Consider the following 40,622-nt stretch of genomic DNA (forward strand, 5'->3'; position numbering starts at 1 on the left):
TTTATACGAAGCTGACGGCAGAAAAATAAGTTTAAGCAACTTATTAGGAGAAAATAAATATGTTCTTCTTTATTTTACATCTTCAGAAGAAAAAAGCAGATGTGATAGAAGTGGATGTCCTTTAAAGGAAAACCTTGAGAGATTAATGGAGTATGATGTTATTCCTGTTTTAATTGATAAAGATCCTATAGAAGAACATAAAAGATTTAAACATGAACATGGTATAAAATTTTTAATGCTAAGTGACCCTACAATGGAAACTATTAAAGGATATGGAGTTTATGAAAAAGTTAATGTCCACGGTATTGAAAAAGAAAAAATAGTAAGCACAGCATTTTTAATAAATCCTGAAGGTAGAATAGTTCATGTCTGGGAGCCAAAAAGAATTGAAAAGTCTATTGATGATATAATTAACGCTATTAAAAAATTGAAAGGAATGTAAGGAGGATATCTTATGTTTGGTGGTATAGGAATTCCTGAACTTTTACTTATATTTGGAATACTGTTATTGCTATTCGGTGCAAAAAAACTGCCTGAAATAGGAAAAGGACTTGGAGAAGGAATAAGAAGTTTTAAAAACTCACTCAGCGGTGAAGAGGAGGAAAAAGAAGAAAAAGTTGTTAAAACTAAAGAGATTGAATCTGAAATAAAAGAAGAAAAAAAAGTAGAAACTACTGAAAAGGAAAAAGCTGAAGCTTAAAAAGAAGGGGGATTAATCCCCTTCTCCTATATCTTCTACTTCCGGAGTGCATTCAAACACATATCCACAATGCGGACATACAAAACATTCCCTTGGTTCTTTATCTTCATCAAGAACTTCTTCCCAATATGCAATCCATCCACATCTTGGACAGAGTCTGCAGCCTTCAAGAAGAGTTCCATCTGCAAGTTCTAAAATTCCTTTTTCATCTATATAAACAGGATTACCACTTTTATCTGTAACAAACTCACCATCTACAGATCTTAAGGGAAGATGATATCCATTATCAAGGGCATATTTCACAGCTTCAGCAACATCTGAGAATTCAGCTATTTTTTCATTGGAGACAGCATTTAAAAGGAGATATTTCCCGTTTTCTTCTTTGATGTAAACCCTCATAACTGACCCTCCTGTATATCTATTTTTAAATAAAGATAGGAGGGCTGGGAGGATTTTCAATAGAGATTTAAAGGAAGTGGTCGGTGGAGGATTCGAACCTCCGACCTCCTGCGTGTCGGGCAGGCGCTCTAGCCATCTGAGCTAACCGACCATAAATGAAAAATGCCCCCGACGGGATTCGAACCCGTGTCGCCGGCGTGAAAGGCCGGTGTCCTAGGCCTGGCTAGACGACGGGGGCAATGGTGAGCCGCCTGGGGGTCGAACCCAGGACCACCGGTTTAAAAGACCGGTGCTCTACCGACTGAGCTAGCGGCTCATTCAACGAGAGAATATTATATGTATATTGGGAGCATTTGTCAATATTTAATTATTAGATTCAGTAAAATGATGAATAAATTGTATTGTTCGCAGTAAAGGGTATTTTTCAGGTATAGCTTCTTTAAGAGGATCCTTTGAAGTAATAGGGCTCTTGATTTCTTCCATAATTTCTTTTATTGAATAAAGTTTAGATTTTGTTTCTTTCTCAAAAAGATCCCTTTTTTCCTTTTGTTTAGGTACGTTTAATAGAATAGCTACTTTTACTATTTGAATTTCGTGGGCTTCTAAACCAACAAGTTGAGCATATTCTTTTTTCTTAATGTCAAATTTTTTTCTTTTAAAATTTTCTATAGTTTGATCCCAACTCTTATTTGTAGCAAAAGAGGTTTCGATATGATAAACAATGCAATTTCTAGTATCGAGAGCAAGAATATCAATTTCTCTATCAAAACCTCCTTTTTCTCTTTTTCGAAGTTTAATATTTCTTTTAACGAAACAACCCTTAAAGTCAAGATATTCGTAAATAAGTTCTTCTAAAAAATTTTGATACAATTTTTTCTCCCTTATTTTGCGATTTAATCGCAAATAATTTTAACAAAACTCTTGACTTTTATGAAAAAAAATTATATTTAGTATCCTCATTTAAGAAAGGGAGGATTGTTATGGATATTGAAAAAATCAGGGAAGAACTTCTGAAAAAAAGAGCTGAAATCCTTGAGTCACTTGCAAACAACAACAATGAAGACCTCAATGAAAAAAGCGGTGTTGAAGATGCAGCTGATGTTGTTACCTCTGAACTAAGTAGAGAAACCATTTATAAACTTTCTCAGGCAGAAAGAGAAACATTATTTCAGATTGATATAGCACTCAAAAAGATAGAAAACGGAACCTATGGTGTTTGTGAAGAATGTGGTGCTCCAATCGGAGAGAAAAGACTGCAAGCGATACCATGGGTTAGATTATGCATAGATTGCAGCCAGAATGAAGAAGTCATGAAATCTTTCTCTAACAGGTCTGATGACCTTGGATTTTATCATATTATTCCAGGAACTATGGAAGACGAGGACACAGGAAAAATACCTGAGTAATGAACAAAAGGCTTATTTTATTTTTTGGAATAGTTATTGGTGTAATAGGCTTAGACCTTATAACAAAAGAACTGGCTGTAAAATATCTGTCCGATATAGAAAGGATCATTATTATTCCAAACTATTTTGACCTTACACTTGTCTGGAATAGGGGAGCTGCTTTTGGGATATTCGGACAGGCGCCTGAATATATCAGAAAACTGATACTCATTGGTGCTTCGTCTGTAGCAGCCGTTTTAACTATAGCTTATGCATATTTTAGGAATGCAAAATTATCAACCTTTGAACTCGTTGCTCTTGCTTTAATTGCAGGAGGTGCTATTGGAAACCTTTATGACAGGATTTTTATCGGGAAGGTAAGGGACTTTTTAGATGTTCATATTTATTCACACCACTGGCCTGCATTTAATATTGCTGATAGTGCAATCACAATAGGTATCGGATTATTTGTGGTCTATGAATTATTTTTCAAAAAAAGGTCATAAATTTTCATACTTACAAACCTGATATAATTAATCTGTTAATAACGGAGGAAAAGGGAATAAGATGATAGGTTATGTATTTAAAAAGATTTTTGGAACAAAAAATGAAAGGGAAATAAAAAAATTAAAACCAATTGTCCAGAAAATAAATCAGATAGAAAAAGAATTAGACCAGCTTTCCAATAAAGAAATCAGAGAAAAAAGCCTTCAGCTAATAGAAAAAGTCCGTTCAGATAAAGAGCTTAGCGATGCAATTACCAGAGGAGAAATAGTAGATATACTCCCTGAAGCATTTGCTTTAGTAAAAGAAGCAGCAAAAAGGACGCTCGGTCTTAGGCCTTTTGATGTCCAGCTTATAGGTGCTTTAGCCCTTCATAAGGGTAATGTTGCCGAGATGAAAACAGGGGAAGGTAAAACCCTTGTTGCATCTATAGCAATATATCTAAATGCACTTACCGGGAAAGGCGTCCATCTGGTAACTGTTAACGATTATCTGGCAAAAAGGGACGCCGTATGGATGGGTTCTATTTATAAATTTCTGGGACTTGATGTTGGGGTCATTAATACAAATCATCAGTCATTTAAGGTTGAGTGGGTAGATGAAGACAAATTCAACGAAGCCATTGAAAAAGATATGAGGGTCTGGCCAAAGGAATTTGAGGGAGAACTTCTTCCATCAGAAAAATACAACATAGAGGCAAGGAAAAATTTCTTTACCCATGCTGTTGAGGCAGAAAGAAGAGAAGCCTATGAAGCAGATATAACCTATGGAACAAACAATGAGTTTGGATTTGATTATCTAAGGGATAATATGGTCTTTTCCATAGACCAGGTTGTTCAGGTAAAAGGACATCACTTTGCAATTGTTGACGAAGTTGATTCAATTCTGATTGATGAAGCACGAACACCACTTATTATTTCAGGACCATCTGGTGAAGATGTTTCTATTTACTATATGGCAGATGCTTTTGTTAAAACCCTTGTTCCTGAAGAAGACTTTATAGTTGATGAAAAAAATAAAACTGCAGTTTTAACAGAGAAAGGAGCAGAAAAAGCAGAAAAATACTTTAATCTAGAAAACCTGTATGACCCTAAAAATATAGACATACTCCATGCTATAACCCAGTCTCTCAGGGCAAATACCCTGTTCCACAGGGATGTTGATTATGTGGTAAAAGATGGACAGGTAATCATTGTTGATGAATTTACAGGTCGTCTTATGCCCGGTAGAAGATGGTCTGATGGACTGCATCAGGCAATAGAAGCAAAAGAAGGGGTAAAAATAGAGGCAGAAAACCAGACCTTAGCTTCAATCACATTCCAGAATTACTTCCGTATGTATGATAAGCTCGCAGGTATGACAGGAACAGCAGAAACTGAGGCTGAAGAATTCAAGGAGATTTACGGACTTGATGTTCTGGTTATTCCAACAAATAAACCTGTTATTAGAAAAGATTATCCAGACCTTGTTTATAAAACAAAGAAAGAAAAATTTGAAGCAGCCTTAAAGGAAATAGAGGAACTTCACAAGCAAGGAAGACCAATACTGGTAGGAACAGCATCAATTGAAACTTCTGAGCAGCTTTCAGCCTTGCTTAAAAAGAGGGGAATAAAACATCATGTCCTTAACGCAAAACACCATGAAAAAGAAGCTGAAATCATAGCACAGGCGGGGAGAATAGGAGCTGTAACAATAGCCACAAATATGGCAGGTAGGGGAACAGATATCCTTCTTGGTGGAAACCCTGAATTCCTTGCAAAAGAAATACTTAAGAAAAAGGGATTAACTCCGGAAGAAGCTACAGAAGAACAGTTCAAAGAAGCATTAAAAGAAGCACAAAAAATCACTGCAGAAGAAAAGAAAAAGGTTATAGAACTTGGTGGACTTGCTGTAATAGGAACAGAAAGACATGAAAGTAGAAGGATTGATAACCAGCTGAGAGGTAGAGCAGGAAGACAAGGGGATCCAGGTTCTTCAAGATTTTATCTCTCCCTTGAGGATGACCTTTTAAGGCTATTTGGTGGGGAAAAGCTTAAAAATCTTATGGACAGACTAAAAATTCCTGAAGGGGAACCTATAGAGAGTTCAATGGTAACAAAAGCCATTGAAAATGCCCAGAAAAGAATAGAAGCCCAGAACTTCCAGATTAGGAAAAGACTCCTTGAATTTGATGATGTAATGAATAGACAAAGACAGGTGATTTACTCTCTCAGGAGAGATATTCTTGCAGGAGCAAACCTTAAAGATGAGCTTAAGCAGTGGTTCTACGATGTTGCCCTTTATTACATAGACAAATATGCACCTGCAGAGGAATATCAGGAAAAATGGGATTTTGATGAACTTGAGAAAACATTTAAAGAATGGTTGAACGTTGATATAAAAATTCCAAGGGAACAAGAATGGGATAGAAAAGAATTAGAAGAGTTCATATTCTCCGAGGTTGAAAAGGTTTATAACCAGAAGGAAGAATACTATGGTTCCGGTTTGATGAGAGAATTTGAAAGATATATTACTCTGCAAGTGTTAGATAACCTGTGGAAAGAGCACCTTCACCTATTAGATAGATTAAGAGAAAGTGTATATCTCAGAGGATATGCGCAAAGAGACCCACTTGTTGAGTATAAAAAAGAAGCCTTCAATCTGTTTGAAGATATGCTATTTAGACTAAAACAACATTCCCTTGAGTATCTATTCAAAACAGATATAACTTCTGAAGAAGAGGTTGAAGAAGAAAAGAAAAAATTAGAAGAAGAAACACAAAAGCTTCTTGAAGAAGCTGAACTTTCTACACAAGAGGAAGAAGAAAAAGCCAAAAAGAAAAAGAAGAAAAAAGTTATAAAATACAAAAATAGGATTGAAAGAAGGAAAAAGAAAAAATCTAAATAAGTTGCAGGATTTTCTCCTGCAGCCTTTTATTCATAGGGGATTTCTTCCTCAAATCCCCAATCTTCTATCTCTTCTGTTTTAAGCCTTTCTTCCCAGCATTTTTCACAAAAATACATATCCTCTATATTCGGGTCTTCATAAACAGGAATACCCTTTGCACCGCATTTATAACATTCTGTATTTTTCCCCTCTAATTTTTTTAGATTTTTTAAGCTTTTAATTCTGTCCATTGCACATAACCTCATTTTTTCTATAAATTAATGTATGAAAATATTTAATGTTATAAAGAAAATCATAATTTTGGAGTTAATTTAAATGAAGAAAATAAATTTAGATAAGCTTCCGGAAGAAGCAAAAAAGGAATTGATAGATTTTTATGAATTTTTACTTCAAAATTACGCTAAAAAAAAGATAAGAAAAACAATTGATGAAATTATTCCTAAAAAAGTAAAACCTTTCAAACCCCTTAAAAGAGAAGAAATATATGATAGATAAAATATTTGTTGATACGAATATTTGGTTGTATGCTTTTATGGAGCAAGATATAGAAAAATCACGAATAGCCAGAAAAATAATAAACAGCAATAGTAAATATATATTAAGTGTGCAAGTCATAAATGAAATCTGTGTTAATCTTATTAAAAAAGCATTTTATACAGAAGAAGAAATTCAACAGCCAATTAAAAATTTAAACGATGTCTATGAGATATCTTCTTTGAAAATTGAAGATATTCTATTGGCTTCTCAAATAAGAACAAAATATTCCTTTTCATATTGGGATAGCCTTATTGTTTCCTCTGCTTTAAATAATAAATGTAATATTTTATATTCAGAGGATATGCACCATAATCTTATGGTAGAAGGCAAACTCAAAATAATCAATCCTTTCATTAATGATTATTAAAAGACTTGAGGAGCTAAAATGGAAAGTTTTGAACAGATTAAAAGGGATTTTGATTTTACAGAAAAGGATGTTCAGAATATTCTGATTCTTAAACCTGTTATGGAAAAATACAAAGATGAATTTATAGATAGATTTTACAAATTTATATCCCGTTTTCCAGAAACATTTAAATATTTAAAATCTGAAGAAATCATAAACAGACATCAAGAAAAATTAAGGGAATGGTATGATGACCTGTTCTCCGGAAAATACGACTACAAATATTTCCAAAAGCTTTACAGAATTGGTGAAAAACACGTAGATATAGGACTTCCTACCCACTATGTTAATGCCTCATTTAACTTTATAAGAAGATTTTTTATTGAAAAAATTAATCAGGAATTTGGTCTGTCAGAAAAAAGAAATCAGCTTGTTGCATCAATAGGAAAACTACTTGATATAAATCTTGATGTTTTAACAGCAGCATACAGGGAACAGGAGCTTAGCCGTTATCAAGTAATGTCAAAGTTTGAAAAAGTCCTTTATTCAACAGCAAAAAAATTCTCGGATATGTTGGATTTTGCCCTTGTGGGAGCATTAATACTGGTATCTTTATTTGTTGTTGGTCTTTTCCTTTTTGATATCTACCAGCTTTTATTTGGAATTGTTCCGATAGACAAAGGTATTTTAATGGCACTAGGTACACTTCTGGTTCTGTGGGCTGTTTCTGAGCTTATGCAGGAAGAAATAAAACATCTTAGGGGTGGTGGTTTTGCAATAGGTGCTTTTATAGGTGTTGCCCTTGCAGCATTAATCAGAAAAATCCTTATTGTTTCTCTTTCTGCCGAAAAATCCTTGCAACTTCTCAGTTATGGGGCTATAGTGTTATCTCTTGGTATAGTTTACTGGTTGTTGTCCAAGAAAAAATAGTTAAGGAGAGAAATTGAGATTAAAATTTAAGGATAAAACAGAATATAGACATTACTGGGAAAATCTTGTTGAGCTTGAAAGGGATGCAGAAAAAGAATTTCATCTTAATGAAATAATTTCCCTATCTGGAAAAGAAAGAGAGAAAAAAGGTAGAGCAATATTAGGGCTTAAAGCATCCTTTTTAGGAACAATAATCGGGGATTTTTTGGTTTATAGATTTTACAGAGATGATATGCCTGACCATCAGATTAATGTCGGTGATGTTGTTCTGGTTAGCAGAAAACATCCACTAAAGGATGGAGTAGAAGGCACCGTTTTTGAAAAAGGAAAATATTTTCTGACTGTTGTTTTTTCCCAAAAATTACCTCCTGCTAAAAAATGGCGTATAGACTTGTTTGTAAATGATATAACCTTTAAAAGAATGCTTGGGAGTCTGGAATTTTTTGAAAAGGGATATTCTCTTTATGATGAAAAAATTATTCTGGGACATAAAAAGCCTGAAGTTTGCGAGGAGAATTTAGAGTTTGTAAACCAAAATCTGAACCAGTTTCAAAAGGAAGCAGTAAAAAGAGCAGTCTGTTCTCCGCAGTTATTCCTTATACACGGTCCGCCGGGAACAGGTAAAACTACAACACTAATAGAAGCAATTATTCAACATATTAAAAAAGGTCAAAAAATCCTTGCTACAGCAGACAGTAATACTGCAGTTGATAATATAGTTGAAGGACTGTTGAAATATGATGTAAATGTTGTCAGGATTGGACATCCTGCAAGGCTAAAAAAAGAACTGCTTTCTGTTTCTTTAGATGCCAAAGTAGAAACACACCCTAAATATACAGAAATCAAAAATATAGAAAAAAAGATAAACAAATTAAAATCCCTGCAAGAAAATTATCTAAAACCTATTCCCCAAAGAAGAAGAGGCCTTTCCTATGATGAAATCCTAAAATATGCAAAAGCCGGTAAAAAGGTTAGAGGACACAAATTAGAAACCCTAAAAAAAATGGCAGAATGGATAAGACTTCAAAAGGATATCCAAAAACTTGTAAACCAAAAGAAAAATCTGGAAGAACAGATTATTGAGGATATACTTGAGAAAGCAGATGTGGTTTGTGCTACAAACTCAGGGGCAGGTTCAGATTTTCTGTTTGAGGATATATTTGATGTTATTTTTATTGATGAGGCTTCCCAGGCTACAGAACCCTCCTGTTTAATACCACTTATAAAGGGCAAAAAAGCAATCCTCGCCGGAGACCATAAACAACTTCCCCCTACAGTTTTACACCCTGAAGCCAAAGGCTTATCTTTCACAATGTTTGAGAGATTTATAAAAATCTATCCTGATTCTGCTTACATGCTGAAAATTCAATACAGGATGAATGACCTTATAAAAGAGTTTCCTTCAGAAGAATTTTATAATGGTGAGTTAGTATCTGCAGAAGAAGTAAAAAACAGAAAACTATCAGATATTACAGGAAAAACAGGGAAAGACCCTATAACAGATGATACACCGATTGTTTTCATCGATACCCATGGCAGATTTCTGGAAAAACAGAAAAAAGGTAGTCGTTCAAAATATAATCCGGAAGAGGCAAAAATCGTTCAACTTATCATAAACAAACTAAAGGAATTAGGAGTTCCACCGGAAGATATTGGAGTTATAACACCATACAAAGACCATGAGGAGTATCTGAAAAAACTTGTGCCAGATGTTGAGGTGAAAACCGTTGATGGATTTCAGGGCAGAGAAAAAGAGGTAATCATAATATCGCTGGTTCGTTCTAATCCAGACGAGGAAATAGGATTTTTAGATGACCTGAGAAGGTTAAATGTCGCATTAACCCGTGCCAAAAGAAAACTGATTGTGATAGGGGATGCAAACACCCTTTCCTCAAATGAAACATACAGAAAGTTCCTTCAATTTGTTAGAGAAAAAAATGGATTTTTTCCTGTAGAAGAGATTTTAGAAGATGAGAGCATTTAGATTTATTTTTCAACCTTCAAAATACTGGCCAGAGTTTGAAAAGGATAGAAGCAGCTGGCAGGGGTATTTTTTAAAATATGCCTTAACTTTCGGCCTAATTGGGCCTGTTCTGTCTTTTATTAGCCTGAAAGATATTTCTTTTCAAAAAGCTATTATTTATGCACCTGCAACTTATATAGCAGATTTGACTGTTTTATTTGTTTTTTCTTTTTTAGTTGCAAAATTGCTCAGGATAGATTTCTCAACCATTATGAAATTTTACATTCTGGTAAATGTTCCAATATGGCTATCTGATATTTTTGATATATACCAGCCTCTTAGAATTTTGAGCAATCTGGGGTTTTTATATAGCTTTTATCTGCTGTATATAGGACTAAAATTTTTTAAAAAAGAAAAGTATATCTTACCTGTCTTTATTATCCATTTCGTTTTATATGTATTAGACGCAGTTTTGTCTGAAATGATAGCAACAAACCCAATTTTGAAAAAAATGTTAGGAGCTTTAGTATGAGGAAATTAGCTATATTTTTATTGCTACTGACTTTTTCCTGTATTGCACAGGATAAGCTTTTAGATTCTCAATTTTTTGACAAAATTTTTTCCCAGAATATTTCTCAAATAAAAGCTTTCCTTGAAGAAAAAGGTTGCAAAGATTTTTCAGAAAGACAATACGGAAACACTTACGAACACTATCTTGAATGTAGATTAAACAATATTAATCTTATGCTTACATATAACGCTAAAAAATCACAGGTTGTTGAACTTGCTATAATTCCTGATAAACCTGTAAAAAATATCTCGGATTTATTAAATTTAAACGGAGTAAAGGAATACACCATAAAAACTGTAAAAAGTAAAGATAATCCTGATTTAATCTCAAGAATAAATATTCTTCCTCCAGATTACGATAATAGATATACAGATATGATAGAAGGCAATTAATATGCGGCGGTTTATTGTTTTTCCTAAAAATAATGATTATCTTTATAATTCAAAATATTTGTTTAATTTTTTAGTGAGAAACAAACAAAAGTTTAGGGATTTGGAAATTTTCTATTTTACGATAGATGAAAATGTGTTTCATAAATTGAAAAAATACAATCTTCCTGTAATTACTCTGGACGAAACAGGTAAAAAACTTTTAAAGGAAACAAAATTATGGATATTATCTGACTGGGATACAGAATATATTTATCGCAAAGTTAAACCTGAAAATGTTATTTTTTTCCAAATATGGCATGGTATTCCCCTTAAAGATGTTCGCGTTGTGATGAAAACCTATGATTATTTCCCAAAACATAATGATTATTTTGTTTCCACTTCAAAATATATGCAGTCTGTATTTGAGAAAATTTTTTCTGCTGATGAATTTGTGATTACAGGATATCCCAGAAATGATGTGTTTTTCAGAGAACTGGATGAACTTGATTTGATTAATATTGATGAAAATATTTTTGAAAAAGTCTTAAAGTTAAAAAGAAATCAAAAAGTAGTTCTTATTACCCCCTCTTTATCCACTTCTTATACCGGAAAAGATATGGCCTTGACTTTTTTAGATTTGAACAAACTGGATAGATTTGGGAGGAGATACGATATTCATTTTATTTTAAAACTTCACCCTTCAATGTATTTGTTTGAAGACAGTATTAAAGGTACCTATGAAAATATTACAATTTATCCATCACTAAAAGATATTTATCCTTTACTTAAACATGTAGATGCTTTAATTACAGATTACTCTTCCATATTTTTTGATTATTTACTATTAGATAAACCTGTTATTTTTTATACTCCCAATTATGAGGAGATAAAGAAAAATTGTATCCTTGATTATGAAATATTTACCCCCGGAGAAAAAACCAAATCTATGGGAGAACTGTTAAAAGCCTTAAAAGATTTTTTAAAAGGAGTTGATAAATACAAAGAGCACAGACAAAAAATAAAGGATATATCCTTTGATTATATAGATGGTAATTCTGCTGAAAGAATAGCTAATTTAATATCTAAAATAGTTTGATTTCTAACCGACAATAAAGTTAAACCTATAAAGGAATTGGCAATGAAAACCGTTATTACTTATGGAACTTTTGATTTATTCCATTTTGGGCATTACAGACTTTTAAAAAGGGCAAAAGCTTTAGGTGATAGATTAATTGTCGCTGTTTCAACAGATGAATTTAATGAAATAAAAGGGAAAAAAGCCTTTCAATCATTTGAAAAAAGAGTTGAAATTGTTAAAAGTCTTCCATTTGTTGATATGGTGATTTCTGAGCGTAACTGGGAGCAAAAGATAGAGGATATTAAAAAATATAATGTTGACATATTTGTAATGGGAGATGACTGGAAAGGAAAGTTTGATTATCTTAAAAAATACTGTGAGGTTGTTTATCTAAAAAGAACACCGGGAATATCTTCCACATATCTAAGGAATAAAATTAACGGTTTATATCTTCCCTTATCAGCTGCTTAATTTTTCTTTTAGATTTAGTAGATTTTCTTTTGCCAAAGGTATTTTATTGTTGTCATAAATTAAATAAATATTTACACCGCATTTTTTAACAAACGGTTCTTCTATATATTCTTCAAATAAAAACTCATCACCAACTTTAAATGCCAGTGCGGCAATGATTAATGGACTTTCCGGACATTCAGAAAGCTGAAGCCATTTTATTGCTTCTGTGTAATGTCTTTCTTTGATATGTTTTATACCTTTTAAGAAATTTTCATCTACCTGTTTTATATCCTTTTCGTCTATCTCAAATCTAAGCTTTTTCAGCTTTTTTGGGTCTATCATTTTTTCTTTGCAAGATTTTGTAAAAAGTTAATCTGGTGAAAGGTTGAAGGCTGAAATCCTTTTGCCATTACAGTATTTAAAGCCTCTTCATAGCTTTTTCCAGAATGGATTAAATAACCGGCCAGAAATGTGCCGCTTCTGGCCTGTCCATATTTGCAATGAACAACTACTTTTTTGTTATTTTTAATCTCATCAATATACCGATAAACAGCAAGGAAATCTTCTTCAGGAATAATCTGATACATATCAAAAGGAATTCTTATAACCTCAAATCCCATTTCCTTTTGTTTCTGAGCAATAAAATCTCCGTAATCCCCTTTAAGCAGGTTGATAATTGTATCAACCCCTTCTTCTTTCCATATTTTTAGTTCTTCTAACTCAGGGGCTCTACTACCCCCAAGATAATCTGTAATCCAGCGTATCATCCAAAATACTCCAGTGCTCTCTGGAGTCTGTGTTTTACCCTTTCTACGCCTATAACTTCTACCAGCGTTGCAATATCTACCCCTGAAGTTTCTCCTGTTAATGCCACTCTAATTGGCATAAATAAGCCTTTTCCTTTCACTCCAAGTTCTTTTTGTATTTCCTTTGTGATTTTTTTGAAATCCTCTTTAGTTATCTGATTTCTGTCTTTTATTTTTTCATAAAACAGCTGGATTACTTTGTATCCACTTTCTTCTTCAAGGAATTTTTTACCCTCTTCTGAGTAATGGAAATCATCTACAAAAAATGGTTTTGCCCTTTCTTCAATGTCCATTAATGTTTCAAGGCTATCTCTTATAGCTTCCATTACCTTTTTGTAATACTCAAAATCTGCCTTATAACCAAATCCCTCAAAGAATGGAATAGCCCTTCTGGTAAGGTCTTCAAGGTCAAGAATTTCTCTGATATAAACGCCGTTTAGCCATTTGAGTTTCGCCCTATCAAAGACTGCAGGGGCATTATGGACATCTTCTATATCAAATTCGGCAATGATTTCTTCTTTTGATAAAACCTCGTTATCTCCTTTTGGGTGCCAGCCAAGAAGGGCAAGTCCATTAAACATAGCCTCTGAAACATAACCATCATCTCTAAAGGCTCTGACTGAAACAGCACCATGTCTTTTGGATAATTTACTTCTATCTTCTCCTAAAATAATTGGCAGATGGGCAAATTTAGGTTCTTTAAATCCCAGAGCCCTATAAATAAGAATTTGTTTTGGTGTATTAGATAAATGGTCTTCTCCCCTTATAACATGGGTGATTTTCATTAGTGCATCATCAACAACAACCACAAAGTTATAAACAGGTGAGCCATCAGACCTAACTATCACAAAATCTCCAAACTCATCAACATTAATCTCAACTGTTCCTTTTATTAAATCCTCAAAAACTATATATTCTCCATCAGGAACTCTAAATCTCCATACATAAGGTTTTCCTTCCTCTTCGTATTTTTTAATTTCCTCAGGGGTTAGATTTCTACATTTTCCTGAGTATCTTGGAGGTCTTCCTTCTGCAAGAGCTTTTTTCCTTTCTTCTTCCAGTTCTTCAGGTGTGCAAAAACATTTATAGATATGACCGCTTTCTTTGAGTTTTTCTACATATTCTTTGTAAATTTCTGTTCTTTCTGATTGTCTGTAAGGTCCATAATCTCCACCAATGTCCGGACCCTCATCCCATTCTATTCCAAGCCATTGCAGGTCATCTATAAGCATCTCTTCATATTCTTTTTTAGACCTTTCTTTATCTGTATCCTCAATTCTTAAAACAAGTTTTCCCCCTGTATGTCTGGCATATATATAGTTGAACAATGCTGTCCTCGCATTTCCCAAATGTAAATATCCTGTTGGGCTTGGTGCAAATCTTACTCTTATCAATTTGACCTCCATTTATAAGTAATTAGCCTATAAACTTTTTCAAAAATAATACGAAAATGTCTTAGGAAATAAATATTCTACTACATCCGGGGGGATAATAGAAATTTAAAAAATTTAATTGTATAATACTGCCAGATCAATAAGTTATAGTTTTATTAATAATAAGTAATAAAAATTATTAACCTAAAGAAAGGGGGTATAACATGAAGTTAAAACAAGCATTATTTACAGGAAAATTCCTTGCCTTAACAATGGCAGGGGCTGTAATGTTCAGTTGTAGCGATGGTGGCGGGGGTGGAGGCTCTACCAAAGGTGGTAACAACACCGGTGGAGGAAGCACTACTGCTCAGTATCAGGGAAGTGTAAGATTAGGTGCTGTTGAAGGAGCTACTGTTGAAATTTATGAAATAGGCGATGATGGTAAACCGGTTTTAAAATGGACAGAAAAATCTTCAGGTGGTAATTCTCTTGATGAAATAGGTAAATTCAATACCCATGCAGATGAGTTAGACCCAAATAAACTTTATCTCTATAAAGCCACAGGTGGTCAGGATTGGGATGCTGATAATGATGGTAAAAAAGATAGTTCTCCAACTCCTAATAAATGAAAACTTAGAGCACTTGCCACAGGTGAAGATGTTAAAGTTGCCGGTAATGATTTTAAACTTTCTCCTGTAAGTGAATTAGTAGCTGAAAAGGTATTACCTGATTTAACAGACAGTGCTGCGAAGGGAACTTATAAGCCTTCTGATTTTGCAAAAAAATTAGACGATACTGCAAAAAGTTTAGTTGATGATGTTAACAATGATGGGGCAACAGATGATGTTGATGCACTTGTTTTTGACCCTGCAAATAATGATGCTAAAAATAAAGTAAAAGCACCTTTTAAGGGACATGTTGATGATATTGCAAATGATATAAGAGATGGTAAAATACCTCTCCTTGCAGCAGACCCAATTCTTGATAACAAAGATACAGGCGGAAATGCAAAGAATGCTGCAACATCTCCAGATGGAAAATATGCTTATGTGATTAACGACGATGGAAAAATGAATGTATTTGATGTTTCTGACCCTGAAAATATGGAACAGAAAAATTCATCTCCTATAGATACTGGGATTACTACACCTGAAGATTTAAAACCTTCAAAAGATGGTGAATATGCATACGTTGCAGGTGGTAATGATGGTGTAGCGATGCTTGACCTTGATAAAAATAATGATGGGGATAAAGTTGATCCTGAAAATTTAACAACTGTTGACCCAGATGGAGATAATACAAAAGGCTCAGCTAATGCTCTTGATGTTGTTAATGATGGAACAAATGATTATGTTGTTGTAGCTGATGGAGATGAAGGTGTAGCACTTCTTAAAGCTGACCCAACAAATGCAGGAAATGAGTTGACAAATGTTGATACTAAACCAACAGGTGATACATCTTCTAATGCAAAAGATGTTGCTGCTTCACAAGATGGTCAATATGCTTATGTTGCAGATGAAGACAACGGGCTTGTTACATTTAAAGTAGACCCTAATGATGAAAATGGAGACGGAAATAAACTTGAAAAACTTAATACAGATGATACATCAAAATACGGCAAAGCACAGGCTGTAGCTGTTTCTCCAGATGGGAAATATGCTTATGTAACGGTTCAGGAAGACAGCCCTGACCCAGCTCAAGCAAAAGCTTATCTTTTAACCTACGCATTATGTAACCCTGAAGACCCTGTTCTGTTAAATGTTGAAGACCTTCCAAAAGGAAATATTCCGTCTGACATTGTAGTTTCTCCTGAAAAGAAAAAATTATTTATACCTGACGGAGAGAATGGCTTAATTGAGGCTGATATTTCAGACCAATCTAAGCCGGAAGTTGATGGTTTTGTAAATACAGATGGTTCCGTAAATGGAGTTGCACTGAAAGATGATGGCACTTATGCGATAGTTACTGATAATGATAAAGGGGTTAAATCTATTGCAACAGACCTTATTCCACCTATTGTTCTTGGATATGCAAGCACTTATGCAGCTATTGACCTTACAGAAACAAAAGATAAGCTTTATTCATTAATTGCTGATGCTTATTGTGGTCTTAGAGTTGCAGATGTAAGCGACCCAGCAAATCCAAAAATTCTTAATGACTGTGTATGGGATACAACCAGATATGCTAATAGTGTTGCTGTGAGTAATGATGGAAATACAGCTTATGTGGCAACTTCGGCAGGTGGTGTAAAAGTTTATGATGTATCTGACAAAAAAGCTCCTAATAATGTGGCCGATATTCCTGTTAAAAGTTCCGGGGATTCATGTAATAATGAAGCTATAAACTGCGATGCTGCCCATGATGTTTATTTAGATGAAAGTAGAGGACTTCTATTTGTTGCAGAAGGAACAGCAGGATTAAGAATATTTAATATCTCAGACAACACTGAAAAAGGAAGTCTTGATGATGGAGATACTTCTTCTGCAAGCAATAATGACATAAGAACTGTTGAACTTACACCTGACGGTCAAAAAGCTATCCTTGGTGATATTAAGAGAGGGGTTGTTATAGTTGATGTTTCTAACCCTGCTAATCCAACCGAGGAGCAGGTGATTTCTACAGGAATAGGTCTTCAAGATAGTGTTGCAATAAATGGAAATTATATCTATGTTGCTGCAGGACAGAACGGAGTTAAGGTGTTTGATGCAACGTCTTATAATGAAGTTGCCAGCTTATCTTATAAAGAAGACTCTACAGATACTATCTTTGCAAATGCCATCAAAATTTCAACAGACGGAAAACTGGCATTCGTATCTGATGTTGATAAAGGTCTTGTAATCTTAGATATATCAAATCCGGCAAATCCTGTAGTTCTTGGAATGCTTGATACTCCAGGTGAATCTTATTCATCTGTGATTGATGGTGATAAATCTATAGGATTTGTGGCTGACGGTTCAAAAGGCCTACTTCTTCTTGATGTATCATCATTCAAATAATATCCAAAGGGGGCTTAAGCCCCCTTTTTTCTTTTCATAAAGTTTAAATTTTCGTGGAATTTCAAATTTTTAATCTGTAGACAAACCTAAAATATAAAAATCACCAGTTTATATTTAATAAAATCAAAGCGACTACGGCACCTATAATTAATGAAAGCAAAGCAATTATTATATTTGCTGTTCTTTTTAGTTCGTCTTCAGCATTTTGAATAATAATACTATTTTCATAGTATAATTCCTTCAAAAGCTTAGATTTTTCTATTTTATTTGAAATCTGTTTTGTCTTTAGATTAAAGCAGTAAATTTCCTGCCATTTCTGGTCTTTATGAAAGAATTGAAGGATTTTTAATTTTTCATCTTCAATTTCAATCATTATTTTGTAAAAAGATATAAAATCCTTTATATTTTCGTAATCTTTATCTCCCAATATTTCTCTATATATCTGTAAAACCTTAGTATCTAAATCCTCTCCTATAAAGGAGAGAGTTTTAATAGCCATTATTTACTCACCAACTTTGCTCCAAATTTTTTCCTTTTTGCATTTACAAATTTTTGTATCTCTTTCCAGCTTTTTGTATTAAGGATATCCTTTTTAGTTGCCCAGCCTCTTCTGGCAACAGCAACACCTATTTCCATGAATGCAAAATTTCCAAGGTTATGGGCATCTGTTGATATTACCAGTTTTACTCCTTCTTCAATAGCTTTTCTAACCCATATATCATCTATATCCATTCTTCTGGGTTGAGCATTGATTTCCAATGCTGTTCCCGTTTCTTTTGCAGCTTTTATTACAGCATCCATATCAACTGGATAAGCATCTCTTAATCCTATAAGTCTGCCTGTTGGGTGTCCTATGACGTTTACATAAGGATTTTCCATGGCTTTTATAATTCTATCTGTATTGTCTCTGTTGAAATGGCTGTGGACAGAGGCTACAACCCAATCAAGCTGGGATAAAACCTCATCTGAGAGGTCTAAGCTACCATCAAGTAAAATATCAACTTCACTTCCTTTTTTAACAAAATCCAGACCTGCCATTTTATTAATTAGCTCAATCTCTTTTATTTCTTCAAGTAGTCTTTCCTCATCAAGACCATGGGCTACTCTCTGTGATTTTGAGTGGTCTGTTATAACGATGTATTCATATTTGTAATTATTTCTCACAAAATCAACAATATCTTTTATTGCAACTACACCGTCAGACCATGTGGAATGAACATGTAAATCTCCTTTTATGTCCTTAAGTTCCACTAATTTGGGAAGTTTATGTGCCATGGCAGCCTCTATTTCTCCTCTATCTTCCCTTAATTCCGGTGGTATCCAGTCCATACCAACAGCCTCATAAACGCTTTCTTCTGTTTCTCCGGCTATTTTTTCTTCTGTGTCAACTTTGAAAACCCCGTATTCATTAATTTTTAAACCTTTTTCTTTGGCTATTTCTCTTAAATGAATATTATGCTGTTTAGAACCTGTAAAATATTGAAGAGCTGCTCCCCATTCCTCATCCTTAAATATCCTTAAATCAACCTGCCTTTCTTTGTCTTCAAATTTCATAATTACAGAGGATTTTTTTGGACCTTTTACTAAAACTTCCGAAACTTCATCCAGGGAGGTAAAAAAGTCCATTATTTTTAGTCTATCTTTGTCATCAGCTGTTACAAGAATATCCAAATCTCCTATGGTTTCTTTTCTTCTTCGTGTGCTGCCTACAACTTCTATTTTGTGTATTTCTTTAAGATTAGATTTTAGCTTTTCTATAAGATATTTTGATATCTGGAGAGCTTCCCACAGGAGTATTCTCCTTTTGGATATTTCATACATCTGAAGGCCTTTTAGCATATTCTCAACTTTTTTAGGACCAAATCCTTCAAGTCGTTCAATTCTACCGTCTTTAAGGGCTTTTATAAGTTCTTCTTTTGTGGTTATTCCCAGTTCCTCATAAATTCTTTTTAAAGTTTTTGGTCCAAATCCAGGTAAATCTATTAACTCTATGAAATCCTCCGGGACTTTCTTTTTTAGTTCTTCATATTTCTGGATTTTTCCTGTTTGAACATACTCTTCTATTTTTGAGGCGATAGACGGACCTATTCCCCTGATTGTGTATAGCTTACCTGTGGCTATATAATTTCTTACATCATCCGGAAGGTCTTCTATTATATGGGCTGCCCTTTGATAAGCCATAGCCCTGAATCTATCATCTAAAAACTCATAAATCGCAGCCATTTTTTTGAAAATATTTGCAAGGTCTTTGTTTATGTTATACATTTTCTCTCCCTGAATATTATTTTTAGATAAAATTAAAATAGTTCTGAATTTATACCGGTGCAAATGATGAAAAATATAGATGAAAAATTTATGAAAATGGCCCTGCAGGAAGCCAGAAAAGCAAAAGGATATACACACCCAAATCCTGCAGTGGGAGCAGTTATAGTTAAAGATGGAAAAATAATAGGCAAAGGCTATCATAAAAAAGCCGGAATGCCCCATGCAGAAAAGGAAGCTATAAAGGATGCCTTTTCAAAAGGCTTTGATATAGCCGGCTCTACAATGTATGTAACACTTGAGCCATGCTGTCATTATGGAAGAACTCCACCTTGCACAGAGGCTATAATTGATAACCGTATAAAAAGAGTCGTAGTTGCCACTTTAGACCCTAATCCTCAGGTGGCAGGTAAAGGGGTAGAGATTTTAAGAAAGCAAGGTATTCAGGTTGAAACAGGTATTTTGGAAAAAGAAGCTAGAAAATTAAATGAAGATTTTTTTATTTATATAAGAAAAAAAAGGCCTTTTGTTCATCTGAAAATAGCCCAGACCCTTGATGGAAAAATAGCAACAAAAACCGGCTCTTCTAAATGGATTACAGGGGAAAAGGCAAGAAGGTTTGCCCATAAATTAAGGAAAGAAGCGACAGCAGTCTTGGTTGGAGTCGGAACGGCTCTGGCAGATAATCCTCAATTAACTGTGCGAAACTATCCATCCAAAAAACAGCCTTTAAGGGTGCTTATTGATAAGTATCTGCAAACCCCTCTTGATTATAAAATCTTTGATAGCACTGCAAAAACTATTGTTTTTGTGGCTGAAGATATTCCTGAGGGACAATTAAAACCTTTTAAAAATAAAGAAAATATTCAGATAATAAAACTCCCTTTAAAAGAAGGTAGATTTGATATAAATGATATTTTGAAAAAGCTTTATGAACTTGAGGTTATGCATTTACTTGTTGAAGGAGGAAATTCAATAATCACAGAGTTTATAACTTCAGGAATTTATGACAAAATTTCTTTATTTGTTGCTCCTAAACTTATAGGTGAAGATGGTATATCAGCTATTGGAAAACTGGGAGTAGAAGATATAAATGAGGCATCAAAATTAAGGGTGGAAGGAATAAAAAGGCTTCCACCGGATATTTATTTTGAGCTATATCCTCTTAAAATGGAGGATTAGGTTTTACATCTTTATAAATATCTACTTCTTTTTTCATATTTTCAAGATACTGTTTTAAAGCAGTAGCTTTTTTAACCCAATTTGCTGTTAGTTTTTGTGTTCTTGGAAACTGATCTGTGATTTCATTGTATTGTGAAATTCTGTAATCTATAAAGTCAATAATAATGTCCAGAAAATCTTTCAGTTTGTCCATCTGTTTTGCATAGATAAACAGGTCTTTAAGCATCTCTTTCCTTTCTCTGATTGAAACATTTACTCCAAGAAGCATTCCCATTTTTCTAAGGTCATATCTGGATATATAAATTCCGCTTTTTGCCGGGACAGTTAAGATTTTGAGAATTTTCTGAAATTCTGTTTCTTCCTCAGCTTGCTGGAGGAATTTCATATTTGTCATATAAGGGTTTTTCATAAGGTCTTTTTCATTCATATCCATACTCTACACCTGCCTGCTGGATTTTTACTAATTGTATCATAAAACAAAAAAGCCCCTACAAAGTAGGGGCTTGGGAGGGAGTTTATTGATTAAACACCGGCAGGTGCTTCAGCTTCTTTAACTTCTACTTCAACTTCTGGTCCTTGCCAGAGGCCATGTTTTGTGCAGTAGCTCATAGCTTGAAGTCTGAGTTTGTTTTTAGTTGGAACAATGTAAAAATCTACTTCTGCTTGTGAGCATTGGTTTCCTTGAACTCCTGGAACAAATGTAGCTTGTCCAAGGAAAGTGTCTCCATCCCAGAGTTGAACCCATGCAATATAGTGGTCAAAATCATCTGGGTGACAGTATTCTTCACCAACTTTTACTTTAACTTTAAGTTTTTGTCCTTTTACAGCTTCTCCTTCAACATGAACAAATGGAGAGTGTCTGTCAATGTAGTCTCTTTTTGCTTCTTTGTCAATTTGAGAAATGTCCACATAATTGTTTATTTTTGGCATCTTTCAATACCTCCTGTTTTTTATTTTGATTTATATATTAAGCCTGATATACAAAATCTAAAATGAGAATTGTCATATCTTAGCTCCACTGATAAAGTGCAGATGCTATATAGTATCCTGCTCCAAACCCAACAATCATACCCTTCTTACCTGACTTGTTTTCTTTGTTAGAAAAGTAACTATCGAGAATGAGCAAACAACTGGGAGCACTCATATTCCCATACATATTAAACATTTTATAAGCTTCTGAAATCTGTTCTTCGGAAAGTCCAAGAATTTCAGGTTTTTTAAATTGTTCTAATATAGCCGGTCCCCCTTGGTGTATAGCCCATTCTTCAATATTTTCTACAGAAATATTTTTTTCCGATAGTAAAGGTTTTATTGCCTTTTCAGAAACAATTGGAGGAATTTCTTCTCTAAGGCTATTACTTAACATAAATACACCGTTTTCCATTTTTATTGCATTTCCAGGGGAGTAATCAACCTTAAAATCTATAAGCTCAATTAACGGAAAATTGAATTTATCTTTCATACTCTCTGGTATTAGCAGAACTCCTACTCCCCCATCTGAAAATAATAAATTTGATTTTATAGATTCTTTAAATAAAGGGTTTTTAGGGTCGTATATAAAACTGGCCACACTTGAACATTGGTCAAATGTGAAAGAGATTGCAGCTTTATTAAATTTTTTACAAAACTCAGCAGCATTTTTTAAAGAAATAACTCCAGCAGCACAACCATAATATGCAAGCTCTTCAGGGGGTATATCTGTATTAATTCCGGTTTCCATAACAAGTTGGCTCGCCAAATTCGGTAAAAAATCTTTGTTATAAGTTGTGTTATAAGCAACAGATAAAAATCCTATATTTTCAATACCAACTTCTTCTGAAAGTTCGTTTATTACCTTTTTTCCCCATTTTTTTGGATGGTCTTCTTTTCTCTTTAGCTTTATTTCTGGGATACTGTCTAAATCTATGGCTATAGGTTTTTGTTCAATATTCATATTTTTTGCAAACTTTTTAACCAGTTTTGCTACCCTTTCCCCAAATATCTCCTTTGAATAGCTTTTTTCAAGAATATAATCAAAATCATAGGATGGTGGTAAAACTTTTGTGATTTTTGCGATGTAAACTTTCATATTAATAACATCCCTCCCTGTATATCCATATTTTGTTAAAATAAAATTAAAATCAAATAAAATCAAGGAGAAGAACAATGCAATTCAAAATAACGAGCGGTCATCTAAAAAATGCCAGAACAAAAGCAGTTATTTCCTTTGTTTTTAAAGAACAAAAAAAACTCCCTGAGGAGATAGCACAGCTTGATGAAATTCTTGAAGGTGCAATATCAGCCCTCAAAAGAGAAATAAAATTTAATGGTGATTTTGGGAAAGTTCTAACAGTTCCATCACTTGGAAAAGGAAAGGCTGATTTTGTAATTCTTATCGGTGCAGGTTCCAAAAGAGATTTTGACCTTGATAAAGCAAGAAGACTTGGTGCTGCAGCTGTTAGAAAGATGAGGAATATGAAAGTAGACAAAGCGATGATTGATGCTGAAGCTCTTTCAATTAAAGATGAAGACCCTGATATAGCACAGGCAATCACAGAAGGAGTAATACTTGGAAATTACAGATTTGATAAATATATGTCCAAAAAAGATGAATTTGAACCTAAAGAGGTTCAGATTAGAGTGAAAAGAAAATATAAAAATGCTGCAGAAGAAAAGGTAAAAATAGGCAAAATACTAGCTGAAGCTCAAAACTTTACAAGAGACCTTGTAAATGAACCGGGAAATGTCATAAATCCTCAAAAACTGGCAGAAATCGCAGAAGAGCTTGCCAAAGAATATGGATTTGAGGTCAAAATATATGATGAAGATGAAATAGAAAAAATGGGAATGAATGCTTATCTGGCTGTTGCCAGAGGAAGTGCAAATCCTCCAAGATTTATTCACCTAACATACAAACCTAAAAAGGCTAAAAAAGAGATAGCCCTTGTTGGTAAAGGTTTAACATTTGATAGTGGTGGTCTTAATATAAAGCCGGGAGATTATATGAGATGGATGAAATCTGACAAGGCCGGAGCATGTGCCGTTCTGGGAATATTCAAAGCAATTGGTGAGCTTAAACCTGACGTGGCTGTTCATGGTGTTATCGCTGCAGCAGAAAATATGCCTGATGGTAAATCCTATAGGCCTGATGATATTATTGTTGCAAAAAATGGTGTAAGCATTGAGATTGGGAATACCGATGCAGAAGGAAGATTAACCCTTGCAGATGCATTGTGTTATGTATCTGAGCTTAAACCTGATGCAATTATAGATATGGCAACTCTTACCGGTGCTTGTATTGTTGCCCTTGGTGAATATACTGCAGGTGTAATGGGTAACAACCAGCGATTAATCAATCAGGTTCTTGAAACCTCTGAAAAAACTGGAGAATGGATGTGGCAACTACCATTTAACGATATGCTTAGAGAGCATATAAAAGCTCCTAATGCAGATGTTTATAACATTGGAACAACAAGATACGGTGGTGCTATAACAGCCGGATTATTCCTTGAAAAATTTGTTGATAAAAATATTCCATGGGTTCATATAGATATTGCGGGACCTGCTCATAATACAAAAGGCTGGTATTATCATCCAAAAGGAGCAACAGGATTCCCAGTTAGAACAATAACAACATTTCTTATGGAAAATTCAAAGTAAAAAATAAGGGGCTTTAATGCCCCTTGTTTATTCTTATATGGATATTATCAAATTTAAAATTTCCATAGAACACTGTATTTATTGCACATGAGGAGAAAAATATCCCCATCAAAGCTATACTAAGAACTTTCAGGAACGTCATGAACCACAACTGTTTTACCTGCCCATTCAGATAAAATATCGCATGCTACCTCTGCACCTGAACCTGAGGCTGAGGCAAACATTGTAGGAGCACCTGCCACAAGCCCTGCAACAAATAGACCTTCTTTAACCTTTCCGTCATTGTTTTTGATCATTATTTTCCCAGGTCTTGGAGATTTTCTGTGTGGGACTACTTCCACATCAAGACCTTCTATCTCAAATTTATGAAATCCTGTAGCAATAACAAGATAATCCCCTGAATATTTGTTTCCTTTATCTGTTTCAACAACAAAATTTCCCTTTTCTCCATAAGCTTTTATTACTTTTTCTTGGGATTGGGTTACGTTGTAGTATTGTTTAAGCTGCTCCCTGATTTTTTGTAGAAATTTTTTGCCTTCTATTGGTTCAACCCCCGGAACATTTCTGAGAAATGCTTTATCTAAATCAGAATATTCATCATACAAAACAAGGTATTTTTTCCCTTCAACAAAAGGAAATTTACCATTTGCAGATGCCAGAGTTAAAGCACATGTTAATCCTGCCGGACCTCCACCTATTATAATTACATCGTATTTTTCCATCTGCCACCTCCAAACTTTTTTTAAATTTTAAAGAAATTTTAAAAATATTTCCTTGCAATGTTTGATAAAAATAATAAAATTAAATCTAAAATTTGGTTAATCAGGGACTTAATATGAAATTTAAATACATTGAAAGAAATCCAGAAATTTTAGGCGGAAAACCTGTTTTCAAAGGAACAAGAATTCCAGTTTATCTAATATTAGACTTTCTTTCCGCTGGTGAAACCATAGACAATATTTTAGAAAATTACCCCCAACTCTCCAAAGAAGCAGTATTAGAGGCTATAAAATATGCTTCCGAATATGCAAGATTAGAAGAGGAACTAATTGAAGTTTCTAATTGACGAGAATATTCCACTCAAATTAGCAGAAGAAATACTCAAACAATACCCTAAATCTAAATATGTATTAGATAGTGATTTGCGAGGAAAGTCTGACAAATCATTATTTGAATTTGCCAAGAAAGAAGAATTTATCATAATTACTTTTGATACAGATTTCTTGGATATACTATCTTATCCTTTAGAAAATGGTTCTGGACGAATAGTTCTAAGATACAAAGGTTTAAAAATTAATGAAATAGAAGAAAAAACATTAAAAATCTTAAAAATTTTGGAAAACAAGAATATCAAAAATTCTATTGTGATTGTTTCCAATAACAAAATTAGAATAAAACATTTTTAAATTCAGAGGAATAATGAACATAATTCTATGTATCAGGTTATATAGGAATTTGCAAGCAAAACTTATCTAACTGAGAAGATTTGAAGATGATTTATTTAATACTTATTTTAATATTAAGATTTGTTTATGGAGGGAATTATGGAGTATTTAAGACTGGCTAAGTTTTATGACTTTCTGGAAAAGACAACAAGTCGAATAGAAATGACAAATGCCCTTGTGGAGCTTTTTAAAGAAACACCTAAAAATCTAATAGATAAAGTTGTTTACCTTTCTATAGGTAAGGTGGCACCGGAATATACAGGGCTTGATTATAACTTTAGTGAAAAATCTGCGATAAAGGCACTTTCACAGGTTTTGGGAATATCCGAGCATGATATACAGCACAAAATCATAGAAACAGGAGATTTAGGAGATGCAGGGAAAATTTTATATGAAGAAAAAGGGATAAAGCCACAGAAAAAGCTAACAGTTGAAGAGGTATATGACACCCTTAAAAAAATTGCTGAAACCACAGGTTACGGCTCCTCTAAGAAAAAGATGGAGCTTTTTATTTCTCTACTTAAAAATGCATCTCCCCTTGAGGTTAAATTTCTCCTTAGAACAATTACAGAAAGGCTCAGGCTTGGCATAGGCGATAACACAATAATGGATGCCCTTGCTATCGCATTTACAGGTAAAAAGGAAAATAGGCAGATTATAGAAAGGGCATATAATCTAACATCTGACCTTGGTTATGTGGCTTCAATTTTAGTTAAGGAAGGACTTGAAGGTGTAAAAAATATCAAAATACAGATAGGAAGACCTATTAGGCCTATGCTTGCCGAAAGGATGGCCATTCCATCCTTTATTCTTCAAAAATTAGGAGGAAAAGCAGGAGCCGAATATAAATATGATGGAGAAAGAATTCAGGTTCACAGAAAAGGGGATGAGTTTCATTTGTTCTCAAGAAGACTTGAAAATATAACCCATCAATTTCCTGATCTTATTGAGTTTTTGAAAGAGGCAACACCTGAAGAGTATATACTTGAATTAGAAGCAGTTGTTATAGACCCATCGTCAGGTGCTATCAGACCGTTTCAGGATTTAATGAACAGGAGGGTAAAGTATGTAACCCGATTTCATATAATGATGTATCCGATAGCCGGATTTTTGTTTGATATTATGTATTTAAACGGAGAAGACCTTACCCTTAAACCTTATCCTGAAAGAAGGAAAATTCTTGAAGAGGTGATTAAAACCACAGACCGTATAAATCTGGCCACCAGAAAGATTGTTGATAATGTTGATGACTTAGAAAGCTTTTTCCTTGAGGCTATTGAAAATGGTTGTGAAGGTCTTGTGTGCAAATCCTTACAGCCTGATTCAATTTATCAGGCAGGGAAAAGAGGTTTCCTCTGGATTAAGTATAAAAGGGACTATAAATCCCATCTTGCAGATACATTAGACCTTGTTGTTGTAGGGGCATTTTATGGAAAAGGTCAGAGGGCAGGTAAATTCGGTTCTCTGCTTATGGCCTGTTATGACCCTGAAACTGACCAGTTTAAAACAGTATGTAAAGTTGGAACAGGTTTTACGGAGGATGATTTTAATAAATTAGAAGAACTCCTTGCACCTCATCAGATAGACCATAAACATCCACGGGTAAACTCAATTCTTACAGCTGATATATGGTATGAGCCTTATCTCGTCCTTGAGATAACAGGAGCTGAGCTTACTTTGTCTCCGGTTCATACTTGCGGCTGGGATAAAATAAAACTGAATAGAGGACTGGGTCTTAGATTTCCAAGATTTACAGGTAGATACAGATTTGATAAAAGACCTGAAGATGCGACAACAGAAGCAGAGATTATAGAGATGTATAAAAATCAGATTCAGATAAGGGTTTAACTTTCAAGGGAAACAAGAAAGGAAATACCAAATACTATAAGACCTATTATGATATAGGAGATAGCACTCCAGATGAGTGATGTTTCAATAATTTGGCTCCAGTTTGCATCTCCCTCATCTGTAGCCAATTTATACTGGACTCCCATAATAATCAAGAAAATTAAAACCATAACTAAAATAATATAAAGCATTCTGTTTAACCCCTTAGTTTTAAAGATACAGATAAATTTTCAGTTAACAAGGGGATTAGTGAATAGGTAGTTTTATCTTTTTGAATAATTTTTGGGCATTCTGGTCTGTTATTTTTTCAAGTTCTTCTTTATCAATATTCAGAAAGTTAGCTACAAATTCCAGAGTATAAAAAATATTTGAAGGTTTGTTAGGTTTTCCTCTTTTTTTCTGAGGTGATAAGAATGGACTATCTGTTTCAAGGAGTAATCTATCAAGGGGCGTTCTTTTTAAAACTTCTCTAAGGTTATCTGCCTTTGGATATGTAATATTTCCTGCAAAGGAAATATAAAAGCCCATATCCACGCATTTTTCCATCATTGGAATGTCTCCACCGAAACAGTGGATAATTCCGGAAGCAGGATATGGGGCATTTTCTTGCAGAATTTTTACGGTGTCTTCATTGGCACTCCTAGAATGAACTATCAATGGTAGATTTAACTCTTTCGCCAGTGCTATCTGTTTTTCAAAAAATTCCCATTGTAAATTCCTTGGAGTTATGTCCCTGTAATAATCAAGACCTGCTTCACCGATGGCAACTACTTTTTCATTTTCCAATGCTAGCTTTTTAAGCTGCTTTATATCTTCATCAGTAAGACCTTTTATATCATAAGGATGATAACCTATAGAAGCATAAACATTGTCGTATTTATTAGCTATATCAACTGCCTTATATATTTCTTCTTTATCACAGCCTATAGTAATAATACAGTCAAGGCTGTTAACACTTTCTATCAGGTCTTCTTCTGTTTTAAGCATATCCAGATGGGCATGGGTATCTATCATTCTATCGCTCCTGCAGGTGCTTCTGGTGCTGAACTATCAGATATAACCTCAACTATGGATTTTCTGCATTTGTTTACAATTGGAACTCCATATTCCTCAAGTATAGCAACCATCTCATCACAGGATATTGTTTCTTTATCAAGAAGAAGTTCAACTACTGCAGTTATGGCATCTTTGTAGCTTTCTACTATTTCTTTTGTTCTTTGATATGCCTGTCTTAAGAGTTTATTTACTTCTTCATCTATTTTTCTTGCTGTAGCTTCACTTATTTCTGGACCCTGTTGTGGCATAAATGGATTATTTCTTGCTGTGCTTACATGAATTGGTCCCAATTCATCTGTCATACCCCATGAAGCGACAATTCTGTATGCAAGCTCTGTTGCTCTCATAAGGTCATTTTCCGCTCCTGTTGTTATACCATCTTTTCCGTAGAATACCTCTTCAGCAGCTCTACCTCCAAATAGCTGATGAAGTCTTGCCATAAGGTCTTTTTTAGAATAGATATGTCTATCTTCTTCTGGCAGGTTTACAGTTACTCCAAGCGCCATTCCCCTTGGGATTATAGAAACTTTATGCAGTGGGTCAGCCTCTTTGAACATTAAGCTAACTATAGCATGACCTACTTCGTGATAGGCTATTTTTTCTTTTTCGTCTGGGGTAATTGCCATTCCTTTTCTTTCAAGACCCATCATTATTCTGTCCATTGCTTCTTCAAATTCTTTCATACCAACCTTTTCTTTTCTCTTTCTGGCAGCAAGCAGTGCAGCTTCGTTGACTATGTTTGCAAGGTCAGCTCCAGAAAACCCCGGTGTTCCTCTGGCAATAACCATTAAGTCCACATCATCATCAAGGGGTATATTTTTCTTTTTAACATGAACTTTTAATATCTCATATCTACCTTTTACATCAGGTTTTGGAACAGATATCTGTCTGTCAAATCTGCCTGGTCTGAGAAGTGCAGGGTCAAGAATATCAGGTCTGTTTGTTGCAGCAATTACGATAATTCCTTCCCCAGAATCAAAACCATCAAGTTCAACAAGAAGCTGGTTTAGTGTTTGTTCCCTTTCATCATGTCCACCACCAAATCCAACACCGCTTCTTGCTCTACCTACAGCATCAATTTCGTCTATGAAAACAAGACATGGTGCGTGTTTTTTTGCAGTTTCAAACAGGTCTCTAACTCTTGCAGCACCTACACCGACGAACATCTCAACAAAGTCTGAACCTGATATAGAGATAAATGGAACGCTTGCTTCTCCTGCAATAGCTTTTGCCAGAAGTGTTTTACCAACCCCTGGGTCTCCATACAGGAGAATACCTTTTGGAGCTCTACCACCTAATTTTTGAAATCTTTGTGGGTCTTTCAGATAATCTATAATCTCTTTTACTTCCTCTTTAACTTCATCCATTCCGGCAACATCATCAAGCTTAACGTTTGGTTTTTCTTCCAGATATACCTTTGCCTTTGATTTTGCAAATGAAAAAGCTCTATTTGAACCTCCTGACATCTGCCTCATCATAAATATCCATAAACCTATAAACAGCAATATAGGAAGCCATGAAATCAGGAGTGTGGTAAGCCATCCAGATTTCTCTGCAGGAACAACATCAACTTTTACGCCGTTTTCCTGAAGTATATCGTATATTTTGCTATATCCTTCTGGAATTACAGTCTCAACCTTTTTACCATCTTTTGTGATAGCTATTATTTCCTCTCCTTTTACCGTGGCTTTCTCTACTTTGCCATCATTTACCATCTCAACAAATTCGGTAAAAGGCACTTTATTATCTATAATTTGTCTTGAACCTATCAGGTTAAATGCAAATATCATTAAAGCTCCTATAAGGAACCATATTAATATGCTTCTTGAGAATTGCACCTTTTTCAAACCTCCTCTATTTCAAAGCAAATTTTTTTTCCTTTATCAGTTTTTATTGGGTAATAACCTGACCTTTTCAGGCCTACTACCCATAATATATTATTCCTGAATTCCAAAATTGGTATGCTATCTCTCATGTGCTTTGGCACTTTTAAATCTATTAAAATATCTTTCAGTTTCTTTTCTGTTTTTCTACCAAAAGGTAAAAATCTATCTCCTTCTTTTCTACTTCTAATTATAAAGTATTCCTCTGGGTTGAAATCATCTATTTCAAAACAGGCTATTCTTTTCTCATCTTTGAGTTTTTCCATATCCACCTTATCTGCAAAATAACTTTTTAATTTAATACCTGCCTCTTTGATAAATAATTCTTCACCAACTTTGATTCTATATTCAAATCTTACTTGTTTGCCTTTTTCTTTTATAAATAACCTGTCGTAAGTTTTGATAAGGACAAATATCTCTCCTATGTCAAAGCTTTTTTCACCTTCTTTGTGAAGCAGTTCCATAATCTTAAGCACCTGTGAGTAAGATAGGTAAATTCCTGTATTTTTATACACCCAATTTATCAAAACCCTGTAAATAATAGCTTCAGGCAAGTTTAAAAGCTGAGATAATTGTATGCTTGTATTAGGAAATTTTTGTGAAATTTCTGTGGCATAGCTATCCAGAAAATCATCATCATATTGTAAAAGGAATGATTCAGTTAGCATAGATTTTTCCAGTGAAGGATTTATCTGCTTCAACAGAGGAATTACATGAATTCTGAGCTTATTCCTGAGGTAATCTGTCTCAAAATTACTTTCATCAATTCTGTATTCAATAAAGTTTTTATGGGCATACTGGAGCAGTTCATCTTTTGTTATAGTGTAAAGAGGCCTGATTATTTCTCTTTCTTTAGGTTTAAAACCTTTGATTCCTTTTCTGTTCCCCTGAATAAACCATAGTAGCATGGTTTCAATCAGGTCTGAAAGATGATGTCCTGTTGCTATTTTATTAAATCCTTTTTCTTTAAGGATTTCTCTGAAGAATTTGTATCTCTCTTTCCTTGCTATCTCTTCTATTGAAGCTTTTTCTTCTTTTGCCAGTTTTTTTATATCTACTTTTTTAACAAAAACATCTAGATTGTTTTTCCGTGCAAAATCAACAGCAAACTCTTCGTCAAGGTCTGAGCTTTCTCCACGAAGCATGTGGTTAAAATGTGCAATGGCAATTTGGGAAATATGAAAATACTCTTTGAATTTTAAAAGAAGAGTTGTTAAGGTGACAGAATCTACACCTGAAGAAAAGGCAATAAGAATTTTATCTTCCGGTTCAATAAGTTTAAACTTTTTGACAGTTTCTAAAAATTTTTTTTCAACCACAGTTTTAAATGGTGGCGGTGGCAGGACTCGAACCTGCGACTCCGCGGATATGAGCCGCGTGCTCTAACCAGCTGAGCTACACCGCCACTGTTATATTATCAGGCTGATAATGCCTGTTTTGCTGCGTTGATTTTCCTTGCTACTCTTGAAACTCTTCTTGCAGCTTCATTTTTGTGAATAGCACCTTTAGCAGCTGCTCTGTAAGCAAGTTTTTGTGCAAGTGGAAGCAGTTTTTCTGCAGTTTCTATATCTTTGTTTTTCAGAGCTTCATTAATTCTTTTAATAGCAGTTTTCATTCTGGATATGTGGTATCTGTTTAACTGTCTTCTTTTTTCTGCCTGTCTTATTCTCTTCCTTGCGGAGCGTGTATGAGCCATTTAAACCTCCTGTTAGTCTTTTAAGGACTTAATAATTTATAATAACCATACTGAAAAATCAAGATATGTATTATATATGATAATCTGCATATTGTAAACCTGCTGGAATTATATTATTCTAATGTTTTCAATAATTAATGGAGGTAAGAAATTGGCAAATATTGCTATCGGAACCCTTGATTTTCCAAAAGTATCTGAACAACCAGTAGAAATCGTAGAAAGAAAAGGAACCGGACACCCTGATACTATATGTGATGCCCTTGGTGAAGAGTTATCAATTGCTCTATCAGAGCTTTACAGAAAAGAATGTGGAGCTATAATGCACCATAACGTTGATAAGGCTCTTCTTATTGGTGGAATTGCTGACCCAAGATTTGGCGGTGGTTCAATAATTTCTCCTATTGAGATATATCTTACAGGTAGAGCAATTAATGAAATAAATGGAAAAAGATTACCGGTTGAAGAATTAGCTATAGAAACAGCACATAAATGGCTTAAAGAAAATATTCCAAATCTTGATGTTACAAAACATGTGATTATCCACCCAAAACTTAAACCGGGAAGTAAAGACCTTGTTGAACTTTTTGAAAGATTTCAGCTTAAAGGTGAAGTTCCTCTGGCAAATGATACATCTTTTGGTGTAGGACATGCACCATTTGATGATATAGAAACAATTGTTTATGAAGTAGAAAGAGCTTTAAACAGCAAAGAATTCAAAAAAGACAATCCATACCTTGGAGAAGATATTAAGGTAATGGGTGTTAGAAACGGCGATAAAATAAGAATTACAATTGCTGCAGCATTTGTTGATAAATATGTAAAAGATGTAAAAGATTACCTTGAGAAAAAAGAGATAGTCTCAAATCACGCATACTCTATTGCCCAAAATCTAACTGACAGGCATGTGGATATATTTGTAAACACAGCAGACGACCCTGAAAATGAATCAGTTTATATAACCGTAACAGGAACATCTGCTGAGGCCGGAGATGATGGACAGATAGGAAGAGGTAACAGGGTAAATGGTCTTATTACTCCATATAGACCTATGAGTCTTGAGGCTGCTGCAGGTAAAAACCCTGTTTCCCATATCGGTAAAATCTACAACACAGCAGCAACAGATATGGCTGAGAGAATAGTTTCTGAAATAGAGGAAGTTGAAGAGGTTTATGTATATCTGGTTAGCCAGATTGGAAAACCTATCACTGAGCCACAGGTATGTGATGTTAAATTAAGAGTTAACGGAGATATTAGCAAAATAAAAGACAAAGTCAGAAAGATAGCTGAGGAAGAAATAAATAATCTGCCAAACACATGGCAAAAATTCCTTGAAAGGAAGTTCAGACTCTATTAATAACAGGGGGAGTTTTTCTCCCCTTCTATATAAATCATGCTGAAAGTAGGACTCACAGGCTCAATCGGAACAGGAAAATCCACCGTTGCATCAATTTTTAAAGAACTGGGAGCTTATGTAATAGATGCAGATGAAGTTGTCCATAAACTTTTGAAAAGAAAGGATATAAAAGAAAAAATCAGAAAAGAGTTCGGAGATGTTTTTACTCCCGAAGGTGAGATAGATAGAAAAAAACTTGCCTCAATAGTTTTTAATAATCCAGAAAAAAAGAAAAAGTTAGAGCAGATACTCCATCCTGAAGTTTTCAAAGAGATAGAAAAATTTTTCAAACAAGTTGAAGAAAAAGACTCTAACGCAGTTGCCATCGCAGATGTTCCTCTCATGATAGAAACAGGCAGCTATAAAAATTATTATCCTGTGATTGTTGTTTATGCTCCCCCTGAAGTCCAATTGGAGCGACTTATTAAACGGGGGATGGACAAAGAAGATGCCCTTAAAAGAATAAAATCCCAGATGCCTATTGAAGAAAAGATAAAATATGCTGATATTGTGATAGACAACACAGGAAGTTTACAGGATTTAAGAAAAAAAGTAGAGGAAGTTTATGAAAAACTTAAAAAGATGGCTGCTGATAATTAATTTTTTATTTTTTGCCGGTGCCGTAGCCCAGCCTACAATAAATTCAGATGTCAGGCTGGAAATATTTTCCCAGATAAAGATATATCAGGCCAAGCTAAAAAATTTGAAAGATATGTATAAACAGACAAAAGATGAAGATGAGAAAAAGCTGATAAAACAGCATATAAAACTAATTCAGGAGAAAATAAAGAAGTTAGAGGAAAAGCTAAAGCAATATGAAAAAGCTACTTCTATTACTGGTTAGTTTATTTTTTATATTTTCCTGCACAAAAACAGAAGAAAAACCTGATATAGTCATTGAAATAAAAGTTTCAAAAGATGGTTATTCCCCTTCTGAAATCACTGTTCCCAGAGGAAAAGTCGTTCTATTCCGTATTACAGCCCTTGATGATGGTATTCCTGCAGGATACGGCCAGAGCTTTGGTCATTGTTTTTATATCTTGCCTCCTTATGATGTGATGGTAAGGAATATTCGTAAGGGGCAGACGAAAGAAGTAAAAGTAAAAATGATTTATCCAGGGGATTTCATATTTACCTGTCCTTATTGTTCAGGTGTTTTCCCAACCAATGGCAAACTTCACGTGAAATAATATTGCCTTCTTATCAATAATAGATATATTTTTATTACTTATTGTTTTGAGGGAGGGGACAAATGGGGAAATATATCTTTCTGCTTTTTATATCAATTCAATTTTTGTTTTTCTCTTGTCAGGATAATTCAAACTCTAAAAGTTCCCAAATTAACGGTAAATTACCAAAACTTGATACCAGCACAAGTTTAAGGGGAAAAGAAGTGGATGGTGTTCGTGAAGATGTTCTGAAAGAAATTGAAAGAAAGTTCAAAGAAAAGTATAAAGACAAACCAGGCATTTATAGGGCGTTGATATTATCAGCATGGGAGTCACAAAGAATATTTGATATTGACCCTACTGATAGAAATCAGGCGAAACATGTTGCCAAATTAATTGAGATAGCTTCGGAGTGTGTTTTTCAATCTTATGATGACTATATGATTCCGTATTTGGAGAAAAAATATGGAGTTAAGTTTCCACGAGTTCTTAATGAAGATCATAAAGCTGAACTTGAATATGATAAAGGGATAGATGAAATATATGATGCTAATCGTTATATAGAATCAATAACATTTAATACATACGAAAGAGCAAAGTTTTACGATAAGTTTAATCAGTCACTATCAGGAACAGTAAGTTCAGATATAGATGATAGATTAAATAGAGCCGGAATAGGTGCATGTGAATTCATGGAGAGAATCAAAAAAGAATGGGAAAAAACTGGAAACATCACAAAAATAGACTTTTATCAACTCCTTGAACAAGTGAAAAAAGAAAGGGAGGGGCAAAAATGAGAAAGATAATTTTTCCTATATTTTTTATGCTGTTTGCCTTGATACCTATAAAAACTTATGCTAATACCTCATATCCATGGTGCACCGATAGAAAAGTTGTGGTTGCTCATGTGAATGGTATGTTAGTACCTTATGAAAGTGCATTCGATAATTTACGTGCATTAAGAAACAAAATACTAAGAAAAGAGACAGAGAAACTAAAAGACTTTTTCCTGAAAAACTATTTTTCAGGATATGACTTGAAATTGTTGTATAACTATCATCACTCTGTAGTTAGAGACTCAGTAGAAGCTTATATCCAGCTTACACAGGAAGCCGGAATGACCTATGAAGAAGCCAGAAAAACTTTATTTTTGTGGTATATGATAATATCGGGAGCAGCAACGAATACTTTAAATGGTTCACCTATAGCTAAAACTATTGCAGAACTTATTAGAACCTGGATGGCATCAAAACTCGCAGATATATACCAGAGCCAACCTGATTTATTAACCCAAAACTATGAGGAACACAAACAAAAAATTCAAGGATGGCTAAACAAAGGATATCCAATAATTTTTGTATCACATTCACAGGGAAATTTTTTTGTTAATGCATATAGCGATAAAGGATGGCTAAAACCTACAGATAACAGTGCTCCTCCAGCAGTAATAAGAGTAATTCATCTTGCAACACCAGCTACCAAAACAGCTTTAGGAGACAACAGGTCTCCTTATTACACCGCAGTAGAAGATAAAGTAATAGCAAAATTCGTCAATTTTGCAGCGAAAAGTGGTTTAGGTATTAATATTTTACAACCTAATGTTCAACTTGGATGTAATGATTGTAGTTCGGAATTAGGCGATTGGCTTGTTCATAGTTTCACCAAAGTATATTTAAATCAGAATTATCCAGCAGGTAACTCATTTTTACAAATAGTAAAAAGCAACATAGAAACATTTACTAAAGAAGCTATAAATGAGTGGTATACAAATATTATAGGAGCACCATCAGGAGACCCATTCTACGAATTTAACAAACTGGCTCTAAATGACCAGTGTCCTATATGTGGCATAGACCCAAGAGCTATAGGAGGTAGACAGATAGACCCACCACGTTTTGAGAAATTAACCTGCGGTTCTACTATAGGAGCAGGTGGACATTATCAGGTAACTACACTAATTGTAGATGTCTCAGAACTACCTAAAAATACAACATTACATAGCATATTTGAGCCTTATTATATTCCAGATTCAATATGTATAAGCCACCCACCAGGTGTAGAACAGGTAAAAGAGATTAAAATCGGAAGAAATGCAGGAACTCCAAATCTACCTCTAAATTCTTATTTTAAAGTTAATACTTACAGAGAGATGAACCCATTAACAAGTAAGGTTATAGTAATAATAGTAGGAGAAGACCCTGATACAGCATGGAATTTCTCCTTGTCCTGTAATTAATCTGGGAAGCCCTCGGAAGAGGGCTTTCTTTTTTAGGATACTAAAATTGAAAAATGCCTTTTTAAAAAATAAAAATAAACAATTAAGCCAATCAAAGGAAATAGTCCAATAACTCCGGCAGCTACTCTGTAAGAAAAAATTGTTTCACCAAGAATATAGGTTATAACTCCCCATGTTAAAGGAGACAAAACACTGGCCATTCTCTCAGAAATTGACATAAAAGCAAATCTTGTTGTGAGTTCTTCCTCTGGAGAAATCCTGATAAGAACAACCCTTAAAGTCGTCCACAATGTAGAAATCATAATTCCGAACCATGCAGCAGTTATATAAATAAACCAGCTATTAGAAAAATAAAGCATTGCAATTCCCAATATCCAGCCTGAAAAAACAAAAATTAAAAATTTCTCAGGTTTAATCTTTTTCATAACATATCCGGAAACAGGAGCAGAAATTACAGCAAAAATAGCAGCAAAAGCAATCGTATAAATAACCTTATCTTGTGAAAATCCGAAAACCTTTTTTAAGTAAATTGACATAAATACAATCAAACCGTGTGCCGCATCAGTTAAGAGCAAAATAGAAATCAAAAATATTAAAAATCCTCTTTCTGTAAAAATACCTTTTAGATGAATTTTCTGAGGCTTATTCCTTTTCGTTTTCAAAAAAATAACTGAAGGCAGAGCAAATGTCGCAAAAATAATAGCTGTAATTAAAAAACTTTGCTGGGGATTTTCAGATAAAAAATTTGTTATAAGCAGACCTACAATAGCTCCTATATAGCCTATACCCACTCCAATTCCAGAAACAACACTGATTAAAGAGTTATCAGACACATCAAATAATAAGGAATTATAAAACACAAGACTTTGCTGGTATATCAGATTAAGGAAGAAAAAAAGAATAAGGGCATTCCATAATGAACCCGTAAAATAAAAAGCCGGCAGCAAGATAATTATCAAGACCACAAAAATTTTAAACAGCTTATCTTTTATACCCTTTTCATCTGCTATTTTTCCCAGAAAAATTCCGGCAATTATTGAAACGAATATGGAAATTGCATAGGTAAATGAGTAATGATAAGAACTTCCCCCAAGGGAAGAAACTATCCATAAAGGAAAGAAGACCGAAATAATATTAGCTGAAAAGATTGTTTCTGCAAAATCAAAAAGAGCCCAGGATAGAACTCTAATCTTGCTCAAGATTAACAAGCCTTTTTAGATTTTTAATTTCTTCAGGGGTTAGTTCCCTAAATTCTCCTTCTTTTAAGTGGGGGTCAAGTTTCAGATTTCCTATTCTAACCCTTTTAAGATACAAAACAGGATGACCGAGGGCTTCCATTATTCTTTTTACTATATGGTATTTACCTTCTTTTACTGTAATGAGTATCTCGGATTTTTCAGGGCTTGTAGAAATAACTTTCACCTTGAATGGTTTTGTCTGGTAGTCTTTCAGTTTTATTCCTGATTTTTCATATTTTGAAAAATCAATGTCCGATACATCACCTTTAACAACGGCGTAGTATTCCTTTTCAATTTCCCATTTGGGATGGGCAAGCCTGTGCCCAAGCTGGCCATCATCAGTGATTATAAGCAGACCTTCAGTGTCTATATCAAGCCTGCCTATAGGAAATAGTCTTTTATAAACAGGAACTTCCTCAAAAAATTCCATTACCGTAGGATAGTCTTTGTCTTCAGTAGCAGTAATATATCCGGAAGGTTTATTGAACATAAAGTAATAATGCTTTTGATATGTTACCGGTTCTTCATCCACATAGACGATATCTTTTTCAGGATTGATATGAGCAGCCGGATTATTGATGATTGTATCGTTAACTCTAACCCGCTTTTGTTTAATTAATTTTTTGACTTCCTTACGACTGCCAAAGCCTAAGTTTGAAAGAAATTTGTCTAATCTAATTTTGCTTACCTTTTTAAAACAGGGGGAATAGCTCCCCCTATTTATTAAAGTCTTACTTTACTCTTTCTTTGAGAGACTTAGCTGGGTGGAAAGTAACAACTTTTCTTGCAGGAATTTTAATTACTTCGCCAGTTCTTGGGTTTCTTCCTTTTCTTGCTTTTCTTTCTTTTACATTGAATACACCAAGTCCTGGAAGAGCAACTCTTTCACCCTTTTCGAGAGCTTCTGTGAGAGCTGCAACGAACGCATTAACACATCTTTCAGCAGCAGCTTTTGTTGTCCCCGCCTGAGCTGCTACCTTTGCTACTAATTCTGCTTTTGTCATATCTGACCCTCCTTAAAAAAGATTTTTCTTCCCCAAAATTTACCTTTAAATTTTTCGGGGTAAATACTTAACACTTTAAATTTATATTAAGTATTTTCAGGGTGTCAAGTGTTTTGTTATTTATTTTCAATAATTAGATGCCATTTCGTTTATCCAATTGGTTTTACAGTTCCTCGCTCGACATAGTAAATACTATCTGCGGCGTCTTCCACTTCTGTATCATGGGTTACAATAATAAGCTGTCTTACAAATTTCCTTTCCTTCAAATTAATCAGGATATTTATAAGTTCATTTCTCCTTTGCTGGTCTAAATGAACTGTAGGTTCATCTAAGATTAAAAATTCTGCTTTGTTTGATAAAAATTTTCCTATGGCAAGCCTGAGGGCAAGACCAAGGGCTACCCTTTGCCCTCCACTGATTGCCGAGGCTGATACATATCTGTCTGTTTTTTCAACTGTAGGTGCAAGAAGGGATATATCAAAATTTTCGGAAAATTTAACCTGCTGGAATGGAAAATCAAAAGCAGAAAAGATTATATTTGTTATTCTGGGTAATTCATACAAAGCATTATCTCTGATTATTTTTTGTATTCCTCTGGGGCCCAGAGCTTCTTCTACTTTTTTGTATTTTTTGATTTTTTCTTCTATTTTTTGTGCCGTTTCAATGGCTTCTTTTGTTTTTGTGATTTCTTTTTGGAGTGTTTCATACTGACCGGTTGTTTTTCCTAATTCCTGCTGTATCTGGCTTAGTTGGTCGTTTTTCTCTTTTAGCTGTTGTTGTAGCTGATTGTTTTTTTCTTTTAACTCTTTTAGCTGCTGGTCTATTTTTTCTTGATTAACAAGCATTGGTTTAAGTTCTTCTATTTTTTGAGTGTTTTCCTTGATTGTTTTTTTTAGGTTCTCTATTTCCTGTGATATTTTTTCCTTTTCTTCCACAAGGGATAGTATTTGAATATATTCTTTTTCTGCTTTTTTTAGTTTTTCTATTTCCTGTTTTATCTGGTTTTGGTCTGTGATTTTTATTTTCTGGATAAGTTTTTGTATATCATTTTTTATAGTTTCAAGTTGTTTTTTTAGGTTATCCACATCTGTATTTTTCAGGTATCTGGAGAGTTCCACAAAGGTGTGATATATGTTTTTATTTTCTGTCAGGAATTTTTCTAATTCTTGTTTTTCTTTTTCTATATCTGCTGCTGCTTTTAACTGTGAGTTTAAGACAGATATTCTTGCTTTAAGGTCTGTTTTTTCCTTTTCCAGTTCAGAGTATTTATCAA

At 34.2% G+C, this 40,622-nt stretch carries 48 protein-coding genes and 4 tRNA genes; 26 read left to right on the forward strand and 26 right to left on the reverse strand.

The window, feature by feature from the left end; translation table 11 throughout:
• Window positions 1-442 (forward strand): redoxin domain-containing protein (locus MVE07_RS03260; protein WP_297453930.1); only part of this gene is annotated, 442 nt, incomplete at its 5' end.
• Window positions 443-454: 12 nt separating this feature from the next.
• The gene (gene tatA / locus MVE07_RS03265; protein ID WP_297453933.1) at window positions 455-700 is read left to right on the forward strand and encodes a twin-arginine translocase TatA/TatE family subunit; all 246 of its coding nucleotides are present in this window, start codon (window positions 455-457) and stop codon (window positions 698-700) included.
• A 12-nt stretch (window positions 701-712) separates the two neighbouring features.
• Here tatA and MVE07_RS03270 read toward each other — a convergent pair whose 3' ends face one another.
• The 5 genes from MVE07_RS03270 to MVE07_RS03290 all read right to left on the reverse strand — a co-directional run bounded on the left by MVE07_RS03270 (window position 713) and on the right by MVE07_RS03290 (window position 1,969).
• Window positions 713-1,099 carry a hypothetical protein gene (locus MVE07_RS03270; RefSeq protein ID WP_297453936.1) on the reverse strand — a complete coding sequence of 129 codons (387 nt, stop codon included), beginning with the start codon at window positions 1,097-1,099 and terminating at the stop codon, window positions 713-715.
• A 77-nt stretch (window positions 1,100-1,176) separates the two neighbouring features.
• Window positions 1,177-1,250 (reverse strand) — tRNA-Val (locus MVE07_RS03275).
• Window positions 1,251-1,262: 12 nt separating this feature from the next.
• Window positions 1,263-1,337 (reverse strand) — tRNA-Glu (locus MVE07_RS03280).
• 2 nt (window positions 1,338-1,339) lie between these two features.
• Window positions 1,340-1,415: transfer RNA gene (locus MVE07_RS03285), tRNA-Lys, on the reverse strand.
• A gap of 47 nt (window positions 1,416-1,462) precedes the next feature.
• Complete coding sequence (locus MVE07_RS03290) at window positions 1,463-1,969, reverse strand: hypothetical protein (protein WP_297453939.1); 507 nt, start codon at window positions 1,967-1,969, stop codon at window positions 1,463-1,465.
• A gap of 110 nt (window positions 1,970-2,079) precedes the next feature.
• Between MVE07_RS03290 and MVE07_RS03295 the strand changes: the two genes are divergently transcribed.
• From MVE07_RS03295 to secA, 3 genes are all read left to right on the forward strand, one after another.
• Window positions 2,080-2,505: a TraR/DksA family transcriptional regulator gene (locus tag MVE07_RS03295; protein WP_297453942.1), complete on the forward strand. Its 426-nt coding sequence runs from the start codon at window positions 2,080-2,082 to the stop codon at window positions 2,503-2,505.
• Window positions 2,505-2,990 (forward strand): signal peptidase II, encoded by a 486-nt coding sequence (gene lspA, locus MVE07_RS03300; protein WP_297453945.1) that lies wholly within the window; start codon window positions 2,505-2,507, stop codon window positions 2,988-2,990. The genes MVE07_RS03295 and lspA overlap by 1 nt, the downstream gene beginning before the upstream one ends.
• Window positions 2,991-3,051: 61 nt before the next feature.
• Window positions 3,052-5,874 (forward strand): preprotein translocase subunit SecA, encoded by a 2,823-nt coding sequence (gene secA / locus MVE07_RS03305; protein ID WP_297453948.1) that lies wholly within the window; start codon window positions 3,052-3,054, stop codon window positions 5,872-5,874.
• Window positions 5,875-5,900: 26 nt separating this feature from the next.
• Here secA and MVE07_RS03310 read toward each other — a convergent pair whose 3' ends face one another.
• Window positions 5,901-6,104 carry a hypothetical protein gene (locus MVE07_RS03310; RefSeq protein WP_297453951.1) on the reverse strand — a complete coding sequence of 68 codons (204 nt, stop codon included), beginning with the start codon at window positions 6,102-6,104 and terminating at the stop codon, window positions 5,901-5,903.
• 85 nt (window positions 6,105-6,189) lie between these two features.
• Here MVE07_RS03310 and MVE07_RS03315 point away from each other — a divergent pair, with 85 nt between their 5' ends.
• From MVE07_RS03315 to tagD, 8 genes are read left to right on the forward strand one after another with little or no spacing between them, the layout of a single operon-like run.
• Window positions 6,190-6,369 carry a DUF2281 domain-containing protein gene (locus MVE07_RS03315; protein WP_297453954.1) on the forward strand — a complete coding sequence of 60 codons (180 nt, stop codon included), beginning with the start codon at window positions 6,190-6,192 and terminating at the stop codon, window positions 6,367-6,369.
• A complete protein-coding gene (locus MVE07_RS03320; protein ID WP_297453956.1) occupies window positions 6,359-6,778 on the forward strand; it encodes a PIN domain-containing protein in 420 nt (139 codons plus the stop codon). The genes MVE07_RS03315 and MVE07_RS03320 overlap by 11 nt, the downstream gene beginning before the upstream one ends.
• A gap of 18 nt (window positions 6,779-6,796) precedes the next feature.
• Window positions 6,797-7,687: a protoglobin domain-containing protein gene (locus MVE07_RS03325; RefSeq protein WP_297453958.1), complete on the forward strand. Its 891-nt coding sequence runs from the start codon at window positions 6,797-6,799 to the stop codon at window positions 7,685-7,687.
• 13 nt (window positions 7,688-7,700) lie between these two features.
• Window positions 7,701-9,671 carry an IGHMBP2 family helicase gene (locus MVE07_RS03330; RefSeq protein WP_297453960.1) on the forward strand — a complete coding sequence of 657 codons (1,971 nt, stop codon included), beginning with the start codon at window positions 7,701-7,703 and terminating at the stop codon, window positions 9,669-9,671.
• The gene (locus tag MVE07_RS03335) at window positions 9,658-10,182 is read left to right on the forward strand and encodes a YIP1 family protein (protein WP_297453963.1); all 525 of its coding nucleotides are present in this window, start codon (window positions 9,658-9,660) and stop codon (window positions 10,180-10,182) included. Before MVE07_RS03330 ends, MVE07_RS03335 begins: the two co-directional genes overlap by 14 nt.
• Complete coding sequence (locus MVE07_RS03340) at window positions 10,179-10,613, forward strand: hypothetical protein (protein WP_297453966.1); 435 nt, start codon at window positions 10,179-10,181, stop codon at window positions 10,611-10,613. The genes MVE07_RS03335 and MVE07_RS03340 overlap by 4 nt, the downstream gene beginning before the upstream one ends.
• Window position 10,614: 1 nt before the next feature.
• A complete protein-coding gene (locus MVE07_RS03345; protein ID WP_297453969.1) occupies window positions 10,615-11,688 on the forward strand; it encodes a CDP-glycerol glycerophosphotransferase family protein in 1,074 nt (357 codons plus the stop codon).
• 42 nt (window positions 11,689-11,730) lie between these two features.
• Window positions 11,731-12,141 carry a glycerol-3-phosphate cytidylyltransferase gene (gene tagD / locus MVE07_RS03350; protein ID WP_297453972.1) on the forward strand — a complete coding sequence of 137 codons (411 nt, stop codon included), beginning with the start codon at window positions 11,731-11,733 and terminating at the stop codon, window positions 12,139-12,141.
• Here tagD and MVE07_RS03355 read toward each other — a convergent pair.
• The 3 genes from MVE07_RS03355 to gltX are packed head-to-tail and all read right to left on the reverse strand — an operon-like array spanning window position 12,130 to window position 14,323.
• Complete coding sequence (locus tag MVE07_RS03355) at window positions 12,130-12,465, reverse strand: hypothetical protein (RefSeq protein ID WP_297453975.1); 336 nt, start codon at window positions 12,463-12,465, stop codon at window positions 12,130-12,132. The two genes, tagD and MVE07_RS03355, sit on opposite strands and share 12 nt — an antisense overlap.
• The gene (locus tag MVE07_RS03360; RefSeq protein ID WP_297453978.1) at window positions 12,462-12,890 is read right to left on the reverse strand and encodes a dual specificity protein phosphatase; all 429 of its coding nucleotides are present in this window, start codon (window positions 12,888-12,890) and stop codon (window positions 12,462-12,464) included. The genes MVE07_RS03355 and MVE07_RS03360 overlap by 4 nt, the downstream gene beginning before the upstream one ends.
• Window positions 12,887-14,323 carry a glutamate--tRNA ligase gene (gene gltX / locus MVE07_RS03365; RefSeq protein ID WP_297453981.1) on the reverse strand — a complete coding sequence of 479 codons (1,437 nt, stop codon included), beginning with the start codon at window positions 14,321-14,323 and terminating at the stop codon, window positions 12,887-12,889. The genes MVE07_RS03360 and gltX overlap by 4 nt, the downstream gene beginning before the upstream one ends.
• A gap of 203 nt (window positions 14,324-14,526) precedes the next feature.
• On the opposite strand from gltX, the gene MVE07_RS03370 reads away from it, so the two are divergent.
• Entirely contained in the window at window positions 14,527-14,931 is a 405-nt protein-coding gene (locus MVE07_RS03370; protein WP_297453985.1) for a hypothetical protein, read from the forward strand.
• Between the two features lie 128 nt (window positions 14,932-15,059).
• On the opposite strand, the gene MVE07_RS03375 is transcribed toward MVE07_RS03370, so the two are convergent.
• Window positions 15,060-15,293 carry a hypothetical protein gene (locus MVE07_RS03375; RefSeq protein WP_297453987.1) on the reverse strand — a complete coding sequence of 78 codons (234 nt, stop codon included), beginning with the start codon at window positions 15,291-15,293 and terminating at the stop codon, window positions 15,060-15,062.
• Here MVE07_RS03375 and MVE07_RS03380 point away from each other — a divergent pair.
• Window positions 15,280-17,298, forward strand: coding sequence for a beta-propeller fold lactonase family protein (locus MVE07_RS03380; RefSeq protein ID WP_297454063.1), 2,019 nt, complete (start codon window positions 15,280-15,282; stop codon window positions 17,296-17,298). The genes MVE07_RS03375 and MVE07_RS03380 overlap by 14 nt on opposite strands.
• A gap of 100 nt (window positions 17,299-17,398) precedes the next feature.
• On the opposite strand, the gene MVE07_RS03385 is transcribed toward MVE07_RS03380, so the two are convergent.
• Window positions 17,399-17,797, reverse strand: a complete 399-nt coding sequence (locus MVE07_RS03385; protein WP_297453990.1) for a hypothetical protein — start codon at window positions 17,795-17,797, stop codon at window positions 17,399-17,401.
• Window positions 17,797-19,563, reverse strand: coding sequence for a DNA polymerase/3'-5' exonuclease PolX (gene polX, locus MVE07_RS03390; RefSeq protein WP_297453993.1), 1,767 nt, complete (start codon window positions 19,561-19,563; stop codon window positions 17,797-17,799). Before polX ends, MVE07_RS03385 begins: the two co-directional genes overlap by 1 nt.
• A 63-nt stretch (window positions 19,564-19,626) precedes the next feature.
• Between polX and ribD the strand changes: the two genes are divergently transcribed.
• Window positions 19,627-20,742: a bifunctional diaminohydroxyphosphoribosylaminopyrimidine deaminase/5-amino-6-(5-phosphoribosylamino)uracil reductase RibD gene (gene ribD, locus MVE07_RS03395; protein ID WP_297453996.1), complete on the forward strand. Its 1,116-nt coding sequence runs from the start codon at window positions 19,627-19,629 to the stop codon at window positions 20,740-20,742.
• Here the strand turns inward: ribD and MVE07_RS03400 are convergent.
• The 3 genes from MVE07_RS03400 to MVE07_RS03410 form a co-directional block, all read right to left on the reverse strand.
• The gene (locus tag MVE07_RS03400; RefSeq protein ID WP_297453999.1) at window positions 20,726-21,175 is read right to left on the reverse strand and encodes a hypothetical protein; all 450 of its coding nucleotides are present in this window, start codon (window positions 21,173-21,175) and stop codon (window positions 20,726-20,728) included. The two genes, ribD and MVE07_RS03400, sit on opposite strands and share 17 nt — an antisense overlap.
• Window positions 21,176-21,264: 89 nt before the next feature.
• The gene (locus MVE07_RS03405) at window positions 21,265-21,672 is read right to left on the reverse strand and encodes a desulfoferrodoxin family protein (RefSeq protein WP_297454002.1); all 408 of its coding nucleotides are present in this window, start codon (window positions 21,670-21,672) and stop codon (window positions 21,265-21,267) included.
• A 79-nt stretch (window positions 21,673-21,751) separates the two neighbouring features.
• Entirely contained in the window at window positions 21,752-22,810 is a 1,059-nt protein-coding gene (locus MVE07_RS03410; protein ID WP_297454006.1) for a 3-oxoacyl-[acyl-carrier-protein] synthase III C-terminal domain-containing protein, read from the reverse strand.
• 77 nt (window positions 22,811-22,887) lie between these two features.
• Here MVE07_RS03410 and MVE07_RS03415 point away from each other — a divergent pair, with 77 nt between their 5' ends.
• On the forward strand, window positions 22,888-24,381 hold the full coding sequence (locus MVE07_RS03415) for a leucyl aminopeptidase (RefSeq protein WP_297454009.1): 1,494 nt from the start codon (window positions 22,888-22,890) through the stop codon (window positions 24,379-24,381).
• A gap of 119 nt (window positions 24,382-24,500) precedes the next feature.
• Here the strand turns inward: MVE07_RS03415 and MVE07_RS03420 are convergent, their stop codons facing one another.
• Complete coding sequence (locus MVE07_RS03420; RefSeq protein ID WP_297454012.1) at window positions 24,501-25,103, reverse strand: NAD(P)/FAD-dependent oxidoreductase; 603 nt, start codon at window positions 25,101-25,103, stop codon at window positions 24,501-24,503.
• Window positions 25,104-25,216: 113 nt separating this feature from the next.
• Here MVE07_RS03420 and MVE07_RS03425 point away from each other — a divergent pair, with 113 nt between their 5' ends.
• The 3 genes from MVE07_RS03425 to MVE07_RS03435 all read left to right on the forward strand — a co-directional run bounded on the left by MVE07_RS03425 (window position 25,217) and on the right by MVE07_RS03435 (window position 27,674).
• Complete coding sequence (locus tag MVE07_RS03425; RefSeq protein WP_297454015.1) at window positions 25,217-25,447, forward strand: DUF433 domain-containing protein; 231 nt, start codon at window positions 25,217-25,219, stop codon at window positions 25,445-25,447.
• Window positions 25,431-25,787, forward strand: coding sequence for a DUF5615 family PIN-like protein (locus tag MVE07_RS03430; RefSeq protein ID WP_297454017.1), 357 nt, complete (start codon window positions 25,431-25,433; stop codon window positions 25,785-25,787). The genes MVE07_RS03425 and MVE07_RS03430 overlap by 17 nt, the downstream gene beginning before the upstream one ends.
• A 138-nt stretch (window positions 25,788-25,925) precedes the next feature.
• The gene (locus tag MVE07_RS03435) at window positions 25,926-27,674 is read left to right on the forward strand and encodes an ATP-dependent DNA ligase (protein WP_297454020.1); all 1,749 of its coding nucleotides are present in this window, start codon (window positions 25,926-25,928) and stop codon (window positions 27,672-27,674) included.
• Here the strand turns inward: MVE07_RS03435 and MVE07_RS03440 are convergent.
• The 6 genes from MVE07_RS03440 to rpsT all read right to left on the reverse strand — a co-directional run bounded on the left by MVE07_RS03440 (window position 27,671) and on the right by rpsT (window position 32,309).
• Window positions 27,671-27,865: a hypothetical protein gene (locus MVE07_RS03440; protein WP_297454023.1), complete on the reverse strand. Its 195-nt coding sequence runs from the start codon at window positions 27,863-27,865 to the stop codon at window positions 27,671-27,673. The genes MVE07_RS03435 and MVE07_RS03440 overlap by 4 nt on opposite strands.
• Window positions 27,866-27,920: 55 nt before the next feature.
• Window positions 27,921-28,688, reverse strand: coding sequence for a TatD family hydrolase (locus MVE07_RS03445; RefSeq protein ID WP_297454025.1), 768 nt, complete (start codon window positions 28,686-28,688; stop codon window positions 27,921-27,923).
• Entirely contained in the window at window positions 28,685-30,568 is a 1,884-nt protein-coding gene (gene ftsH, locus MVE07_RS03450; RefSeq protein ID WP_297454028.1) for an ATP-dependent zinc metalloprotease FtsH, read from the reverse strand. Before ftsH ends, MVE07_RS03445 begins: the two co-directional genes overlap by 4 nt.
• A 5-nt stretch (window positions 30,569-30,573) precedes the next feature.
• Complete coding sequence (gene tilS, locus MVE07_RS03455; protein ID WP_297454031.1) at window positions 30,574-31,932, reverse strand: tRNA lysidine(34) synthetase TilS; 1,359 nt, start codon at window positions 31,930-31,932, stop codon at window positions 30,574-30,576.
• 9 nt (window positions 31,933-31,941) lie between these two features.
• Window positions 31,942-32,018: transfer RNA gene (locus MVE07_RS03460), tRNA-Met, on the reverse strand.
• A 12-nt stretch (window positions 32,019-32,030) separates the two neighbouring features.
• Window positions 32,031-32,309 (reverse strand): 30S ribosomal protein S20, encoded by a 279-nt coding sequence (rpsT, locus tag MVE07_RS03465; RefSeq protein ID WP_029520715.1) that lies wholly within the window; start codon window positions 32,307-32,309, stop codon window positions 32,031-32,033.
• A gap of 151 nt (window positions 32,310-32,460) precedes the next feature.
• Here rpsT and MVE07_RS03470 point away from each other — a divergent pair, with 151 nt between their 5' ends.
• The 6 genes from MVE07_RS03470 to MVE07_RS03495 all read left to right on the forward strand — a co-directional run bounded on the left by MVE07_RS03470 (window position 32,461) and on the right by MVE07_RS03495 (window position 37,107).
• Window positions 32,461-33,663, forward strand: a complete 1,203-nt coding sequence (locus tag MVE07_RS03470; RefSeq protein ID WP_297454034.1) for a methionine adenosyltransferase — start codon at window positions 32,461-32,463, stop codon at window positions 33,661-33,663.
• Between the two features lie 36 nt (window positions 33,664-33,699).
• Window positions 33,700-34,302, forward strand: a complete 603-nt coding sequence (gene coaE / locus MVE07_RS03475; RefSeq protein ID WP_297454037.1) for a dephospho-CoA kinase — start codon at window positions 33,700-33,702, stop codon at window positions 34,300-34,302.
• Window positions 34,268-34,546, forward strand: coding sequence for a hypothetical protein (locus tag MVE07_RS03480; protein WP_297454040.1), 279 nt, complete (start codon window positions 34,268-34,270; stop codon window positions 34,544-34,546). The genes coaE and MVE07_RS03480 overlap by 35 nt, the downstream gene beginning before the upstream one ends.
• Window positions 34,518-34,892, forward strand: a complete 375-nt coding sequence (locus MVE07_RS03485; protein ID WP_297454046.1) for a cupredoxin domain-containing protein — start codon at window positions 34,518-34,520, stop codon at window positions 34,890-34,892. The genes MVE07_RS03480 and MVE07_RS03485 overlap by 29 nt, the downstream gene beginning before the upstream one ends.
• A 62-nt stretch (window positions 34,893-34,954) precedes the next feature.
• Window positions 34,955-35,668, forward strand: coding sequence for a hypothetical protein (locus tag MVE07_RS03490; RefSeq protein ID WP_297454049.1), 714 nt, complete (start codon window positions 34,955-34,957; stop codon window positions 35,666-35,668).
• Window positions 35,665-37,107 carry a hypothetical protein gene (locus tag MVE07_RS03495; protein ID WP_297454052.1) on the forward strand — a complete coding sequence of 481 codons (1,443 nt, stop codon included), beginning with the start codon at window positions 35,665-35,667 and terminating at the stop codon, window positions 37,105-37,107. Before MVE07_RS03490 ends, MVE07_RS03495 begins: the two co-directional genes overlap by 4 nt.
• 32 nt (window positions 37,108-37,139) lie before the next feature.
• Here MVE07_RS03495 and MVE07_RS03500 read toward each other — a convergent pair whose 3' ends face one another.
• The 4 genes from MVE07_RS03500 to MVE07_RS03520 form a co-directional block, all read right to left on the reverse strand.
• Window positions 37,140-38,306: an MFS transporter gene (locus tag MVE07_RS03500; RefSeq protein ID WP_297454055.1), complete on the reverse strand. Its 1,167-nt coding sequence runs from the start codon at window positions 38,304-38,306 to the stop codon at window positions 37,140-37,142.
• Window positions 38,293-39,069, reverse strand: coding sequence for a pseudouridine synthase (locus MVE07_RS03505; protein WP_345781540.1), 777 nt, complete (start codon window positions 39,067-39,069; stop codon window positions 38,293-38,295). The genes MVE07_RS03500 and MVE07_RS03505 overlap by 14 nt, the downstream gene beginning before the upstream one ends.
• Before the next feature lie 7 nt (window positions 39,070-39,076).
• On the reverse strand, window positions 39,077-39,349 hold the full coding sequence (locus MVE07_RS03515; RefSeq protein WP_029520722.1) for an HU family DNA-binding protein: 273 nt from the start codon (window positions 39,347-39,349) through the stop codon (window positions 39,077-39,079).
• A gap of 149 nt (window positions 39,350-39,498) precedes the next feature.
• Window positions 39,499-40,622, reverse strand: a 1,124-nt coding sequence (locus MVE07_RS03520; protein WP_345781539.1) for an AAA family ATPase, incomplete at its 5' end; no start/stop codon positions are given.

The organism is Persephonella sp. (genome assembly GCF_027023985.1).
Classification (GTDB): Bacteria; Aquificota; Aquificia; order Aquificales; family Hydrogenothermaceae; genus Persephonella_A.

Coding starts and splice junctions, on each gene's coding strand:
- MVE07_RS03320 (WP_297453956.1), top strand. CDS start 6,359: ATGATAGATAAAATATTTGTTGATACGAATATTTGGTTGTATGCTTTT.
- MVE07_RS03435 (WP_297454020.1), top strand. CDS start 25,926: ATGGAGTATTTAAGACTGGCTAAGTTTTATGACTTTCTGGAAAAGACA.
- MVE07_RS03405 (WP_297454002.1), bottom strand. CDS start 21,672: ATGCCAAAAATAAACAATTATGTGGACATTTCTCAAATTGACAAAGAA.
- ribD (WP_297453996.1), top strand. CDS start 19,627: ATGATGAAAAATATAGATGAAAAATTTATGAAAATGGCCCTGCAGGAA.
- MVE07_RS03410 (WP_297454006.1), bottom strand. CDS start 22,810: ATGAAAGTTTACATCGCAAAAATCACAAAAGTTTTACCACCATCCTAT.
- secA (WP_297453948.1), top strand. CDS start 3,052: ATGATAGGTTATGTATTTAAAAAGATTTTTGGAACAAAAAATGAAAGG.
- lspA (WP_297453945.1), top strand. CDS start 2,505: ATGAACAAAAGGCTTATTTTATTTTTTGGAATAGTTATTGGTGTAATA.
- MVE07_RS03325 (WP_297453958.1), top strand. CDS start 6,797: ATGGAAAGTTTTGAACAGATTAAAAGGGATTTTGATTTTACAGAAAAG.
- coaE (WP_297454037.1), top strand. CDS start 33,700: ATGCTGAAAGTAGGACTCACAGGCTCAATCGGAACAGGAAAATCCACC.
- MVE07_RS03440 (WP_297454023.1), bottom strand. CDS start 27,865: ATGCTTTATATTATTTTAGTTATGGTTTTAATTTTCTTGATTATTATG.
- MVE07_RS03360 (WP_297453978.1), bottom strand. CDS start 12,890: ATGATACGCTGGATTACAGATTATCTTGGGGGTAGTAGAGCCCCTGAG.
- MVE07_RS03315 (WP_297453954.1), top strand. CDS start 6,190: ATGAAGAAAATAAATTTAGATAAGCTTCCGGAAGAAGCAAAAAAGGAA.
- MVE07_RS03335 (WP_297453963.1), top strand. CDS start 9,658: ATGAGAGCATTTAGATTTATTTTTCAACCTTCAAAATACTGGCCAGAG.
- MVE07_RS03485 (WP_297454046.1), top strand. CDS start 34,518: ATGAAAAAGCTACTTCTATTACTGGTTAGTTTATTTTTTATATTTTCC.
- MVE07_RS03370 (WP_297453985.1), top strand. CDS start 14,527: ATGAAGTTAAAACAAGCATTATTTACAGGAAAATTCCTTGCCTTAACA.
- MVE07_RS03355 (WP_297453975.1), bottom strand. CDS start 12,465: ATGATAGACCCAAAAAAGCTGAAAAAGCTTAGATTTGAGATAGACGAA.
- MVE07_RS03495 (WP_297454052.1), top strand. CDS start 35,665: ATGAGAAAGATAATTTTTCCTATATTTTTTATGCTGTTTGCCTTGATA.
- rpsT (WP_029520715.1), bottom strand. CDS start 32,309: ATGGCTCATACACGCTCCGCAAGGAAGAGAATAAGACAGGCAGAAAAA.
- MVE07_RS03420 (WP_297454012.1), bottom strand. CDS start 25,103: ATGGAAAAATACGATGTAATTATAATAGGTGGAGGTCCGGCAGGATTA.
- MVE07_RS03415 (WP_297454009.1), top strand. CDS start 22,888: ATGCAATTCAAAATAACGAGCGGTCATCTAAAAAATGCCAGAACAAAA.
- tatA (WP_297453933.1), top strand. CDS start 455: ATGTTTGGTGGTATAGGAATTCCTGAACTTTTACTTATATTTGGAATA.
- MVE07_RS03480 (WP_297454040.1), top strand. CDS start 34,268: ATGAAAAACTTAAAAAGATGGCTGCTGATAATTAATTTTTTATTTTTT.
- MVE07_RS03310 (WP_297453951.1), bottom strand. CDS start 6,104: ATGGACAGAATTAAAAGCTTAAAAAATCTAAAAAAATTAGAGGGGAAA.
- MVE07_RS03400 (WP_297453999.1), bottom strand. CDS start 21,175: ATGGATATGAATGAAAAAGACCTTATGAAAAACCCTTATATGACAAAT.
- MVE07_RS03445 (WP_297454025.1), bottom strand. CDS start 28,688: ATGATAGATACCCATGCCCATCTGGATATGCTTAAAACAGAAGAAGAC.
- MVE07_RS03515 (WP_029520722.1), bottom strand. CDS start 39,349: ATGACAAAAGCAGAATTAGTAGCAAAGGTAGCAGCTCAGGCGGGGACA.
- MVE07_RS03490 (WP_297454049.1), top strand. CDS start 34,955: ATGGGGAAATATATCTTTCTGCTTTTTATATCAATTCAATTTTTGTTT.
- tagD (WP_297453972.1), top strand. CDS start 11,731: ATGAAAACCGTTATTACTTATGGAACTTTTGATTTATTCCATTTTGGG.
- MVE07_RS03385 (WP_297453990.1), bottom strand. CDS start 17,797: ATGGCTATTAAAACTCTCTCCTTTATAGGAGAGGATTTAGATACTAAG.
- MVE07_RS03340 (WP_297453966.1), top strand. CDS start 10,179: ATGAGGAAATTAGCTATATTTTTATTGCTACTGACTTTTTCCTGTATT.
- MVE07_RS03295 (WP_297453942.1), top strand. CDS start 2,080: ATGGATATTGAAAAAATCAGGGAAGAACTTCTGAAAAAAAGAGCTGAA.
- polX (WP_297453993.1), bottom strand. CDS start 19,563: ATGTATAACATAAACAAAGACCTTGCAAATATTTTCAAAAAAATGGCT.
- MVE07_RS03345 (WP_297453969.1), top strand. CDS start 10,615: ATGCGGCGGTTTATTGTTTTTCCTAAAAATAATGATTATCTTTATAAT.
- MVE07_RS03270 (WP_297453936.1), bottom strand. CDS start 1,099: ATGAGGGTTTACATCAAAGAAGAAAACGGGAAATATCTCCTTTTAAAT.
- MVE07_RS03425 (WP_297454015.1), top strand. CDS start 25,217: ATGAAATTTAAATACATTGAAAGAAATCCAGAAATTTTAGGCGGAAAA.